The sequence below is a fragment of the Microcoleus sp. BROC3 genome (assembly GCF_036702515.1).
In the GTDB taxonomy this organism is placed as follows: domain Bacteria; phylum Cyanobacteriota; class Cyanobacteriia; order Cyanobacteriales; family Microcoleaceae; genus Microcoleus.
This window is the reverse complement of record NZ_JAUBTQ010000014.1, coordinates 4,451-62,121: the sequence shown is the minus strand read 5'-3', so window position 1 is coordinate 62,121 and position 57,671 is coordinate 4,451. Positions and strand designations below refer to the sequence as shown.

General features: G+C 45.8%; 45 protein-coding genes, 2 tRNA genes and 1 pseudogene (1 of these 48 cut by a window edge). 36 read left to right on the top strand and 12 right to left on the bottom strand.

The annotated features are described in order from the left end of the window. The 6 genes from QUB30_RS11390 to QUB30_RS11365 all read left to right on the top strand — a co-directional run. A protein-coding gene (locus tag QUB30_RS11390; protein ID WP_333333220.1) for an ABC transporter permease subunit crosses the window boundary here: on the top strand, positions 1–162 show its 3' end. The gene continues 1,053 nt to the left of window position 1, outside the view; 162 of the gene's 1,215 nt are visible here — the last part of the coding sequence; its start codon lies off the left edge, out of view; it ends in the stop codon at positions 160–162. Positions 163–332: 170 nt separating this feature from the next. Continuing rightward, on the top strand, positions 333–854 hold the full coding sequence (locus QUB30_RS11385) for a DUF29 family protein (protein WP_333333218.1): 522 nt from the start codon (positions 333–335) through the stop codon (positions 852–854). A 117-nt stretch (positions 855–971) separates the two neighbouring features. Further along, positions 972–2,171: an amino acid ABC transporter permease gene (locus QUB30_RS11380; RefSeq protein ID WP_333333216.1), complete on the top strand. Its 1,200-nt coding sequence runs from the start codon at positions 972–974 to the stop codon at positions 2,169–2,171. 64 nt (positions 2,172–2,235) lie between these two features. Continuing rightward, a complete protein-coding gene (locus tag QUB30_RS11375; protein ID WP_333333213.1) occupies positions 2,236–2,988 on the top strand; it encodes an amino acid ABC transporter ATP-binding protein in 753 nt (250 codons plus the stop codon). A gap of 116 nt (positions 2,989–3,104) precedes the next feature. Then, entirely contained in the window at positions 3,105–5,123 is a 2,019-nt protein-coding gene (gene uvrC / locus QUB30_RS11370) for an excinuclease ABC subunit UvrC (RefSeq protein ID WP_333333211.1), read from the top strand. Positions 5,124–5,285: 162 nt separating this feature from the next. Then, positions 5,286–5,356 (top strand) — tRNA-Gly (locus tag QUB30_RS11365). A gap of 161 nt (positions 5,357–5,517) precedes the next feature. On the opposite strand, the gene QUB30_RS11360 is transcribed toward QUB30_RS11365, so the two are convergent. From QUB30_RS11360 to QUB30_RS11350, 3 genes and pseudogenes are all read right to left on the bottom strand, one after another. Then, positions 5,518–5,730 carry a hypothetical protein gene (locus tag QUB30_RS11360; RefSeq protein WP_333333209.1) on the bottom strand — a complete coding sequence of 71 codons (213 nt, stop codon included), beginning with the start codon at positions 5,728–5,730 and terminating at the stop codon, positions 5,518–5,520. Between the two features lie 369 nt (positions 5,731–6,099). After that, positions 6,100–6,579: an IS66 family transposase gene (locus tag QUB30_RS11355; RefSeq protein WP_333333207.1), complete on the bottom strand. Its 480-nt coding sequence runs from the start codon at positions 6,577–6,579 to the stop codon at positions 6,100–6,102. A gap of 187 nt (positions 6,580–6,766) precedes the next feature. After that, positions 6,767–7,904: pseudogene (locus tag QUB30_RS11350) on the bottom strand (IS4 family transposase). 156 nt (positions 7,905–8,060) lie between these two features. Between QUB30_RS11350 and QUB30_RS11345 the strand changes: the two are divergent. The 14 genes from QUB30_RS11345 (at position 8,061) to QUB30_RS11280 (ending at position 26,236) form a co-directional block, all read left to right on the top strand. Continuing rightward, on the top strand, positions 8,061–10,058 hold the full coding sequence (locus QUB30_RS11345) for a calcium-binding protein (RefSeq protein ID WP_333333205.1): 1,998 nt from the start codon (positions 8,061–8,063) through the stop codon (positions 10,056–10,058). Between the two features lie 276 nt (positions 10,059–10,334). Then, positions 10,335–10,406 (top strand) — tRNA-Gly (locus QUB30_RS11340). Between the two features lie 54 nt (positions 10,407–10,460). Then, positions 10,461–11,408, top strand: coding sequence for an oxygen-dependent tRNA uridine(34) hydroxylase TrhO (gene trhO, locus QUB30_RS11335; RefSeq protein ID WP_333333204.1), 948 nt, complete (start codon positions 10,461–10,463; stop codon positions 11,406–11,408). A gap of 258 nt (positions 11,409–11,666) precedes the next feature. Then, a complete protein-coding gene (locus QUB30_RS11330; RefSeq protein WP_333333202.1) occupies positions 11,667–12,323 on the top strand; it encodes a glutathione S-transferase in 657 nt (218 codons plus the stop codon). 196 nt (positions 12,324–12,519) lie between these two features. Beyond that, entirely contained in the window at positions 12,520–15,855 is a 3,336-nt protein-coding gene (gene dpdE / locus QUB30_RS11325; protein WP_333333200.1) for a protein DpdE, read from the top strand. Between the two features lie 269 nt (positions 15,856–16,124). Continuing rightward, complete coding sequence (locus QUB30_RS11320) at positions 16,125–18,029, top strand: response regulator (protein WP_333333198.1); 1,905 nt, start codon at positions 16,125–16,127, stop codon at positions 18,027–18,029. Between the two features lie 74 nt (positions 18,030–18,103). Continuing rightward, positions 18,104–21,538, top strand: a complete 3,435-nt coding sequence (locus QUB30_RS11315) for a PAS domain S-box protein (RefSeq protein WP_333333196.1) — start codon at positions 18,104–18,106, stop codon at positions 21,536–21,538. Between the two features lie 57 nt (positions 21,539–21,595). Then, positions 21,596–21,976: a response regulator gene (locus tag QUB30_RS11310; protein WP_333333194.1), complete on the top strand. Its 381-nt coding sequence runs from the start codon at positions 21,596–21,598 to the stop codon at positions 21,974–21,976. Positions 21,977–22,092: 116 nt separating this feature from the next. Continuing rightward, the gene (locus QUB30_RS11305) at positions 22,093–22,476 is read left to right on the top strand and encodes a hypothetical protein (RefSeq protein WP_333333192.1); all 384 of its coding nucleotides are present in this window, start codon (positions 22,093–22,095) and stop codon (positions 22,474–22,476) included. A 174-nt stretch (positions 22,477–22,650) separates the two neighbouring features. Next, entirely contained in the window at positions 22,651–23,031 is a 381-nt protein-coding gene (locus QUB30_RS11300) for a response regulator (RefSeq protein WP_333333335.1), read from the top strand. A 713-nt stretch (positions 23,032–23,744) separates the two neighbouring features. After that, positions 23,745–25,202 carry a CHASE3 domain-containing protein gene (locus tag QUB30_RS11295; RefSeq protein WP_445300482.1) on the top strand — a complete coding sequence of 486 codons (1,458 nt, stop codon included), beginning with the start codon at positions 23,745–23,747 and terminating at the stop codon, positions 25,200–25,202. Then, positions 25,195–25,425 carry a hypothetical protein gene (locus tag QUB30_RS11290; RefSeq protein WP_333333188.1) on the top strand — a complete coding sequence of 77 codons (231 nt, stop codon included), beginning with the start codon at positions 25,195–25,197 and terminating at the stop codon, positions 25,423–25,425. The genes QUB30_RS11295 and QUB30_RS11290 overlap by 8 nt, the downstream gene beginning before the upstream one ends. Before the next feature lie 105 nt (positions 25,426–25,530). Next, the gene (locus tag QUB30_RS11285; RefSeq protein ID WP_333333186.1) at positions 25,531–25,800 is read left to right on the top strand and encodes a hypothetical protein; all 270 of its coding nucleotides are present in this window, start codon (positions 25,531–25,533) and stop codon (positions 25,798–25,800) included. 217 nt (positions 25,801–26,017) lie between these two features. Then, entirely contained in the window at positions 26,018–26,236 is a 219-nt protein-coding gene (locus tag QUB30_RS11280) for a hypothetical protein (protein ID WP_333333184.1), read from the top strand. Positions 26,237–26,288: 52 nt separating this feature from the next. Here QUB30_RS11280 and QUB30_RS11275 read toward each other — a convergent pair whose 3' ends face one another. From QUB30_RS11275 to gatB, 6 genes are all read right to left on the bottom strand, one after another. Beyond that, entirely contained in the window at positions 26,289–27,521 is a 1,233-nt protein-coding gene (locus tag QUB30_RS11275) for a pentapeptide repeat-containing protein (RefSeq protein ID WP_333333182.1), read from the bottom strand. Positions 27,522–27,626: 105 nt separating this feature from the next. Beyond that, entirely contained in the window at positions 27,627–27,863 is a 237-nt protein-coding gene (locus QUB30_RS33810) for a hypothetical protein (RefSeq protein WP_445300481.1), read from the bottom strand. 25 nt (positions 27,864–27,888) lie between these two features. Then, entirely contained in the window at positions 27,889–28,263 is a 375-nt protein-coding gene (locus tag QUB30_RS33805) for a Uma2 family endonuclease (protein ID WP_445300480.1), read from the bottom strand. A gap of 80 nt (positions 28,264–28,343) precedes the next feature. Next, complete coding sequence (locus QUB30_RS11265; protein WP_333333180.1) at positions 28,344–28,919, bottom strand: Uma2 family endonuclease; 576 nt, start codon at positions 28,917–28,919, stop codon at positions 28,344–28,346. A gap of 43 nt (positions 28,920–28,962) precedes the next feature. Next, positions 28,963–30,132, bottom strand: coding sequence for a pentapeptide repeat-containing protein (locus QUB30_RS11260; protein ID WP_333333178.1), 1,170 nt, complete (start codon positions 30,130–30,132; stop codon positions 28,963–28,965). A 369-nt stretch (positions 30,133–30,501) separates the two neighbouring features. Then, entirely contained in the window at positions 30,502–32,004 is a 1,503-nt protein-coding gene (gatB, locus tag QUB30_RS11255; protein WP_333333176.1) for an Asp-tRNA(Asn)/Glu-tRNA(Gln) amidotransferase subunit GatB, read from the bottom strand. 630 nt (positions 32,005–32,634) lie between these two features. Here gatB and QUB30_RS11250 point away from each other — a divergent pair. From QUB30_RS11250 to QUB30_RS11220, 7 genes are all read left to right on the top strand, one after another. Then, positions 32,635–35,910: a PAS domain S-box protein gene (locus QUB30_RS11250; protein ID WP_333333174.1), complete on the top strand. Its 3,276-nt coding sequence runs from the start codon at positions 32,635–32,637 to the stop codon at positions 35,908–35,910. Positions 35,911–36,275: 365 nt separating this feature from the next. Further along, entirely contained in the window at positions 36,276–39,494 is a 3,219-nt protein-coding gene (locus QUB30_RS11245) for an EAL domain-containing protein (protein ID WP_333333172.1), read from the top strand. Between the two features lie 103 nt (positions 39,495–39,597). After that, positions 39,598–41,187 (top strand): glycoside hydrolase family 57 protein, encoded by a 1,590-nt coding sequence (locus QUB30_RS11240; protein WP_333333170.1) that lies wholly within the window; start codon positions 39,598–39,600, stop codon positions 41,185–41,187. 951 nt (positions 41,188–42,138) lie between these two features. Next, positions 42,139–43,053 (top strand): heme A synthase, encoded by a 915-nt coding sequence (locus tag QUB30_RS11235; RefSeq protein WP_333333168.1) that lies wholly within the window; start codon positions 42,139–42,141, stop codon positions 43,051–43,053. Between the two features lie 133 nt (positions 43,054–43,186). Next, complete coding sequence (locus tag QUB30_RS11230; RefSeq protein ID WP_333333333.1) at positions 43,187–44,164, top strand: heme o synthase; 978 nt, start codon at positions 43,187–43,189, stop codon at positions 44,162–44,164. Positions 44,165–44,408: 244 nt separating this feature from the next. Beyond that, on the top strand, positions 44,409–44,648 hold the full coding sequence (locus QUB30_RS11225; protein WP_332979695.1) for a hypothetical protein: 240 nt from the start codon (positions 44,409–44,411) through the stop codon (positions 44,646–44,648). Next, positions 44,645–44,905: a type II toxin-antitoxin system RelE/ParE family toxin gene (locus QUB30_RS11220; protein WP_333056712.1), complete on the top strand. Its 261-nt coding sequence runs from the start codon at positions 44,645–44,647 to the stop codon at positions 44,903–44,905. The genes QUB30_RS11225 and QUB30_RS11220 overlap by 4 nt, the downstream gene beginning before the upstream one ends. 23 nt (positions 44,906–44,928) lie before the next feature. Here QUB30_RS11220 and QUB30_RS11215 read toward each other — a convergent pair whose 3' ends face one another. Continuing rightward, complete coding sequence (locus tag QUB30_RS11215) at positions 44,929–45,231, bottom strand: DUF433 domain-containing protein (protein ID WP_333333166.1); 303 nt, start codon at positions 45,229–45,231, stop codon at positions 44,929–44,931. Between the two features lie 126 nt (positions 45,232–45,357). Between QUB30_RS11215 and QUB30_RS11210 the strand changes: the two genes are divergently transcribed. The 7 genes from QUB30_RS11210 (at position 45,358) to QUB30_RS11180 (ending at position 48,799) form a co-directional block, all read left to right on the top strand. Next, complete coding sequence (locus QUB30_RS11210; protein WP_333333164.1) at positions 45,358–45,594, top strand: DUF433 domain-containing protein; 237 nt, start codon at positions 45,358–45,360, stop codon at positions 45,592–45,594. A 186-nt stretch (positions 45,595–45,780) separates the two neighbouring features. Further along, the gene (locus tag QUB30_RS11205) at positions 45,781–46,527 is read left to right on the top strand and encodes a uracil-DNA glycosylase family protein (RefSeq protein ID WP_333333162.1); all 747 of its coding nucleotides are present in this window, start codon (positions 45,781–45,783) and stop codon (positions 46,525–46,527) included. A 144-nt stretch (positions 46,528–46,671) separates the two neighbouring features. After that, positions 46,672–46,899, top strand: coding sequence for a hypothetical protein (locus QUB30_RS11200; protein WP_333333160.1), 228 nt, complete (start codon positions 46,672–46,674; stop codon positions 46,897–46,899). An 87-nt stretch (positions 46,900–46,986) separates the two neighbouring features. Next, positions 46,987–47,403: a hypothetical protein gene (locus tag QUB30_RS11195; RefSeq protein WP_333333157.1), complete on the top strand. Its 417-nt coding sequence runs from the start codon at positions 46,987–46,989 to the stop codon at positions 47,401–47,403. Positions 47,404–47,419: 16 nt separating this feature from the next. Beyond that, positions 47,420–47,749: a DUF433 domain-containing protein gene (locus QUB30_RS11190; protein WP_333333155.1), complete on the top strand. Its 330-nt coding sequence runs from the start codon at positions 47,420–47,422 to the stop codon at positions 47,747–47,749. After that, a complete protein-coding gene (locus tag QUB30_RS11185; RefSeq protein ID WP_333333153.1) occupies positions 47,746–48,096 on the top strand; it encodes a DUF5615 family PIN-like protein in 351 nt (116 codons plus the stop codon). Before QUB30_RS11190 ends, QUB30_RS11185 begins: the two co-directional genes overlap by 4 nt. Before the next feature lie 79 nt (positions 48,097–48,175). Continuing rightward, the gene (locus QUB30_RS11180) at positions 48,176–48,799 is read left to right on the top strand and encodes a Uma2 family endonuclease (protein ID WP_333333151.1); all 624 of its coding nucleotides are present in this window, start codon (positions 48,176–48,178) and stop codon (positions 48,797–48,799) included. A gap of 253 nt (positions 48,800–49,052) precedes the next feature. Here QUB30_RS11180 and QUB30_RS11175 read toward each other — a convergent pair whose 3' ends face one another. Then, on the bottom strand, positions 49,053–51,926 hold the full coding sequence (locus QUB30_RS11175) for a zinc-dependent metalloprotease (RefSeq protein ID WP_333333149.1): 2,874 nt from the start codon (positions 51,924–51,926) through the stop codon (positions 49,053–49,055). Positions 51,927–52,363: 437 nt separating this feature from the next. Then, entirely contained in the window at positions 52,364–55,885 is a 3,522-nt protein-coding gene (locus tag QUB30_RS11170) for a hypothetical protein (RefSeq protein WP_333333146.1), read from the bottom strand. Between the two features lie 641 nt (positions 55,886–56,526). On the opposite strand from QUB30_RS11170, the gene QUB30_RS11165 reads away from it, so the two are divergent. Together QUB30_RS11165 and QUB30_RS11160 are read left to right on the top strand one after the other, a co-directional pair. Then, positions 56,527–56,757 carry a hypothetical protein gene (locus tag QUB30_RS11165; protein WP_333333144.1) on the top strand — a complete coding sequence of 77 codons (231 nt, stop codon included), beginning with the start codon at positions 56,527–56,529 and terminating at the stop codon, positions 56,755–56,757. A gap of 173 nt (positions 56,758–56,930) precedes the next feature. Continuing rightward, positions 56,931–57,671 (top strand): DUF4114 domain-containing protein (locus QUB30_RS11160; protein ID WP_333333142.1); only part of this gene is annotated, 741 nt, incomplete at its 3' end.

Below are 57,671 nucleotides of genomic sequence, written 5' to 3'. Positions count from 1 at the left end.
TATCCCGACGTTTATTTTGTTGTGGGGTCTCCGACGTTGAATCAGACCGGTCGGGCGATCGAAGCAATGTTAATTATCATGGTAACATACCTAACAATTAGTTTGATAGTTTCTCTGTTCATGAATTGGTACAATAAAACCGTACAAATCAAGGAGAGGTAAATAGTTGAGGTTAAATCTATTTGAATTTGAATAAAAGGATATCGCGTCAAATGGCTTACAGTGACTGTAGCTTAGACAGAGTAACTAAAACTTGTGAATTGACTATTAAGCAATAATAAATAAGTCACAACTATCTTTGGCTTGCTAGTATCAAAGTTGAGGGGAATCAAATGACACAAGAATTAATTGCTCTAAGAAAGAGCATATTGGAAGGAAGGTATACGGATGCTTTGGCAATAGTCGATGAGTTAGATGGAATGAGCAAACAGGCAATTTTGCGACAAATCCAATCTTTTTTAAATGTTTTGCTGATTCACTTGATTAAAAATCAAGTTGAACATAGATTAACTGGTTCTTGGGCTAGTTCGATTCGCAATTCACTTAGAGAAATTAAGAAGGCAAATATTAAAGATAATAAAACATCTTATTACATCAATTCTGATGAATGGGAGAATTTTATAGAGGAGGAGGTAATTGAGGATGCGATTGCAGAGGCTGCGGAGGAAGTATTGAATGGTATTTATACTCAATTTCAACTTGCAGAGATGATGGATAGAAACCTGATCATTCAAACTGCTGTGAGGTTATTGAACTTGACTTATATCCATTCCCCCAAAGATTTACCCGCAGTGTTAGCCCAGCATTTAAGTCAGTTACCAGGTGGAGAAGATTGGATAAATCGCCGAAAATAAGTAGAATTTTTTTTAGCCTTGGCGAGTGGAAATCGCCTCTATACAAACAAAACCCGCCTACGCGGGTTAATAAAATAACTGGTTGTTACTCTACGTCATAGGATTGAAAACCGCTATATGGAAACTGTCCCCATATTACCGCCCCCAGCCACCGAATCGCCTACCCCTTGGAATTGGGCGCGCAAAAATTTATTTAGTACCTGGTACAACAGCCTTCTGACAGTAGTTTGCCTAATTATCGCCTTCCAAACTATTAAAGGAATTATCGTTTGGGCAACAACAAAAGCTCAATGGCACGTGCTAGAAGCTAACTTGCCGTTATTTTTCGCGGGCAGATTTCCCCGCGAATCGTACTGGCGGCTGTGGATAGTTACGGCCATAATTGCCTTGTTGGGAGGATTAACTTGGGGAAACATTCAGCGGCAAGAACGTCTTTGGAATCCGCCTTTACTAATTATACTCGGTGCTGCGGTTGTGGGTGCGGTCATTTCGCCGATCGACCTAACCTCTCGCCTTTACCTGCTAGCAAATATTATTGTAGCGGCTGCTAGCTATGCCATCGGAAGGCAAATTCACCCAAAAATCATGGGCTGGATGCCGGCAATTTGGGTTCTTTCCTTCCCAATAGTTTTGTGGCTAATTAAAGGCGGGTTGGGTTTGACAGAAGTGTCAACAAATGATTGGGGCGGTTTAGTGCTGACGCTATTTTTAGCAGTTATTAGTATTGTGCTTTCCTTTCCTTTGGGAGTATTGCTAGCACTCGGCCGACAAAGTTCTTTGCCAGTTGTGAGACTGTTATCAACCTTATACATTGAAATTATTCGCGGTTTACCCTTAATTGGCATTTTGTTTTTAGGTCAAGTAATGCTGCAACTCTTCTTGCCGCCAGAATATCCGAAATTGGATAGAGTGATTAGAGCCATTGCTGGATTAACGTTATTTAGTGCGGCATACTTGGCAGAAAACGTGCGCGGTGGCTTGCAGGCAGTGCCCAGGGGACAAATAGAAGCAGCGAGGTCGATCGGACTCAATACACCCCTGCTTACAATTCTCATTGTACTGCCTCAAGCACTGCGAATAGTCATTCCGGCGATCGGCGGTCAATTCATCGGATTATTCATGGATACATCCCTGCTATCTCTATTCGGAATGTTAGAATTAATCGGAATATCCCGCGCAGTTTTAGCAAATCCATCCTATATCGGCAGGTACGCCGAAGTTTACATATTCGTAGGCATCATTTATTGGATATTTTGCTACTCAATGTCCCTAGCCAGCCGCAAAATAGAGCGAACATTAGGAGTAGGCCAGCGCTAAAAACTCATCAACTTTCATCAGCGTTCATCTGCGTTCATCTGCGGTTAAAAAATAAAAAACTATTATGGAAACTCAACTAACAGCCCCAGAACAAGTAATCATAGCAGAAAACGTCCACAAATGGTACGGACAATTTCACGTACTGCGAGGTGTCAGCATGACCGTAAACCGAGGTGAAGTCGTGGTCGTGATGGGGCCCTCTGGTTCGGGAAAATCGACATTTATTCGCACGTTCAACGCATTAGAAGAATACCAACAAGGTAAAATTACGATCGACGGAATCGAACTTTCCCACGACTTACGCAACATCGAGACAATTCGCCGCGAAGTAGGAATGGTGTTTCAGCAATTTAACCTGTTTCCCCACTTATCAGTCTTGCAAAACGTCATGCTAGCGCCAGTGTGGGTGCGCCGCTGGCCGAAGAAAAAAGCCGAAGAAGTGGCGATACAACTGTTAGAAAGAGTGGGGATTTTGGAACAAGCAAAAAAATATCCCGGACAGTTGTCTGGAGGACAGCAGCAGCGGGTCGCTATTGCACGTTCTCTAGCCATGCAGCCTAAAATCATGCTGTTTGATGAACCGACATCAGCATTAGACCCGGAGATGGTGCGGGAAGTGTTAGATGTAATGCGAAATTTGGCTCAAACAGGAATTACAATGGTAGTGGTGACTCACGAAGTCGGGTTTGCGCGCGAAGTTGCCGATCGCATTGTGTTGATGGATGGCGGTGTTTTGGTGGAAGAAGCCCAACCAGAAGAGTTTTTTCAGAACCCAAAGGAAGAACGCACCCGCAAGTTTTTATCTCAGATACTGTAACTGATTTTCCAGTTTAATCGGTGGGTTTGGCGACGAGCGCAGCAGTCAAAATCGACCTAATTAAGGTAAAATAAAAGAGTGTACAATCAGTCTCTATTTTGCTGAGATAGCTTGCAATGCCATCCACAAAAACTCTGCCGTTAGTTAAAGACTCGGAACGCCTAGAAAGTCGCCTCAAAGAAATTCCGGCGGTTCCTGGTGTATATTTAATGCGAGACGAGAGCGATCGCATCCTTTACATCGGCAAATCCAAAAAACTCCGAAACCGCGTCCGTTCCTACTTCCGCGAAAGCCAAAATCTTAGTCCCCGCATCGCGATGATGGTGCAGCAAGTGCGCGAAATTGAATTCATCGCCACCGACACCGAAGCAGAAGCTTTAGCGTTAGAAGCAAACCTCGTAAAACAGCACCAACCTTACTTTAATGTCCTCCTCAAAGATGATAAAAAATATCCTTATTTGTGCATAACTTGGTCTGAGGAATACCCGCGCATTTTTATCACCCGCAAACGTCGCGCAGGTAGTGCAAAAGACCGCTATTACGGCCCTTACGTCGATACAGGGGCACTGCGGAGTACGCTACATTTAATTAAGCGAATTTTCCCGCTGCGGCAACGCCCTCAACCGCTGTTTAAAGACCGTCCCTGTTTGAATTACGACATCGGGCGCTGCGTTGGCGTTTGTCAAGGGTTAACTTCGCCGGAAGAATATCGAAAAATCATCCAAAAAGTAGCGATGATTTTCCAAGGAAGAACTGAGGAATTGCTCAATATTTTGCAGCCCCAAATGGAAGAGGCAGCCGAAGATTTAAACTTTGAAACGGCGGCGCGCATTCGCGACCAAATTAAGGGTTTGCAGTCTTTGAGTGCGGGTCAAAAAGTGTCTTTGCCAGACGATACGGTTTCTAGAGATGCGATCGCACTTGCGGCCGACACCCAGCACGCTTGCGTCCAATTATTCCAAATTCGCGCCGGTCAACTGGTCGGAAGATTGGGATTTATGGCGGAAATACCTCCCCAACCCCCCCTTGCAAAGGGGGAGCAAGAGTTATCTCAACTTTCTCTTTCCTCCCCCCCAAGCCTTGGGGAGGAACCAAAACGGATAGAGGCCGGAGCGATTTTGCAGCGGGTGTTGGAAGAACACTATCAAAATGTCGAATCCGTAGAAATTCCCAGCGAAATTTCAGTGCAGTACGAATTGCCAGAAGCCGAAATATTAGCAGATTGGTTGAGCAACCGTAAGGGACGAAAAGTTACGATTTTGACGCCGCAGCGGCAAACTAAGGCAGAATTGATTGAGATGGTGGAACGGAATGCTGAGTATGAATTGGCGAGAATGCAAAGATTGAGCGATCGCAATTCTCAAGCAATGGAAGATTTAGCAGAAATTCTCGATTTGCCAGAAGTTCCTCGCCGCATTGAAGGTTACGATATTTCTCACATTCAAGGTTCTGACGCCGTAGCTTCCCGCGTCGTATTTATTGACGGTTTGCCCGCCAACCAGCACTACCGCCATTACAAAATTAAAAATCCTGAAATTAAATCGGGTCATTCTGATGATTTTGCTAGTTTAGCAGAAGTTATCGGTCGCCGATTCCGAGGATTGAAGGAAGAAGAAACAGGCAAGATGGAAGATGGATTTAGCGATTTAGAAGAATCGGCAGAAATCAGCAATTTATCCTCGGTTTCTCATACTATTTCCGACAAACCAGACTTAATCATGATAGATGGCGGCAAAGGTCAACTGTCAGCAGTTGTGGCTGTTTTGCGAGAGATGAATTTGCTAGAAGAGTTGCGCGTTGTCAGTTTAGCAAAGCAGCGAGAGGAGATATTTTTGCCGGGGGAATCTTTGCCGCTGCAAACTAATTCTGAGCAGCCTGGGGTACAATTATTGCGCCGGGTGCGGGATGAGGCGCACAGATTTGCTGTGAGTTTTCACCGCGATCGAAGAAGCGAGAGAATGAAGCGATCGCGCCTTGATGAAATTCCCGGATTGGGACACCACCGACAAAAACAATTGTTGGCACATTTTCGGTCGATCGACTACCTCCGTTTAGCGACTCCCGAACAGTTGGCAGAAGTTTCTGGGATTGGCCCGCGTCTGGCGCAGCAAATTTACGATTATTTCCATCCGTAAAGTCTTACGCAGTATGGGAGACGGAGATTTTTGGGGCTAGGGGGCGATCGGGCGGCAAGTCCCGATTCATCCCCGATTCAGCCACTGTGAGGGAGGTCTTCAAAAATTTTGCACAGACCTATTGCAATTCCCAGAGACTTGTGGTATGTTTAGTTTCTGTGCGCGGGCATAGTTTAGTGGTAAAACTTTAGCCTTCCAAGCTAACTATGCGGGTTCGATTCCCGCTGCCCGCTTGCGTCTATAAGAACCTAGAACCCTTGAGAAATCAACGGTTTGAGGTTTTTTATTGCTGATTTTTGGGGTTTGTGATGGGTCAAGTTGACTAGAAATTGAATACAAATTGAATACAATTTGCCTCGTTTGGATACAAATTGGATACAATCCTCTCCCCCACTTAGTTTAAGCCGTTCTCTTCTGCCAGCAGCCCCAAAATAGCTTCTACATCACCTGGGGGGGTGACGACCCGCCCCAAACCCATATTTAGTAAGGATTGAGCCAACTTGTGGTAAAAAAAGATAGGCAGCAGAGTTGTTACACGCTTGCCTATCCAAAAAAATAATGATACCAAGATTCTACCAGACTCATTTACAAAAACACCTGACGCCATCTCAGTTTTTGGTGATGACAATTTTGCTATCCTTGATGCAATCAGAAAAACAAGTGAGATTAGAGCGGCTCTCCCGAGTATTTCCCTGTCTAATTACAGCCGAAAGTCGGCGACGTAAATTACAAAAATTTTTAGATTTACCTCACTTAACAATCGAATTAATTTGGTTTCCATTAATTACTTATTGGTTGACCACTTATTGCCCGGTTGGTACTCGCTTATCAAGATCAATTGATCGCAGTCAATGGGGCTGTATTAATCTGTTCATGGTTAGCTTAATCTGGGAGCGAAGAGCAATTCCATTGTACTGGTCATTGTTGCCGAAATTGGGCAGCAGCAACTTCGAGGAACAAACGTAAGGATTCAGGTCTAAGATTGGGGAACAAGAGAAGGCATGAAAAAGTTACAATAATGGGCAGATATAGCCTTACGGAAAAAAGCCATTGCACTTTTACCTTGAAACCGACAAGTCTGAATCACTGATAACAAATCAGCAGTTTGTTCAAACCGAAACATCGAGCGGGAACCACCAGATACCTTACGTTTAGTCACGGCTAATCGTAGAGAACGTTCCGCTAAATTATTGTCAGGAGGAATGGATGGGTGGTCTAAAAAATACCACCATTGGTGCGCTTTCTCACGTAACGAGCGCAGTAAAAGTCCCGCAGCATGACCAACAAGACCTTGCCAAGTATTTAACAAAGCTGCCAGTCTGGTCTTAAAGTCCTTCGCCCAAGCATGATAATCGAGTTCTTCAGGGTGGGAGCGCCATTTTCGATGTTGTCGGAATGCCTCATCAATTAAATCCAAGAACGCAGACGCAACTACTGTGTTGTTACCATGGCCCAATACGGTTTACTTAAGGCTTAGGAGGCTTTAAGATTTTAAAAATAGGAGGATTAGTTTTTATTCCAGTACCTCTGTGTTTGACTTTTTTGGATTTAAACTTTGAAACAGGTTTTTTGACAACTCTTGGGTTGTTTCTCGCTCACTCTTGGCGGCAAAGTTGCATCAAGGATCTCCAAATTCAGCCAAGTTAAAAAAAAGGGATTTCCTGTGATTCTAATCGCTGAAATCTTGGAACAGCACGACGAATAACTCGTAATGTACCCGTGAAAGAAATACTTAATGGGGAAATTTCTGCACTATGCGCTGTTTGACAAATTAATGACCGCACAGCCCAATGTCCTAATAATAGGCCATAAATTTCTTGTACTACTTCTCTTGGTCTTTGAGAGCGAACATGAGTTTTTCTTTCCCCGAGATGTACTTTGAATTCATCAATTGTATTTTCCACTTCCCAACGTAGATGATATTCGGCTGCTAATAACTTTGCCGGAAATTTTTGAGAGTCCAATAAACTTGTAATTAAACGATACTTAATTTCTGCTGTTGGGTCGTTTAAGTTTTCAATCCTGTACTCAATTACTCTAATTTGGATTGGTTTAAATCCTTTTTTTCTGAATTGGCCTGGGGGATTAATAAAACTTAAGTAAGAACCATCTTCTAGTTGTGTTTCGTTGAGGAATTTAACATTTGACGGAATTCGTCCTAAATAGTTAGAACCCTTGCTGAGCGTGGCTGACACCATCGCATATGAATGCAAGCCTCTATCCCACATTAACAACATTTCTTCAGTAACTGAGCTCCATAACCTTAATGCTCTGACTCTTTCTCCCATCTTGTATGGGCATATTAAAGCATCAAATATTAAGTGTGTTCCTGCTTCTAATAAAATAACTAATCTAGCGAAAGGGAAAAGCAGCTCTTGTACCTGGACGGCTACCTGGACGGCCAAAAACTCTGGCATTTTCGTCACTGTCTGGGATGTTTAAGCAGGTTCCATCTATTGCTACAACTCTCAATCCATTCAGAAAAGCTCCCACTGTTTCAGTTGTAGCCATTGGTCGTACCAACTGATGAAATAACTGGCTCATTACAGAAAGCCCTAATCTTTTTCTGGCTTTAGTAATAGCTGCCTTGCAGGGAGTTTTCCAGAATTTACCAGTTTTCAACCAGACTTCATTAAGTCCATCAATCAGATTTTTTAGTACGTCCCGCATTGAGTCTTTTGACCATAAGCTCATTGCTATGATTAGACACACTACCAGTTGTGATAGTAGCCCACGATGCCGTTTTTCTTTGGCTTTTGCTTTGAGAATAGCTGCTTCTATTTCTGTTGATGGAATTGCTACCTCTATTGCTTTGAATACCTCGCTACTTTTGAGCTTGGGAGATTCTAATAATAATTTTTTGTACGGCACTATACTTGATTTACTTTTTGTATATCATATATAGTTTATCACTTGTTCGACCTTAAGTAAACCGTATTGAGCCTGCTGATTGACATTAACGGAGACGGGATAGCAAAGCCTGCCGATGACTTGGTGATTTTAGACTTTTTCGGTGCATCGCCGAATGTCGGAGGTGCAGGCTTAATCGAAACTATTAATAACCTCTCTGGTACAGCAATCCTCGCTGCCAATCTCACTGAGGCTACGGTAGCAGGCGGACTCAATGTAACCACAGGTACTCCCGGCAACGATAACCTCATAGGCACTGTCGGTAATGACAACATCTCAGGCTTAGAAGGCAATGACACCCTCGCTGGCTCAGATGGTGGCGACACTTTGCTTGGCGGTGCAGGAGATAACAACCTCAGTGGTGGTGGGGGGAATGACAGCCTCTTTGGTGGCGACGGCAATGACACGCTGGATGGCGGTGCCGACAACGACACCATCAAGGGCAATGCCGGTACTAACAGCCTCAGCGGGGGTGCAGGAAATGACGACATCCTTGGCGGCAGCAACAATAGCACCCTGGATGGAGGTGCGGGCGATGATATCTTGGATGGTGGCGGCCTCTTGTTAGGGGGAGATGGCAATGATATCTTCTATACCGGTGTAGGTAGTTCCAACAGCACTTTAGAAGGGGGTGGAGGTGATGATGCGCTCAATTCCTACCTCAGTAGTAATCAAGGCACTGATGTGCTGCGAGGTGGTGCAGGTAACGATTTATATAATCCATCCACCAGCAAGCCGAGTCAGATTCAGGACACCGGTGGCATCGATAATGTGCGGATAAGTTTCGGCACCGACACAAACCTTTCCCTATCTTTGTCACCAGGCACTCTGGGCTTAGGGCGGCAAGGTACCAGTCTGGTAGTTGATATCAACAAAGACGGGATAGCCAAAGCAGCAGATGACTTGGTGATTTTAGACTTTTTCGGTGCATCCCCAACCCTCGCGGGTGCGGGTTTGATCGAAACCATCGACAACCTCTCTGGTAGCGACATTCTGGCTGCTAATTTACCAGACTCACCCACCGCGCCGACACCCACCGCGCCAACACCCACCGCGCCGACACCCACCGCGCCAACACCCACCGTGCCAACACCAGTTGCACCCACCCCGCCGCCACCCACACCGATACCCACATCGGCTACGACGCCCACACCGGCTACAACACCTACACCCGTTTTCACTCCCGCACCGCCTGTGACGATCGCACTTCCGATCGCACTCACACTCACAAACGCGCCCACACCGACAGGCTCAGCGTCAGGGAATATCGGCAGCAACAGCAATGACGTGATTATTGCGATCGACGCTAACAGTCCCGTCTACGGCAACAAAGGCAACGACACTTTAATCGGCAACAGCGAAAACAACACATTCTTCGGAGGCAAAGGAGACGACGCCTTATTTGGCGACGACGGCAACGATCTTTTATTTGGCAACGACGGTAATGACACGGTGATTGGAGGCGACGGTAACGATAGCGAGTTAGGAGGAAAAGGTGACGACTTCTTGTATGGTGGCGACGGTAACGATGCCATCAGCGGCGATCTAGGCAACAATACTTTAGCCGGCGACGCTGGTAACGACAGCCTTTACGGCGGTGAAAATAACGATGCTTTGCTGGGCGGTACTGGCAACGATTTCCTCTATGCCAAAGAAGGCAACGACATTTTGAGTGGCGTTGACGGCACTGCTGCTAATTCTGGACTGGGCGAAGTCGATACCCTGATTGGCGCAGAAGGCAATGATACTTTCTTGCTGGGAGATGCCACCAAGTTCTACTACAACGATGGCAACGATACCGCCACTGGCGCAGGCGACTACGCTTTGATTGTCGGTTTCAACCCGACTGAAGATATCCTCCAACTTCAAGGTGCTCCTAGCACTTACCAGTTAGGTGCTTCTCCGACAGGGTTGCCTGCTGGTACCGCTATTTTCAAGAAGAGTGGGAGCTCGGAGGAATTGATTGCGATCGTCCAATCAGTTTCTTTCCTGGCTATTGACAGCAACTCTTTGCGCTTCGTCTAAGGGTAAAGTCTTGAGCCCCCTCGATCGGCGGTTGAAACCGCTTAAGAGTCAAACAAAGTCCCTCTCTAAGATACTAAGAAATTTAAGTTAGATTAAGTCCTGCCTTTGGTGCAGGACTTTTTTGTCGGGTGGAGGGGCGATCGGCTGTCGCCCAAAATTGATTGTCAAAATGCTATACTCAAAATCAGAAAATAGTTGTACAATGTTTTTCTAGTCATTTTTTACCGCGTCGCCTCCAAAGTCAAAGAAGGTAAAAGCAGGTAAAAAACACTAAGCGCGGGCGTAATTCAGTGGTAGAATGTCAGCTTCCCATGCTGAACGTCGTGGGTTCGAGTCCCACCGTCCGCTTTGACTGAATTTTCATATAATTATGAAAATTAATTAGTGCTATCAATTCAATCTATGGCTTATTTCTTAACCGCTGCTTTATATAAGTTCGTTGAACTACCGGATTTTGCCGACCTGAAAGCACCCCTACTCGATTGTTGCAACAACAACAACGTCAAAGGCACTATCTTGCTGGCCGAAGAAGGCATCAATGGCACTATTGCTGGCTCGTCCGAGGGCGTACACGCAGTGCTGGCATTCTTGCGTAGTGACTCGCGTTTTGCGGATCTGGTGCACAAGGAATCTTTCTCGGAAAAAGCACCTTTTTATCGATTGAAAATACGCTTGAAGCGCGAAATCGTCACGATGGGGGTACCGGACATTAATCCCCGCCTCATGGCTGGCAAATATGTTAAGCCTGATGAGTGGAATAAGCTGCTTGACGATCCCGATGTTGTCGTGGTTGATGTTCGTAACGACTTCGAGGTATCTATGGGTACTTTTGAAGGCGCTATTAATCCAAAAACAAAAAGCTTTTCCGAATTACCTGAATGGGTGCTGCGGGAAACTGCTTTACGCAATAAACCCAAGGTGGCAATGTTTTGCACGGGTGGTATTCGCTGCGAGAAATCTACTGCTTTTTTGCGTACTCAAGGTTTTGATGAAGTCTATCATCTCGAAGGCGGAATTTTAAAATATTTGGAAACGGTGCCGGAAGCAGAAAGTCGTTGGGAAGGTGAATGTTTTGTCTTTGATGAACGGGTTTCTGTTGGTCATGGGTTAAAGTCGGGTAATTATGAACTTTGTCGCGGTTGTCGTCACCCGATTAGTCAGGAAGATAAGGCTTCGGAATTATTTGTACTTGGTGTGAGTTGTCCTCATTGTCATGACTCCAAAACTGAAACCAAAAAACAAGGTTTATCTGAACGTCAACGTCAGATTCAGCTTGCTAAGCGTCGCAACCAAGTACATATAGGCGCGCGCTACGATGCGAAGGAAAAAGTAGATGGTGCGATCGACTAATATGATTATTCACTAAGCTTAAAGAAACCCCGTTTCTACGAAAAATCTTGTTTAGCGACGAGAAATATACGAAGAAACGGGGTTTCTGACCCGAAAAACCCGATCGCGCGATCGACTAATTATATCGTTTCCGGTTGCATCGGGATAATAAAATCGAGTCAACAGTTAACACTCAACCATTCAGTTTATCTACCCGCCCGTCAACAGTCAACAGTCAACAGTCAACAATAATTCCGGTGCAACCGGAATTGATATTATATGTCAGCAAAATACCCGATTTTGTATTCCTTTCGCCGCTGTCCCTATGCTATGCGCGCGCGCTTGGCCTTAATGGTTAGCAATCGGGTGTGTGAGTTGCGGGAAGTTGTTTTACGAGACAAACCACAAGAGATGTTGGAGGTATCTGCCAAAGGTACAGTACCAATATTGATTGATGTTGACGGGCGCGTACTCGATCAAAGTATCGATATTATGTTGTGGGCATTGAGACAACACGATCCTGAAAAATGGTTGATGCCACAGCAAGGTTCTGTTACAGAAATGCTGGAATTAATCGCTCTATTTGATGATAGATTTAAATATCATCTTGACCGTTATAAGTACCCCGATCGCTATCCCGGTGTTGATGCCCAAGTACATCGCTATGAAGGTTCTTTATTTCTCGACAAACTCAATGCACAGTTAAGCGCCACTAAATATTTATTTGGTAACAATGTAGCATTGGCTGATATGGCGATCGCACCTTTTGTTCGTCAATTCGCTCATACCGATCGAGCTTGGTTTAACGAACAGCCTTGGCCTCCGCTACAAGCTTGGTTAGCAGCGTTCACAGACTCTCAAATTTATAGCAGTGTGATGCAGAAATACCCGAAATGGGAATCCGGTAATGCAGGCGTTGTTTTTCCTCGATCGTAAGTAGGTATTCTTATTCGTTGCCCGCATATTTATTGAATCCCACAAGGTTAGTTACCATGCTAAACTTATTGTTTTCCGAATAGCAGATTGACTGTCATTTGATTAAAAAAGTGACGCAGGCGGAAATCGCATCTTGCTATTTTTTTTAAGGTGAAAGGATTTACTGTATTCTAGTAAGTATTGTCAGGCTAAAACTATGATTGATGTTGGTTCGTTAGTTCGATCGCCCAGAAACGATTTGGGAGTCGGAAAAGTTGTTGAGGTATCGCGTACTGATGCCGTAGTTGAATATTTTTGCTCAGTTAAAAACCGCATCCGCAAAACTGTAGCCTTGGGTTTGCTGCAAGAAGCCAGACTTCAGCGCCAAACCCGCTGCTACCTCTGGAGTACAACTCAGGAAAGATGGATTATCGGTCGAGTTTATGACTGGGATGAAGATAAATTAGAGTACGAAATTGACCTGCCCGACAGCCAAAGTTTGCAAGCTGTTGAAACCGAACTTTACGTTCGCTGCAATATCCCGATCGCCGATCCGATCGACATTTTAGCAGTCAAAGGCCAAGAAACGCCGTATTTTCACGATCGCCGATTGGCATTCGTTCAATCTGCGATCGAACAGCGCGCCGTCAGCCGTGGCATGACCGGTTTAATTTCTGCTAACATAGACCTCTACCCGCACCAAGTTGAAGTCGTCCGGCGCGTCCTAGAAGACCCAATCGTGCGCTATTTATTAGCCGACGAACCAGGACTGGGAAAAACAGTAGAAGCTGGCACAATTCTCCGCCAATTTCTGCTAGATGAACCCAACGGACGCGCGGTGGTGCTGGTTCCGAAATACTTGCTCGAACAGTGGCGGCAGGAGTTGGAAAATAAATTCTATTTGTCTCATTTTGCTGAGCGAGTGCAGCTTGTGGCTGTTAGCGACATCAATCAAATTAGCCGCAACGCCAACCTAGATTTTCTGATTGTTGATGAAGCGCATGATGTGGCTGCAATGGCACATTCGAGCGATCGCGCTCAGCAGCAGTCGTTTGAACTCTGTCAGAAACTAGCTCAGAAAAGCAAAAATGTATTGTTATTATCTGCAACGCCAGTTCTCGGCCGCGAGCAAGATTTTCTAACGATGCTGCACTTGCTAGATCCGACAACTTACCGTCTTGATGACCTGGAAAGCTTCAAAGAACAGGTGCAAAACCGTCAAGAAATCGGCCGCGCTTTGCTGGATTTCCGAGAAAAGGCCAAGCCTGCTGTTTTGCAAACTAAACTCGCTCAACTTCGCACTATTTTTGCCAAAGATGATTATTTAATCGGATTAGCAACAGAGTTAGAAAGTTGTTTGAAAACGAAAGAAACCGCTGAACAGGCTCGGCTTGTCCGAACTATTCGCACTCACGTTAGCGATACTTACCGCCTGCATCGCCGCATCCTTCGCAACCGCCGCGATGCGGTTGAAGATGTGATTTTCGATCGAGATGCTGTCCCCAAAACTGAGTACGATCTGAATGATGAACAGTGGTCGGAAATTCAAACCGTACTCGATAAATGGCGCACAGTCGCTCCCAAGTCGAGCGAATATCAGAGAATTTTTCTGCTGTTTTTCCGCGCTTCTGGTACTTGGCTGAATGTTTTAGAACGGGTTGTCAAAGCTCGTTTGCAGAAAAAAGCGACTCCAGAACTCGATCGCGAATTTGGACAAAATGACACGGCAATTTTGACAAAAACGGCGCTGTTTCCAGAAGAAAGGGAAATGCTGGAAACCTTGCTCAACACCCTGCAAAAGCCCCAGGAAGGACTAGATCGACTGAGTTTGTTACGAATCGCGATTCTCCGATTTCTCGCAGTGGCTTTGAAGGTTCCGCGCGAGTATCACAGCAATCCTCGCGATTTGCTGTCGAGAATTCAACAGCAAATTAAACGACCGATTCCGGGCGAGCGTTTCCCGAAAATTGTGATTTTTACCAGTTTTACGGCAACTTGTAAAGAGATTGCGGAAAATTTAGCTAAAATCTTTGGTAAAAATGCGATCGCCAGCCATGAGACGAGCAAATCGGCTGATGATGTGGAGGCTAGTCTCAAGCGGTTTAAGACTGAACCGCATTGTTTTATCTTAGTGTGCGATCGCTCGGCGGAAGTAGGGGTAAATCTACAAGTGACAGATTGGTTAGTTCACTTCGATTTGCCGTGGTTTCCCCATCAGTTAGAACAAAGACTCGGCAGAGTCGATCGCATTGGCAGCAAAATGGGAGTGCAATTTTGTTTGTTTGCAGGCCCGGATTTGCCAGAGAGTCCCCACGAAGCTTGGTTTCAAGTTTTAAAAGATGGGTTTGATATTTTCAACAAATCTATTGCCAGCCTTCAGTTTTATGCTGAGGAAAAACTTCTCAAACTTGAAGAAAAGTTGTTTGCTGAGGGAGGCAAGGGCTTATCCAGCGAAATTGAAGCGATTAAAACTGAAATCGAACAAGAGAAAATCAAAATTGATGAACAGTACGTTCTCGATGAAATTGATACTCTTGATGACAGTGCATCTCAGTATTTTGAATCTCTCGATAACTGCGATGCTAAGCATAAAGAAATGCAGCGGGCTACTGAAGGTTGGTTGTGTCAAGCTCTTCACTTCAAACAAATCGAACATCCGAGTATATCGGGGTTGATGCGCTATAAACCTACTCAAAAAACGTTAATTCCATCGAACGATTTGATGACCAGATTGGTTCCTTATTGCCAGCAATATGGCAGTTACAATCGCCGCATTGCTTATCAGAATGCTGATGTGGCTCTTTACCGCATTGGTGAGGGATTGATCGATGCACTTGGCTCTTATATTCGCTGGGACGATCGCGGTCAAGCTTTTGCCATGTGGCGGCATGATGAAAGTTGGGATGCTGCACCTGGGAAGGAGTGGTTCGGCTTTCAGTTTAATTATTCAATCCAGACTGATGTGCAGCCTGCCGAGCAAGTTTTGCAAGCACAAAACATCGAAAATTACAACTTGAAAGCTTTGCAGCGCCGCGCTGATGCTCTGTTTCTGCCAATTTTTGAAACTGTGTTTGTAGATGCTCGCAGCGAAGAAATGTCACTGGTGGAGGATGCGGAACTTCTGGCGATTTTGCAGCGGGCTTATAAGGGGAAAGGCGGGCCGAATCGGGATTACAATTTGTCGAAAAATCGCACGTCGCTGATTGACAGTTTTGTCGATCCGCTAGAATGGGATGATTTTTGTCAAAAGGGACGGGTGGTATCGGAGGAATTGCTGCGCGGGCGATCGGCTTTTGTGGAAATGTGCGATAGTTTCGCTGTCACTGCTGCTATCCAACTCGAAAACCGGGTGAATCAATTGCAATTGCGCTTGAATCGACTTTCTAAATCCGAACAACTTTTAGAATCGGTTTTAGCTGAGGAAATCAATACCGAAAGTTTGTTGAGTGAAGCGGTTTTAGCTGGTATTCGTCGCCCGCACATGACTCTTGAGTCTGTGGGATTTATTGTGATTTCTGGGCGTCCTCCTGTAAAGTCGGAGGATGAAGGATAATTTGTTTGGGAGGGCGATCGCTCTTTTTGGAGGCGATCGCTCTTTTTGAACCGCAGATGCAGGCGGATAAACGGGGATGAACGCAGATGGATAGATGGGGGATCAGTCTTATCTAAACTGCGGAAGTGACAGCTATTTTTAGATTATGGGACTGCAAAAATGGTAAGATAAAAGCAGTAGTAATGAGTAGCATTAATTTAGTTAAAAGCCACAGTTCGACCTGACATCAAAGTGCTTCGATCGCATGGAAATTGAACCGCACTGCCAAAATGAAGAAGTCTCCGATAAAAATTCTGCTCGTAGAGGACGATGGAGGGCTGAGTGCAACACTGGCCAAGGTGTTGGAAGCAAATCATTACGGGTTCGATCGGGCAAATGATGGACAAGCGGGCCTAGACTTGGCAGCAGCAATTGAGTATGACCTGATTTTGTTAGACGTGCAGGTTGCCAAACTAGATGGAATTAGTCTATGTCGGCAACTGCGATCGCAAGGCTACTGCAAACCGATCCTGTTAATCACGGCAAAGGATTCAGATGCGGGGGTGGTGGCTCTTTTCGATGCGGGAGCCGATGATTACATCAGCAAGCCTTTTGCTACGGAAGTATTACTGGCAAGAATCCGAACTTTATTGCGACGCAGTAAAGCACTTTCCCCAGGAGTTTCTACTCAGAATTCAGCGACTAATACATTGACTTGGGGAGATCTTTGTTTAGATTTGGATTCTGGTAGAGTGACATTTTGCGAAAAAATAATTTCACTGACAGCGACCGAATATAATCTGCTGGAATTATTACTGCGGAATCCCGATCGCATCTTTAGCCGCAGTGCCATTTTGGATCGTCTGTGGGGATTTGATGACGCGCCAACCGATCGCGCTATTATCACTCATATTAAGGATCTCAGAAAGAAATTGAAGGCCGGTGGCTTAACTGAAGAAATCATCGAAACAGTTTATGGCATGGGCTATCGACTGAAACCGTACCCCCAATCTGCGTCATCTAGTTCAAATAATCCTGGGATTCAGCGCACCCAAAAACCTCAATATCGCGGGATAGATAAGTCTGAGAGCGACAAAGTGTTAGAGCGGTTTCGGGGAGTATTCAACCAACAAATTGCTGTATTGGAACAGGCAAAAACAGCTCTATTAGCAGGAAATTTAGCAACAGAATTACAGCAAGCGGCAAAACATGAAGCTCATAAATTAGCCGGATCTCTGGGATCTTTTGGTTATCCCGAAGGCTCGAAATTGGCACGCTCAGCAGAGAATTTGCTAAGAAACGATCGCTCTTTGACTGCTGAGGAAATTACCCGCTTCTCGGAATTAGTGACAGGATTACAGAAGGAATTAGCCAAAACACCTATTAGATCAACTGCTGCACCAGTTTCTACTATTTCAAATTTTAACTATCGGGTTTTGGTAGTTGATGATGATGCTGCATTAACGGAGCGATTGAAAGTAGAATCCGAAGCTTGGGGATTGCGGATGAAAATTGCGCCGAATATTAATGATGCCCGATCGCGTCTTGCTTTGTCAATGCCCGATGTGATGTTACTAGATTTAAGCTTTGCAGAGACAGAGGAAGATGGATTGACGCTACTGCGAGAACTGACCGAGCGATCGCCTACTCTTCCTATAATCGTTTTTACCGGACGAGATAGTCTTGCCGATCGCTTGGCTGTATCGCGCTTAGGTGCTAAGCAATTTCTCCAGAAACCTGCAACCACCGAGCAAATTTTTCGAGCCATCGCCCGTGTTCTACCCAGTCCCAAAACTTCAGAAGCCAAAGTCTTAATCGTAGATGATGACCCTGTGATGCTGGTTAAATTATCAGCGTTACTGACTCCTTGGGGACTTGAGGTGACAACTCTCAAAGAACCACAGCAATTTTGGGAGGTGTTAATTAGCACTGAGCCCGATTTAGTAGTGCTGGATCTAGAAATGCCGATCGTCAGCGGCTTAGAATTGTGTCAGGTGGTGCGACAGGATATCCAATGGGAAAATTTACCGATTTTGGTGGTGACAGCCCATACCGATCCAGAATCTCTCCAACAAGCCTTTGCAGCGGGAGCCGATGATTTTATTACCAAGCCGGTACTAGGGCCTGAATTAGTCACGCGGGTACTCAGCCGAATCAAGCGCAGTCGTCCTTTACTTAAGCCTGGGAATACTTAAATAAAACTTACGCACGAGGGCTAAAAACCCGGTTTCTGCCTCAATCTAAAAAATGTAATTAAGTAAGTAGATTAATGATAGAACATACTGATGAAAATTATAGGAAATGGCAACAACAGCCACAGCAAGTCCTGGCTAAAACAGCACTTGCTCTCTCCGCATCCCTCAAACTAGAAGATATTCTCAACACTACGGTAACGGACCTCAGAAACATTCTGCAATGCGATCGCGTAATTATCTTCCAATTTGCTCCAGACTGGAGCGGAAAGGTGGTGGTAGAGTCCGTTGGTTCAGAATGGAGATCAATCTTATCCACTCAGATACAGGAGCCTTGCTTTGCTGAAAGCTATATCGAACCCTTCAAACAAGGCTTATTCACCTCTAAATCTGATACTTATACTGCCGAAATTGATACTTCTCACCGGGAATTCCTGCCCAATTTTCACGTTACAGCTAGCCTGGTTATTCCTATCCTTAAGGGAGAAGAACTTTGGGGATTATTGATTGCCCATCAGTGTACAGAACCTCGCGAATGGCAATCATCAGAAATTGAACTCATGCGACAGCTAGCAACTCAAGCTGGAATTGCCATTCAGCAAGCTGATTTATTTGAGCAAGTACAAACGGAACTGAGGGAGCGCCAACAAGTAGAAATTGCCTTACAACAACTCAATACTGAACTCGAACAACGAGTCAGAGAACGGACAGCCGAACTCACTGAAGTCAACCATAGCTTGCAACAATATATCAATCAAGTTGAAGACCTATATAATAATGCTCCCTGTGGGTATCATTCCCTAGATGCAGCAGGAACAATAATTATGATTAATGATACGGAACTGAAGTGGTTAGGCTATACCCGCGATGAAATTGTAAACCAAAAGAAATTTGTTGATTTAATGACACTTGAAAGTAAAAATATTTTTTATCAAAACTTTCCCTTATTTAAAAAACAAGGCTGGGTCGAGAATTTAGAGTGTCAGATGTTGAAGAAAAACGGAAAACCCATGTGGATCAACTTAAATGCTACAGCAATTTATGATGAAGCAGGTAACTTCATGATGAGTCGTTCTAGCGTATTTGATATCACCGAGCGCAAACGTACTGAAGAAGCCCTCCGCCAATATGAACGCATCGTATTCAATACAACAGATGGGATTGTGTTGATGGATCGCAACTATATTTATCAAATAGTCAATCAAGCTTATTTGACTTGGTGCAACAAATCTGAAAGCGAAGTTATCGGAAATTCTGTTAGAAATATCCTGGATGCTGACGTGTTCGATAACAGGATAAAACCTCGGTTAGACAGATGTTTGGCGGGAGAAAAAATTCAGTATGAAAACTGGTTTGATTCTCCCAATTTAGTCAGGCAATTTTTGAGCGTTACTTATATCCCTTTACGTGATGCAGGCGAAAATATTGTAGGGGTAATCGTTAGTCTGCGCGATCTGACTAAACTTAAACAAGCCGAACAAATGCTGGAGCTTCAGGCTGTCATTACCCGCAACATGGCGGAAGGAATTTGCTTAGTAAGAATCGACAATGGAATAATTGTCTATGCCAATCCTAAATTTGAGCAGATGTTTGGCTATGACTCTGGCGAACTCAACGGTCAGCACGTTTCGATAGTCAACTATGGCAGCGAATCGGTCAGTCCTGAAGATGTAAATCAAGCCATTCGGTCTGCCGTTTTACAAAGGGGTGAATTTACCTATGAAGTTCATAATGTCAAGAAAGATGGAACTCCATTTTGGTGTAGTGCCACTTGCTGTGTATTCAATCATTCCGACTATGGCGATGTTCTGGTGGCCGTTCAGCAAGATATCACAGTAGCGAAGCACCTCGAAGAAGTTCGACAAGAGGCGGAAGCAGCCTTACTACAAAAATCTAGAAAGGAAAATTTGCTCTGGAGGATTACTCAAGGGATTCGCCAATCTTTGGATCTGAATGCCGTCCTAAATACTGCTGTTACTGAAATCAGGCAGACATTACAAAGTGATCGCACTGCCATTTACCGATTTAATCCTGATTGGAGTGGTGATTTTGTCGTCGAGTCAGTTGGTGAGGATTGGAGAAAACTGATAGGAAGCAATCTTCAAAAAAATTGTGTAGATACCTATCTGCAAGAAACTCACGGCGGTCGATTCCGAAATAATGAAAGTTTTGTGGTTAATAATATTTACTGTTCTGAACTTCAACCCTGTCATATCGAGCTAGTGGAACAATTGCAAGCAAAAAGTTATGCAGTTTTCCCGATATTTTTGAGAGAAAAGCTCTGGGGTTTGTTAGCTATCTACCAAAATACTGCACCTCGTCAATGGAAATCCTGGGAAATAGAATTACTTGAACAGATTGCCAGCCAATTGTCGATCGCCATCCAGCAATCCAAACTCTACCGACAACTTAAGCTAGAACTGCAAGAACGTCAGCAAGCCGACGCCACCATCCGGGAAGCCGAACGACGCTGGCGATCGCTCTTGGATAACGTGCAGTTGATTGTTGTCGGGCTTGATATAGGGGGAAATGTCAATTACGTTAATCCTTTTTTCTTAAAAATTACGGGATATACTCACCCAGAAGTTTTAGGAAAAAATTGGTTTGAAACCTTCTTACCCCGTTCTATTCACGAATCGATTAAAGTTATTTTTTCGGAAGTTTTAGCCCATAACTATCATCCGTATTATCAAAATTTTATATTAACCAAATCGGGTGAGGAACGATTTATTGCCTGGAACAATACCATGCTGCAAGATTCAGAGGGAAACATCATTGGAACTATCAGCATTGGGGAAGATATTACCGAACGACAAAAGCTAGAACACATTAAAAATGAGTTCATTGGTATTGTCAGCCATGAACTTCGCACTCCTTTGGCAGGAATTCAAATGTCATTGGGACTAATAAAAAGTGGGGTTTATGATAAAAAGCCGGAAAAATCTAAACGCATGATTGAAATTGCCTTCCTCGATACCAATCGATTAGTGAATCTGGTTAATGATATTTTAGATTTGGAGCGCCTCGACTCCGGGCGGGCAATTGTCGAGAAAACCGTTTGCAAAGCTGCCGATTTGATGCAGCAAGCAGTAGATAGCATGCAGGCTCTCGCTACTCAACAGCAGATATCATTAATCGTTAACCCCACAGATGCAGAAGTCTGGGCAACAAGAGATGCGATCGTCCAAACCTTAACAAATTTGCTCAGTAATGCCATTAAATTCTCACCTGCCGATTCCACAATTCATCTGAGTGCCGAAAACCAGACAGGCTTTGTGCTGTTCCAAGTTAGCGATGGCGGGCGAGGCATTCCAGCAGATAAACTAGAACTCATTTTTGGGCGATTTCAGCAAGTTGATGCCTCCGACTCCCGCGAAAAAGGAGGCACCGGTTTAGGTTTAGCAATCTGTCGCAGTATTGTTGAGCGGCATGGCGGCAAAATCTGGGCGGAAAGTATCTTAGGTGAAGGCAGCACATTTTGCTTCACTCTACCCTTACCCACCATTGAATAACGCTTAGATTCATCTGTACCATCAATCCCAAATCCACAATCTCCAATCCAAAATCCCATGACTGACAGACAAATTCTAGTTGTTGACGATGAAGAACACCTTCGGGAACTTGTGCAGGCCTGCTTAGAAGATTTAGGCGGATGGAAAACAGTGGGGGCAGGATCGGGAGAGGAATGTTTACAAATACTGCAAATACAACAACCCAACGCCATTTTGCTGGATGTATCTATGCCGGGGATGGATGGGTTTGCCGTGTACGATCGCCTGCAGTCCGATCCGATTACCCGATCGATTCCAGTGATTCTGCTGACAGCGAAAGTTTTGCCCAGCGATCGGGCTAAATTTGCCCAGATGGCGGTAGCTGGGGTAATTGCCAAACCGATCGAACCCATCACCCTGACGGCAGAAGTAGCAGAGATTTTGGGATGGGTTGAATAACTTTCACCAGTTTTGTGAAGTTTTGTAACAATAACGGAATCTTTACCAATTCCTTACCATTGCTATTTAGTCTCCTGTTATGCAGCTAAAAGTTCTTTGCATTAGGAGGAGACTCAATGAATGCTTTTCAGGCTTTGAATGATGTAAATCAGGATCTCGCAGGTTCATTTTCCGGTTTGCCCACTGGTTGTCAGCAATCCACACCTTGCATTGATCATACAGAGGAAACACCGATCACAGGCATTAAAATTCAAGAAAAGGATGTGACACTTATCCTTAAAGTTCACATTGCTGACCTTCATCTTGTCAAATTGAATCTCCAAATCACTCCCGAAACTGTTTTAATTCAATGTCAACCTACCAAAGTGGCTGGAGTAGAAGGTGATTTCCTTCCTAGTGGATTTCAAAGTCTGATCCCGTTGCCCCACCGCGTAGATCCTGAAATCTATGTGGCTAAAATACACCAGGATGATTTAACAATTCGCTTGCTAAAGAGTTGAGAGTTGAGCATCAGAAGTTCGGATTCAACTCTCAAATACACATTTTTGAGCGATTGCTTAAAGATGTGTATTTGAGACCCAATTGGCAACCAAAAAATAAATTTATAATCAACAAAAAAAATGAACGCTTTGCAAGTAGCTAATTACGATGGCAGTCTCCTGCCCGAAAACAAGATGATAGGGAAACAAATTCTCATCGTTGATGACCAAGAACACCTCCGCGAACTGGTACAGTTGTGCCTGGAAGACCTCGCGGGATGGAATACCCTGGTGGCCGAATCAGGACAAGAATGTTTACAAATCCTACAAACAGAACGACCTAACGCTATTTTGCTGGATATATCAATGCCGGGAATGGATGGGTTTGCTGTGTACGATCGTCTCCAATCCGATCCCATTACTCGATCGATTCCAGTGATTCTGCTGACAGCAAGAGTTTTGTCAAAGGATATGGGTGAATTTGCCGAAATGGGTGTTGCTGGGGTAATTCCCAAACCATTTGAAGCCACCACCCTGCCGGGAAAAGTGGCAGAGATATTGGGATGGAATGATTGATACTCCCCGGTATGGCAGACGCAGGATTCTTAAGACTTGACAATCTTAATATCCCTATTGGTAGGCTTCCCAAACTCACCCTGGGGGCGTGACAAGCCCGCCAAAAACCCAGACAGGGCTACTATTTGACAGGCTGTTAAAAAAATAAATGAAGCGTTTGCAAGTTATTGGTATGAGTACAAAAAGACTTTTATTAATTCACAAAAATCGGGAGCATCTCACTTTTGCAGCCAAGCTAGAAATCTAAGTTTTGAGGCAGGAGGAAAGAGGAAGAAGAAAGGAGCCAGAAGAAGTGTTTTTACAAATATGAGATGCTCCCGAGAGGAATAGTGGGCAAGGGGAACAGTGGGGGAGAAATTTTGACGATGTTTGAGTTTCGTTCCTCAATTTATCGCTACAATCGAATAAACAGGATTTATCCAACAAAATCGCAGCAGGTAAAACCACCATCAATCCTAAAGGCTTTGACGTGCATAGCTGGATCGACATTAAGTTTTACCAGATTTTTCTCGATCTGTCTGAGTCAATGGTTGAGTTAGTAAAGCAAGGAAAGCAAAAAGAAGCGCGGGAAATTTTTTACACCAAAAAAGGGGCATTAATTATGAATGAGTATTAGGAATTAAATAACTACTTTGGTGAAAAAGATCCGGAAATTATTGACGCTGCAACTTCCAACGCAAAAGTCAACAACTAATCAAGGAGTAAAAAGTTAAATGTCGCAAAATATTATTCGGCTTAGTAAAGTAGTTCCGTTGGGCTTCAGCTCCATTTTTTTGTTAATGATTAGTATGGGATTTACAACTAAATTGAGCATGGATAATTTAGCAGAATCTTTTGAGTGGCAAACGCACACTTATGTAGTCAAGACAAATTTGCAAGCCCTAGAAAAAAATTTAGTGGATGTTGAAACAGGACAGCGCGGGTTTATATTCACTGGTAAGGAGGAATTTTTAGAACCTTACAAAAAGGGGACAATCGTCTTTGAGCGAACAGCAAATGAGACAAAAAAGTTAATAAAAGATAATCCAGAACAAGTTAAAAGATTAGAGCAAGTTGAAAAATTGGGTCAGCAAAAACTAGATGAATTAGCGGAAGCTATATCTCTGAAAAGAGCTGGAAAAGAACCAGAACTAAGAGCCTTGGTGATTTCAGGTAAAGGCAAGATATTTATGGATGAAATCAGGGATAAGCTGGCAGAAATGCTTAAGCTAGAAGATAATCTACTGCTTCAAAGAACAAAAATAGCAAAACAGTCGGAGCAATTAGCGACGAATGTTTCTCTAGCAGGTACGGTTGTTGTTGTAGTATGGGGTTCATTTATTGTATTATTTGTTTTTGATAAAATTATCCGACCAATCAATCAGGTAGCAAATAAGATCGCCAGTTCTTCCACAGAGATTGCGGCCACAGTTGAACAGCAAGAACGCACGGCCACACAGCAATCTAGCTCTGTAAATCAAACTACCATCACAATGGATGAGTTGGGCGCTGCTTCCCAACAATCAGCCCAGCAAGCCCAAGCTGGTGCTGAATCTGCACGGCAAGCTTTAAAGATCGCTGAAAGGGGAACACTAGCAGTGGAGCAAACCCTGGAATCGATGGCAATATTGAAAGAAAATGTCGGGGCGATCGCGGCACAAATTCTGCAATTGAGCGAACAAACCAATCAGATTGGCAATATCTCTAGTGCTGTCACAGATTTAGCCAATCAAACGAATATGCTGGCACTGAATGCCTCAGTAGAAGCGGTGCGGGCGGGCGAAAACGCCAAAGGTTTTACTGTCATAGCCACAGAAATTCGCAAACTAGCAGATCAAAGTAAGAAATCTGCCGCGAAGATTAACAACCTGGTTGCTGATATCAAGAATGCGATAAATTCCACCGTAACGGTGACAATGGAAGGAACTAAAACAGTAGAAGAAGGAACCAAAATTAGTCAAGAAACGGCAGCAGCTTTTTCGGAAGTGGCAAAGGCTGTTAACAATGTCGTATTGAACAATCAACAAATTTCTCTAACTGCCCAACAACAGGCAGTTGCCATTCAACAAGTAGTCGATGCTATGAACAGCCTCAATCTATCGGCAAAAGAAACTGCTAGTGGTATTACTCAAACCAAATTAGGCACTCAACAATTGAACGATGCAGCCCAAAATCTAAATTCAATTGTCTAAATGGCGCTCAGTTTTTTGGGCTAGCAGACTAGCAATTGATAGCATTGAGTCATCAATTGCGATCGCAGCCGTCCAAGCTTGTCAAACCTCCGGCATCCAAGTCAAAATAATCGCAGGCGAGCGCATCGCTACAGCCAAGGCGATCGGATTGCCTGGTAACACAGATCCGGACTCTGCCTGCAATTTTCCTGCTAGAAGAGCGATGCTCGGACTCTGGACATAGGTTCCCTGAAAAATCAAAAATCCGACTATAAGGGAGGTAATCCAGGCTTGCTTGATTGATTTGGTAGGTTGGAAAGTCGAAGTTGCGGCTTCGACTTTATAAGGCTTGCGACAAGCAAGTTTCTATCAGCCAGATGCGATTATTTTGGAGGTTTCTCTCGGCGAAATAGATGGATTGCTATTTCTAAAACAACTAAAAAGCCAACCAGAAACCCAAGGGATTCCGGTTATGCTGCTAACTCTCAAAGCCAAATGGCAAGATTTACAACAGAGTTGGTTCCACAAATCTCAACTTGCAGCAGCGATCGTCAATCCTCTCGATCCAGCTATGCTTGCCGTGGAGATTGCGAAGGTGTTGGGTTGGGATTTAGACTGAGTATCCTCTCTGGGAATCTGGGGATTGTTGGATACAATTTCTCTCAGTTATTGCTATTTATACGAAATATTTCGATTTGCATCACTTCCTTAAGAACCTTGTATTCTTTACCAAATCTTTACTTCTTACCTCTACATTCATAGAGTTGCTGCTTCAACCCAGCTTACAGCACTTGGCAACAAGAGACAAATACACTTTCGATAAAAAAGAGGTTTTTATGACAAGCTGTCCTTGCTGCACGAATCAACTGCTGCGTCACGTTCGCCACAGTCAAGTATACTGGTTTTGCCGTCAGTGTTGGCAAGAAATGCCTGTTTACCCTCTTAACAGCTACGGTTCATCGCTCTCTATAAATTTAGTTACAGAGTTAAGCATTAAGAAGCAACTTTCTTCAGAGGCGGTAGTTTTAAGGTTAAATTCCATCGCACAGGCGTGAGGCCCGTGCCACAAGGGAGGCGGATGAATAAAATGGATCTCGCACTTATCGGCTAAACCTCCTCAAAAATTGCGCCTCGCTGCTGTAGATTCACCTGCATCTCCTCATCCATTCCTGAATTGTTCCCGAATCTGGCTGCCTCGACATTCGCACCGCTGAAATTAGTATTTGTTAAGTTCACTTCCAGCAGATTTGCGCCGCTCAAATTGGCACCGCTAAGGTTCGCTAAAGCTAGACTTGCTTTGTGCAAATCTGCGCAGCTTAAATCAGCATTTCCTAAGAAAGCGCCACTCAAATCTGCACCGCCGAATTTGGCATTTTGCAAGTTGGCGTCGCTGAAATCGACATCGCTTAAGTTTGCACCTCGAAAATTTGTCCGATCGAGATTTGCGCTGCTAAAATCCACTGCACTTAAAGTGGTTCCGCGCAAGCTACTACCCGCGAAATCCAGTGCTGGATTGAGATTGGCAATTTTTGCCAACTCCACAAAGTTGTCGGTTTCAGCGGAGATAATGCGATCGACCATTTCCTGCAATTCCGATTCAGCTTCCGGGACAATTTCCACCTCGCGCTGTTCAACCGGAGGCAAATTGTAGGACAATAGCGCCCAACTGATAGCCGGTTGGAGTTTATTTTTTTCCAGATATACAGTCAGGATTCTTTCTAAAACCGAATGTTGATTAGGCGTGATATCGTGTGGCCACAAACCCTCCGCATCTGTTAGATAAATATCTTCTTTCGTAACTTGAAAAGCCGCTGCGATACGCAATTGTTTGGCTGTAAATTCTCCCAGCATAGCACTTTTCAGCAAACCTTTTAATACTGATTTGCCCTGTTCTAATGCAAAAATCCAAGCGGGTGTTGTATCATCGCCTATTGTGGAAATGTGACAAAACGTGCAGTCAGTTTCATTTATTTTTTCTGCATGATAGCTGTCTCGAACTCCCCGCAGATTTTCAGTTAATAAAACTTCTGAACTGCTTTGAATAAGCTGCGTTTCTTCTATTGGCGAAAGCTTGAAAGAACCGACTAACTGACGCGATGCTACGGGAATTTCGCAGTTTTCTAGATTGAGCTTTAGCGTCCCGCCTTGCAGACCAAATTTGACGCGACCACCTAGCAGGGGTTCCCAATGCTCGTTAAAATTCAAGCTCAAGTTAATGTCGAGCTGCTGGGTTTGGGCTGCAACTGATGCAACGGGAATTGCTTCTAATTGCATCCACAAGCAATCTGGATATTTGTTGTGAGACTCTAGCGATCGCATATCGGGTAGAATTGCTGGCACTACCAGCCTGTAATTGATATTTAAATTAGTTTATCATCTCTATTTTATCACAACACAGCTTTTTTTTTGACACAATTGTAAATTTTGTTTAATTTTATCCCCAACTCATTGGTCTTGCTGAATTTGGCTTTTCACCCAATTCCGAAATGCTTTTACTAATTCCAAATAGTCCATTGTTTCTGCTTGTTCCAAAAATCTGACAATCTCTAATATCGGTAAGCTGGGAAATGCTAAACTGATCTCGCCCTCAAGGTATTCTCCATTTTCTAATCTGTTGATTCTGAGTCGCGATCCATTATAAATCCCAACTTCCGGCACTCCCAGATCCGCATAAACCTGCAAGGTATTTTCCGAACGGCTGGTAATGTCAATTTCCTACTAAATCCGGCGGCGGATCTTGAGTCAGGTCGATTCTTTTTTTGCCTTTAACTGCACTAATATTCTGAATGTAAAAACATTCATCCGGTTCTGCACCGCTAAGTTCAGGACGTTTGAAAGTTGTGGAACCAAGGGGTTCAATTCTCACCTCTAATTCTTCCGCTAAGGTTTCAACAAATCGACCCATTATTGTTTTGAAACGTTCGTGTTCTGGAGAAGGTATCCTAATTTCAAGATTGCCGCGATTATATGTCAATCTAATTTGTCTATCCCCTAGTTCGAGCAGCAAAGTTTCGTAAGTTTGCCAACTGATACCCGATAGCTCGACAATTTGTTCGGGTGGGGAGAGAGTTTGAGCGGTCATAGGGCTATTTTCGTGAAGAGTTCGCAGGCGCAAGCCGGGGTGTAGCCATCGCACTTTTGCATTATATCATCGAAGGAAGCCTAGGCTGGAAATACCAAAGACAAATCTAGAGACAACTCTGGAAAACCAGGAATTACCACCGTCTGATTTGGCAAAACAACTCGTTGCAATTGATAACTATAACTCCCGTTTTGTTTCTGATAAGGTTCGCTGTGCATTTCCAGTTCATTATCAACCAAATTAAATATCCAACAATTAGAAATTCCAGGTTCAGCATAGAGAGCTAACTTAGTTGTGCGATCGTACTTCAAAGTAAAATCTGAAACCTCAATTACCAAAAAGATATCAGCCGGCTCCGGGTGAGAAGACAAATAATTGTCATCACGATTGCGCGCAATCACAACATCAGGCTCTGGCTCGCTATCATCAGACAAAATAATCGGCTCTTGTACGCGCAAGCGAGCGCGTCTTGCCAGTAAAATGACTAACTCCTCAAGTAAAAGACTGTTGCAAACAGAGTGAAGCCTACCTTTAGCAGCCATAATGATAATTTCTCCGCGAATCAATTCAACTCGCTCATCGGGGGCGAAAAATCCCAGTTCTCCCAAACGGTGATATTCTGCGATCGAGAATCGTTTAGCAGTTACGGCAGTCATAGCTTTTGTTACCCTCTACAATTACCAACCTTTCCAATTAATTCTACTCAAAAATCCCGCCCCCTGCCATCAATTCAACCTTCACGGCATCCGAAATTCCCAGACAACCAAAAAACTTCGCCTTTTTAACCACCGTATTTTTCAAATCAGCGCGGCTCAAATCAGCACCGTTTAAATTCGCACCCCTCAAATTAACACCGCTTAAATCAGCATTCTTCAAATCAGTATTTGTCAAATTTGCATCTACTAAAATAGCATTCGGTAAATAAGCACTGCTCAAATTTGCGCCGGTTAAATTTGCACCGCTCAAATTCGCCCGGGGCAGCTTTGTCCGCAAATCAGCACCGCTCAAATTGGCGCTGCTGAGTTCAGCATCCCGCAAATTAGCATTGCACAAATTAGCATCAATTAAAATAGCAGCGCTCAGCAAAGCACCGCTGAGATCTGCCAAAGTCAAATCTGCCCCTCGAAGGTTGGTTTCGCGCAAATCAGCACCGTTAAAATCAGCGTAGTGCAAGTCAAAACCACTTAAATTAGCCCCAGCAAAATCCTCAATCGGATTCAAACCAACTGTTTCTGCAAGTTGTACAAAACTCTTATTTTTATCAATTAAAAACAGTTCCCGGACGATCGCCAATTGCTCCTGTCGGTACTGGTTAGCCTTCTGGTAATCGGCTAAATACTTGTAACCCAGCTTCAAATACTTGAGAGCATTGCGCTCAATGCGATCGTCCTTGCTGGCGCGCGCGATCGACAACTGCTGGTGATAACATTCGATCGCGCTAGGCAAATCTCCCTTAGCATCGTAAGCTAGCGCCAAATTGCCCAAAGTTTCGAGCTCAGAGCGCCCGTCGCCCGTGTCCCGCGCGATCGCCAAACGCTGCTGCTGGTAATCAATAGCACCAGAAAAATCCTCAAGAGCACAGCAAGCATTGCCCAAATTTCCCAAAGCATTCGCCTCACCCCGGCGATCCCCAATTTCCCGCGCTAACACCAAATGCTGCTGGTAGCAGTCGATCGCCTGAGCATAATTTCCCAGCGCTTCGTAAGCTACGCCTATATTACCCAGCGCCGCACCCGATCGCCGCTTATCGTTCCTCGATCGATACAGCGCCAGCGCTTCCTGCCAAGAATCCAGCGCCGCCTCAAATTGGCGCGCCTGATATTGCGAAATCCCCTGCTTGATTAGCTCGCTAGCTTGTTCGCTCATCATGTCAAAATTAGTTAATAACTAAAGTTGATATTAATCGACTCACAGCGGTAATTGCTAATCGGCAATCGGTAATCGGTAAGCGATATGACGCACTCCCTTTCTCCCCATCCGTATTTTCACGTCCGTGTCCACAAAAAATAGACAAAAAAAGAGAGAGCTACCTAAGTAACTCTCTCTGCCATCAGGGTGCATCTACACAACACAATATAGCACTATCGGGATGAGGGGTGAAACCCCCAAACGTGAAGATGTTGTAAAGAAATGTATATTAATTATAAAGTTACCATCCAGCCGGAAGCGCGAGACAGCGGCAGAATCGAGAAAAACCGCCCGCCGCTGTCTCCGCTACAGAACCCCCTTAACGACTGCTTAGCCTGGGCAGTTAAGCTTTGCCGCCAGCAGCTCGTTGGTCAATTTCGGATCGGCTCGGCCGCCCGTTTCCTTCATCACCTTGCCGACAAAAAAGCCCAGCAGCTTAGTTTTGCCGGCTCGGTACTGTTCGAGCTCCTTGGGATTGGCGGCCAACACTGCATCTATTGCCCGATCGATCGCCCCAGTATCGGAAATTTGAATCAAACCCTTGCTCTCAACGAACTTCTGAGGAGAACCGCCGTTTGCGAGCAACTCCGGCAAAATATCCTTAGCGATTTTGCCGCTGATCGTGCCGGCATCAATTAGCCCCAGCAGTTCGGCTAAATCCTGCGGTTGGAAAGGAATTTCTGCGATGGCGAGTTTTTCATTTTTCAGGTAAGCAGTGATATCGCCCATCACCCAATTGGCAGCTTGTTTAGCCACAGCACCGGCGGCGATCGATTTTTCAAAATACTCCGCCACGGCTTTGTCGTCAGTCAGCACCCGCGCGTCGTAGGGAGAAAGAGCGAGCTCAGTTTCGTAGCGATGGCGCTTCATTGCCGGCAATTCCGGCAGTTGAGCTTTCCAATCATGCAATTGCTCGGCCGAAACTTCGATCGGAGGCAAATCCGGTTCCGGGAAATACCGATAATCGCTCGCACCTTCCTTAACCCGCATACTGAAAGTACACTGCTTGTTTTCATCCCAAAGCCGCGTTTCTTGGACGATGGTTTCGCCATTTTCCACGGCTTGAATTTGCCGCTCGATCTCGTAATCGATCGCCCGTTCGATCGCATTAAAAGAGTTCATATTTTTTATTTCCACCTTCGTGCCGAACTCTTTTCTGCCAACGGGGCGCACCGAAATATTCACGTCGCACCGGAGCGAACCTTCCTGCATATTCCCGTCGCCAACACCGATGTAGCGCACGATCCGGCGCAATTCTTGACCGTATTCGGCAGCTTCCGCGCCCGATCGCAAATCCGGTTCCGAAACAATTTCGATTAGAGGCACACCGGCGCGGTTGTAATCCACCAGTGAATAAGTAGAACCGCTGAGCCGGTCGCTGCCGCCGTGAACCAATTTTCCGGCATCTTCCTCCATGTGCAAGCGAGTGATCCCGATTTTTTTTCTAGTAGAATTTCCCGTCTCGTCTACCAGTTCAATTTCTAGCCAACCGTTAGTAGCGATCGGCAAATCGAACTGAGAAATTTGATAATTTTTCGGCAAATCGGGATAGAAATATTGCTTGCGGTCAAACTTACTGTAAGGTGCGATTTCGCAGTTGAGAGCCAGCCCTGCTTTCACCGCATACTCCAGCACTTTTTGATTTAATACTGGCAACACTCCAGGCATTCCCATACAAATTGGGTCAATATTAGTATTTGGGGCATTGCCAAATTCTGTAGAAGAACTGGAGAAAATTTTAGTATTCGTACTCAATTGACAATGAGTTTCGAGACCGATAATGGCTTCGTACTGAGTTTGGTTTTTTATCGAAGAGGGTGGAGCAGCAGTCATAAGTGACCTAAAAGACTGAATAACTTTAGATTTTATTTTAGCTTTTTATTGTATGACTTACGCACGGGCGGTCAGAAAGCGGGTTGTTTTTATTGCGAAAATACTGCATCCCGACCTTTAACACTGGTAAAAACCCGCTTTCTTTGCTATTTATGCGTCCAGGACTATATTGACCAAACCGATTTGAGATTATTTGTAGGTAGGAGGGGTTTCATCGGTCTGAACTTAAGGCGTCAAACCCACAGTCAGACAGGGGGTTTGACGCCTTAAGCTCAGACCGATGGGGAGCGGCATACGCAATGCCCTGCTACAGATTCGCGATCGACCCACGCCGATATCCTTTCGATCGCCCCCAAACAACAACCCTGTGCAAAAATATACTTAGCGCCAGCTCCCGCCCGCACTCTTGCCCAGGATAGTTTTAAATCGATCGACCGCAATTGCCGATCTGCACGCCAAACCCTTTTACTGACAGTCTTTAATAGCACCGCCCGCCTCTAACGATCGGCTCTCTCCACAAATTAAAAGTTAAAAATGTATAATTTCACAGGAAATTACATATTTTTAATTTTTAATTTTTAATTTTTAATTTTTAATTCTAAAATTAACACTTGCGTAAGTATCAAAAATATGCCTGAAATTCCCGTTGAAAGTGCCGCACTATTTCAGAACAGCATCACTGAGCTAGAACAGGCGGAATCAGCCCTCGAACTCGCTTGGAACGAACTCGAAAAACAAACAGCAGAAACCATCGATCGCATTGCCAAATCCGGCTCAGCAAACGCACAGGAAATCAGCCATCGCTTTGCCGGGGCTAAACAAATCCGCCAGCAACTTCAAACTCAAATAAAACAAGCCAACTCGCGGCGGGAATTTCACCTAGAAAACTTGCCAATGGCAGTTATAGAGTGGGATAGAGAATTTCGGGTAGTGCGGTGGTCGCCAATGGCCGAACAAATATTTGGCTGGAGTGCAGCAGAAGCAATTGGCAAATACTGGCACCAATGGTCAATAGTTCATCAAGAAGACTTCGAGCAAGTGTGCGCAGTCACAAATCAACTGTTACACAGCAGAGAACCTCGCAACGTTTGCCGCAACCGCAACTATACCAAAGATGGCTCGGTAATTTACTGCGAATGGTACAATTCTGCACTCGTCGATGAATCGGGAACAGTAGTTTCAATTCTCTCTTGTGGCCGAGACATAACCGAACACCACCGCACTCAAGAAGAACTGCACCAGCGCGAACAGGCATTCAGCGCCCTAGCCGAAAATGCGACTGATATTATCGCCCGGTTCGATCGAGAATTGTGCCACCTTTACGTCAACCAAGCAGTCGAAGCTGTTACCGGAAAACTCCGGGGCGAATTCATCGGCAAAAGTAACAAGGAATTAGGAATGCCGGCACAGCTTTGCAACTTATGGGATGAGGCTTTTTTAAAAGTTTTCCGTACTGGTAAACAAGAAACTATAGAATTTGAATTGGCTACTCCTAACGGTATAAAATACTACCAAAGTCGAATCAGTCCCGAATTTGCGGAAGACAATTCAGTCGAAACAATTTTAGTTATTGCCCGCGATATCACAGAACTAAAACAAGTCGAATCCCAGTTGCGACAAAGCGAATCCAAATTTAGAGCCATAGTTGATTCCAACATGATCGGCATAATATTTTGGGATATTAACGGTCGCATTCTAGATGCCAACGCTCCGTTTTTAAAGACAGTAAACTATACGCGGGACGATCTGCTTTCAGGAAGAATTAACTGGCAAGAAATGACACCGCCAGAATACGTGCGTTTAGACACAGAAAAAGTAGCAGAACTTAGGGCTAGGAACACTGTTATTCCTTTTGAAAAAGAATTTATTCGCTCCGATGGTAGCCGCGTTCCGGTGCTGCTGGGCAGCGCATTGTTAGACGGAACGAAGCAGTTCGGTGTCAGTTTTGTGCTGGACTTAAGCGATCGCAAACAGGCAGAATCAGAACTGCAAAAACATCAAGAACTTTTAGAGAGCATCCTGACAACTATCCCCAACTTTCTCTACATATACGATGCAGTAGAAAACAAAAATATTTATGCAAATGAATCGGTCACAGCGATGCTCGGCTACACTGCAAAAGAATTGCAAGATTGGGGTACAGATGCTGTGGCTAACTTAGTTCATCCCGAGGATATTTTACACCTAATTACAGGTATGGAGCGGCTAACACAGAGCAGCAATCCCCATGAAACCGATGACATAGACTACAGAATTAAACACAAAAATGGGGAATGGCGCTGGGTGCACGATCGGTCTACAATCTTCAAAAGAACCCCAGACGGACAAATGAAGCAAGTTATCGGTTCCGTACTCGATATCAGCGATCGCAAACAAGCCGAAGAATCATTAAAACAGCAAAACGAAGTGCTGCAAACAATCTTCGACAACGTGCCGGTCATGCTCGGATTTTTGGGAAGCAGCGGTGAAGTGAACTGGGTAAACCGCCACTGGGAACAAGTGCTCGGCTGGAGTTTGGCAGAAATCAAAGAACTCGATATCTGGGCCGAATTTTATCCGCAGCCTGAATACCGCCAATACGTTTTGGATCAAATCCAAGCAGCAAATCACAACTGGACCGACTTCAAAACAAAAATTAGAGACGGGCGAACTATCGACACTTCTTGGGCAAATGTTCGCCTTTCCGACGGCAGGTGTATCGGCATCGGTCAAGATATCACCGAACGCAAACGAGTAGAAGCTGAACTTAAAGAACTCAACGAAACTTTAGAAGCTCAAGTCGCCCAGCGTACCGCAGAATTAGAGACTTTTTTTGACGCTTTGCCGGACTACATTTATGTTGTAGAACGCGACAATATGCGCCTGTCTTTTGTCAACCAGCCTCTTGCCGCATTTTCCGGATTCGACAGCAGGCAGCAGATGGAGGGCAAAACCATTTTTGAGTGCTATCCCAGCGAACTTGCAGAACGATTTAGCCGGGAAAATCGCCAAGTATTTGAATGCGGCAAAACTCTGCACTACCAGGAAAAATTTATGAGAGTCGGTGGCAATGCTTATTTCGACACGTTTAAAATTCCGCTGAGAAATCTCGACGGCGAGGTTTATGCTTTAATTGGCACTGCTCGCGATATTACTGAGTTGGTAGAGACCAAACAAGCCTTGTCAGAACGTACAGAGCAATTAGAAGCTGCCAATAAAGAATTAGAATCTTTTTCCTACTCAGTTTCCCACGACTTGCGCGCACCTTTGCGACACATTTCAGGTTTTGTGAATGCCTTGAAGCAGCGGTTACAATCAACAGAGGCTTTGAGCGATCGCAAAATAGTTCACTATATCGAAATAATTGAAGACAGCAGCCAAAAAATGAGCCTCTTGATTGACGGTTTGCTCGCCCTGTCGCGGGTGACTCGCACCGAGTTAATGCAAATTCCGATCGATCTGACGCGTTTGGTGCAAACTGCGATTAAATTGAGTAAATCCTCAACTGTCGCAGATCCGGCCCAAACTCCCCACAGCGTCGAATTTGCCGTCGGAAATTTGCCGACGGTAACGGGAGATCCAACCTTGCTGCAACAGGTGTTCAGCAACTTGATTAGCAACGCCGTCAAGTTCAGCCGCGGACGAACTCCGGCTACAATAGTTATTGATGGGTTACCGGATGGAACGATTTTTGTCAAAGATAACGGCGTGGGTTTTCCGATGGAATATGCCGATCGGCTGTTTGGAGCCTTTCAACGGCTGCACTCCCAGAGAGAATTTGAAGGTACGGGCATCGGTTTGGCGATCGTCCAGCGGATTATTCATCGTCACGGCGGCACGATTTGGGCAGAAAGCGTACCTAGTCAAGGAGCCACGTTTTACTTTAAACTAGGGCAAACAATCTCAAACGCCAATATAGATTCGTAAGTTAACTTTATCGTAGTTTTAAATTTTGAATTTAAAACTATTATACACTTAAAGAAGTCACAATCTGCGAGAGCATCCGAATTTTGGTTTCACAGGACTGTTCGCTCTGAGAGATCGCAGCGGAAAATCTAGGCTGTGCAAGATGCTCGGACTCCTAAAAAATGCTTTTTACAGAATTGGGATGCTCCCCAATCAGTTCGGTCAGCCCTAGGGTCCGGGTGCTAAATAAAGGTCTGGAGAGTAGAGTATATAATTAATTTTACTAAAAACAACTAAAATATTCGACTTTTAATTAACAAAATTAAATTTAAAAAATGACATTTAGCAACAACACAAACAACAAATTAAAAACTTCCGAATACCTTATGTTAGATATAATTCAAACCAACTATCTACTAAAAATGGTGGCGGAATCAACATTAAAATTGTTGATTGTCGAAGACATGGCAGAAGATATGGAATTAATAATGCTCGCCTTAGAAGCGGGGGGAGTAAAGTTTAATTGCGACACTGCCGAAACAGCAACAGAGTGCAGAAAACTACTCCAAAATTGCAAGTACGATGCTGTACTATCAGATTACCGCCTGCCCGGATTCAACGGTTTAGAAGTGTTGAAATTAATGCAGGAATTAGGGCAAGACATACCATTTATTTTAGTAACGGGAAGTTTGGGAGAAGAAGCGGCAGTTGAGTGCATCAAAGCCGGAATGACAGATTACGTATTAAAGGGGCGGCTGTTTAGGTTGCCAACCGTCTTAGAACGATCGCTCCAAGAATACAAAATGCGCCGCCAGCAGCAAGAAGCGATCGTCCAAATTCAGCGGCAAGCTCAGCGAGAAGCGATCGTCAACCGCATCCTCCAAGCTATGCGCTTCACCCTTGTACTCGACGAAGTGCTCCAAACCACCGCAGATCAACTGCACGAAGCTCTCGAAATCAGCGCCTGTGCGATCTTGCAGCCAGATGCCGAAGGCGGCATCAGAGTTCGCTACATCAGTAAAGCAGCCGACAGAGAACGGTTCGTCGGGCTAAATTGCGAATTGGCCGAGCACTACCACTCCTGCCTCGCGGCCGGGGAAACCCTGGCCCTCGACGAGTTATCGACCCTGTGCCCGTCGCTGCAAGCATCAGCAGATTTTGTAGGGTTTCGCGCCGTCGCGATCGCGCCGCTACTCTACCAGCAGTCATTTTTGGGAGGAATTGCCCTCTATCAGTGCGATCGGGCGCGCTCTTGGAGCGCCGAAGAACTGTCGCTACTCAAAGCCATAGCCGACCAGTGCGCGATCGCGATCCACCAAGCCGAACTATACCAACAAGCCCAAACCGAACTCGCAGAACGCCAGCGCGCCGAAGCAGCAGTAAGTGGCATCCAGCAGCAGCTAGCCACAATGGCAGCCAACATTCCCGGCTCAGTTTACCGCACCGTGCTTCATCCAGACGGCACAATGTCTATGCCCTACATCAGTCCGGGCGTGCGCGAAGTTACAGGGATCGCTGCCGAAGAAGTAATTTCGCGCCCGGAACTCTTGACGGAAATCATCCATCCCGATGACAAAAGCTCCTGTGACAGCAGCGTAGCAGCATCAAGAGCGAGTCTTTTGCCCTGCGATCGCCAGTACCGCATCGTTCTGAGATCTGGGGAGGTCAAGTGGGTGCAAGACAGCGCCAGATTTTCCAAGAACGAAAACGGGGACATAATTGTAGACGGAGTAGCTCTCGACATCAGCGATCGCAAAGAAGCCGAATCAGCACTCAGACAAAGCGAACAGCGATTTCGCTCGCTGATTGAAAACGCCACAGACATCACGATCATTCTCGACGCCGAAGGAATCTTCCGCTACATCAGCCCTTCCGTCAAGCGAATTTTAGGATACGCGCCCCACCAGGCGATCGGGCGCAGCGCCTTAGAAATAGTTCACCCCGACGACTGCGCCGCGATCGCCCAAACCCTCCAAAAAGCCATTGAAAACCCCAAAAGAAGCCAGTCCCCACTTGAGTACCGAGTCCGCCACCGCAACGGTTCGTGGTGTTATGTAGAAGCTGTAGCCACCAACTTGCTGCACGATCCCGCCGTCAAGGGAATCGTGATCAACTGCCACGACATCACTCAGCGCAAACTCGCCGAGGAACAACTGCTGCACGACGCTTTTCACGACGCCCTCACCGGATTGCCCAACCGAGCGCTATTTACCGATCGGCTGGAACACTCTCTGAGGCTGGCACAACGGCGCAAAGACTACTTGTTTGCAGTGCTGTTTCTCGATTTAGATAGATTTAAAGTAGTCAACGATTCCCTCGGCCACGCCATCGGGGATCAACTGCTAGTAGCGATCGCGCGGCGTCTGGAAACTTGTCAGAGGGCAGGAGATACAGTGGCCCGCCTCGGAGGAGACGAGTTCGTGCTGTTGCTCGATGACATCGACGGCGTAAATGAAGCTACCAACATTGTCAACCGTCTGCAAAAGAAAATTACCTCCCCCATCCTTCTAGACGGACACGAAGTATTTATCACCGCCAGCATCGGCATAGCTTTGAGTTCTGGCGAATACCTAGAACCGACAAACCTGCTGCGAGACGCCGACACAGCAATGTACCGCGCCAAAGAACTAGGCAGAGCCCGACACGAAGTTTTTAATAGTTCCATGCACGCCCACGCTTTGTGGCTGTTGCAGCTAGAAAACGACCTGCGGCGAGCGATCGAATCAATTAGAGAGCCCGCTAGAGAAGAAGAGTCTCCCCAATCCGCCCAATCGGCCCCATCAGGCTTGCCTCCCTTATCCGCAGCGCCCCAGTTTATCCTTCACTACCAGCCGATAGTCAGCATCGCCAACAGCACAATTACCAGTTTTGAGGCCCTAGTGCGCTGGCAGCATCCAGAACGCGGCTTAGTTTCCCCCGGCGAATTCATCACAATCGCCGAAGAAACCGGCTTGATCGTACCCCTGGGCCGGTGGGTACTCCGCACAGCTTGCCACCAAATCCGCGAGTGGCAGCAGCTATTTCCAAGCAACCCGCCCTTGAGTGTCAGCGTCAACCTTTCAGTCAAACAGTTTTCTCAGCCAGATTTAATCGAATACATCGACCAAGTTCTCGAAGAAAGTCACCTCGACGGCAGCAGTTTAAAACTAGAAATTACCGAAAGCGTACTCATAGAAAATTCCGAATCCGTAACAGCAATGCTGGTGCAGCTCAGAGCCCGAAACATACACTTGTGCATTGACGACTTCGGCACAGGCTATTCATCGCTCTCCTACCTGCACCGCTTCCCCACAAATACTTTAAAAATAGACCGCTCTTTTGTTAGCAGGATGGGAGGTGAGTTCGATTTCAGCAAAGGAGGCATTGATCCGACAGAAATTGTGCGATCGATCGTTACTTTGTCGCACAATTTAGGCATGGATGTAGTAGCCGAAGGAGTCGAAGAAGCCTCGCAACTATCTATACTCAAAGGGTTAAAATGTGAGTACGCCCAGGGATTCTTTTTTTCAAAGGCAGTAGACTCTCAAACAGCAGCAGGTCTAATCAGACAGCAAGCAGAAAATCAGAATTTGCTGACATTTAGTTTGTTAGAGAAAGGCCATTAAAAAAACACGGCACTTTGTGCGTCCCGTTTCAGCATAAAATCTTAAAATATTTTAAAGCTGTCCCTAACTGGCGTCAGTTAATAACTACGGCATCCAAATCACTATGACTATTGGCTACCTCGCCCTCGTTCTCCACGCCCACTTGCCTTTTGTCCGCCACCCCGAAAGCGACTACGTTTTAGAAGAAGAATGGCTGTTTGAGGCGATCGCGGAAACCTACATTCCCCTGCTGCAAGTCTTTGAAGGGCTGCTTCGCGACGGCATCGACTTTAAAATTACCATGAGCATGACGCCGCCCTTGGTGGCAATGCTGCGCGACCCTTTACTGCAAGACCGCTTCGACGACCACTTGGCTAAACTCGAAGAACTAGCGGATCTCGAAATCGAACACAACAGCGGAAACGGTCACCTCCGCTATTTAGCAGAACATTACGCCGCCCACTTCTCTCAAGTTCGGAACTTTTGGGAAAGGTACGATCGAGATTTAGTAAAAGCCTTCAAACAATTCCAAGACACCAACAACCTCGAAATCATCACCTGCGGCGCTACCCACGGCTATTTACCGCTGATGAAAATGTACCCCGAGGCAGTTTGGGCGCAAATTCAAGTAGCCTGCGACAACTACGAAGCAAACTTCGGCCGCCGACCAAAAGGCATTTGGCTGCCCGAATGCGCCTATTACGAAGGCTTAGAGCGGATGTTAGCCGACGCAGGCCTGCGCTACTTTCTCACAGACGGTCACGGCATCCTCTACGCCCGCCCGCGCCCCCGCTACGGCAGCTACGCCCCGATTTTCACCGAATGCGGAGTAGCCGCCTTCGGCCGGGATCACGAATCCTCACAGCAGGTGTGGTCTTCCGAAGTAGGCTATCCAGGCGCGGCCGAATACCGGGAATTCTACAAAGATTTGGGCTGGGAAGCTGACTACGATTACATTAAGCCCTACATCATGCCCAACGGCCAGCGGAAAAATACCGGGATTAAATATCACAAAATCACCGGTCGCGGATTGGGTTTAGGCGACAAACAGTTGTACGATCCTTACTGGGCACGGGAAAAAGCAGCCGAACACGCCAGCAACTTTGCTTTCAACCGGGAACGCCAAGTCGAACACCTCAACGGCATTATGCAGCGTCCGCCGATTATTGTTTCACCTTACGACGCCGAACTTTTCGGTCACTGGTGGTACGAAGGGCCTTGGTTCTTAGATTACCTGTTCCGCAAGAGTTGGTACGACCAAAATACCTACGAGATGACGCACTTAGCCGATTATTTGCGGGCAAATCCGACTCAGCAAGTGTGCCGCCCGTCTCAGTCTAGCTGGGGTTTCCGGGGTTTCCACGAATATTGGCTCAACGATACCAATGCTTGGATTTACCCGCACTTGCACAAAGCTGCGGAACGGATGATTGAGTTGGGAAGCATGGAACCTGCGGATGAATTGCAGTGGCGGGCTTTGAACCAGGCGGCGCGGGAAGTGCTGCTAGCTCAATCTTCTGACTGGGCATTTATCATGCGTACAGGGACGATGGTGCCCTATGCAGTGCGGCGGACTCGATCGCACTTAATGCGCTTTCACAAGCTGTACGATGAAGTGAAAGAAGGCAAAGTTGATTCCGGTTGGTTGGAGAAGGTTGAGGAGATTGACAATATTTTCCCTGAAATCAACTATCGCGTTTATCGATCGCTTTAAGCAAACTTCGAGCAAATCCCCACAGTTTAAAACGAGTTGCGACACAAACAAAACCCGCCGTCGCGGGTTTTTTTCATAGAATTGTCATTAGCAATCACGATTGAATCTCGGAGAGGCTGAGGCACTATATAAAACAATAATTGAGTTGGGATATTTATGAATATTTAGGCGAGCGCAAATAAAAATTTCGCGCAGATTTTGAAGTATTTTTAGAGAAACATTCTTGATCTATAACCGGATAGGATTACATTTGATCTGCCATTACTACTGTTGTAGAGTTTTTGATAATTGGTATTAAATATCCATGCGTACTGCATCCTGGTAAACTTGACTGTGATACCTGCGGATTTTCTCACCTCTGAAAGTTTGGCTGTGAAGCCGTATTTAGCGCTGCTGGGCGTGGGAGCGATTTCTGGTGTGATTTCTGCGAACTCCTTGCTCCGGGCTGTGAGGCATGGACTGAGGAGTGGCTTGCTTATAGCTTGCTTAATTTGTTGACTGCCGTTTTATTTGCCGTCATACTCCTACTAGGGTAGAACAATCACCTCAATATAGTTGGTGGCAAATGATATTTTCTAGATTTTTTTATGCTGTTTAGTTTTTTATAAACACTTTTTATCGGCTAATATCACAATTATTTTAAAAATAGTTTTTCTTAATTATATCTTTATTTTTCAGTCTAGACTCAACAGTGGGGGAGTTCTTAATTATCCACGAGCGAGGAAAGATTAAAGTTTTTTTAAGTTTGACAAAATAAAGGAAATCTTTTGTAATATAAAGAAGAAACTTGAAATTTTTCTCAAGACAAACTAATTGGATAAAAGTATCGCTAAGGTAGTAAAAATGACGGTTTGTCAGAGAAAAAGAGTGTTAAGCTCGGCTAAGCTCAGCCAAAGCAAAAGCTCAATATTTAATTAAGTTCGATCGACAACAAAGGCTAAGGTAAATTTCATGGCAAACTCAGTTTTAAATCAGCCAAACGCAGCAGCAGGAGTGCAGTGGCAGCCAAAAGATATTATCCGCAGCCTAGTGTGGAAAATTGCGATCGCAACCTGGCTGTTAATGGCTGTAGGCAGCGCCACGCGAGTCATGAATGCGGGGCTCGCTTGCCCCGACTGGCCGCTGTGCTACGGTCAATTAATACCTGCAGCGCAAATGAATTTGCAGGTATTTCTGGAATGGTTTCACCGATTGGACGCAGCAGCGATCGGCTTGAGCGCGATCGCACTTTTAGGACTATCTTTGTTTTACCGCAGCCGCCTGCCAAAATGGCTGCCTTGGGCGAGCGCCGGGGCAGTATTTTTAATCGTTTTTCAGGGCGTATTGGGCGGCTTGACAGTAACACAACTGCTGAGATTTGACATCGTTACCGCTCACTTGGGAACAGCTTTACTATTTTTTGCCGCCCTGCTAGTCATCGGTTTCATGCTGACTCCCTACGAAGCTACAGGAAATGTCGGCAAATTGGCTTGGGTAAGTTCGATCGCAGCATTGTTAGTTTACCTGCAAAGTTTGCTAGGAGCATTAGTAGGCTCTAGATGGGCGCTGCACCAATGTTTGGACTCCTCACAATTGTGCTCGGTAATGAACAGCCACATCGCCGGCATAGTACCAGCTACAGCAGCGACTTTAGGACTGGCAATCATGGCTTGGCGGCAGCCTGCACTGAGTCCAAACTTGCGAAAACTGGCTAATTGGGCGAGTGTTTGCCTAATTGCTCAATTAGTTCTGGGATTAGCAACTTTCCGCCTGCATCTTCAGGTAGAACCGCTGACAGTCGCCCACCAAGCAGTCGGTGCTGCTTTGCTGGGAACCCTGATAGCTTTTAGTGTTTTAGCTTGGCGCGATCGAGTTTTATCAGCTTGAGAGATAAGACTAAAGTAAGAGGCGGCGGGTTTATTAATCCTTGTAGCTACAGCAAATATTTCTCGTAAAACCCGCCCCTACAACCTAATGACTAATGACGAATTCGCAAATAATTACTAACAGCTTACAACCGATGCAAGAAATCCTTACCAACGACAGGCCCCGCCTCCACGAAAACTTTTCGCAAGTGGTGAAAAGTTACTATCAACTAACAAAACCCAGAATTATTTTACTGCTGCTAATCACCACCTCAGCAGGAATGTGGATGGCCGCCAAAGGAGAAGTCGAGCCGCTATTGCTGGTATCAACTATTACTGGAGGCGCTTTAGCTTCCGCGTCGGCGAATACGATTAATTGTGTCTACGACAGCGACATCGATTATATTATGGAGCGCACCCGGTGGCGGCCGATTCCTTCGGGGCGTGTCAAGAAGCGGGATGCTTTGATATTTGCGATCGCCCTAGCTACAATATCTTTTACATTGCTGACAGTTGTTGCCAACTTATTAGCCGCATTGCTAGCCATGTCCGGCATCGTTTTCTACGTCCTAATTTACACCCACTGGCTGAAGCGCCACAGCGTGCAAAACATCGTCATCGGCGGTGCAGCAGGGGCGATTCCCCCGCTAGTTGGGTGGGCTGCGGTGACGGGAGATTTGAGTTGGGGTGCGTGGCTGCTGTTTGGGATTATATTCCTGTGGACACCGCCGCATTTTTGGGCATTAGCAATGATGATTCGCGACGAATACAAGGAAGTAGGCGTCCCGATGTTACCCGTAATTGAGGGCGACGAAGAGACAGCCCGCCAAATTTGGATTTACACGCTATTGATGATTCCTGCAACTTTGCTGCTAGTTTATCCCCTGCATTTAGCGGGCGCGTTGTATGCGGGAACCGCTATTTTCCTCGGTGCTATTTTTGCCCAAAAAGCTTGGTTGCTGTTGCAGACTCCAGAGGATAAGATTGTTGCGCGATCGCTCTTTAAATACTCTATTCTGTATCTGATGCTATTGTGCGCTGGAATAGTGGTTGACAGTTTGCCTGCGACTCATAATTTTACTACTGCTGTTGTACAAAATGTGCAAACTTTGATTAGTGCAGTTGTGATGTAGTAATCCGTTAAATAGCCCTTATTAAAATAAAGCCCGCATCTTGCGGGTTTTGTTTATGGTAAAATAGCAATAGTCATTCTTCCATCTGCGTTAATCTGCGTTAATCTGCTTTAATGTGCCGTAAAAAAAAGAGTGGATGAACATGAAAGAAACCATTAAGCTAAATATAAAATCACATTCCAGCTACTTTGAGAATCTTGAATAAATATACTAAGTGTAAAATTAAAATAGGAGGAAAGTTCTGATGGCTGAGAATACCGTGAAAGTAGACATCTCATTTCAATCACTGCTGGAAGCTATTTCGTCACTGGGAATTGCTGAAAGATACAAGATATGGGAATTTTTGGAAGCTGAATTATTCCCGAATGAGGACGATTCTCCAGAAGACATTGCCGAAATTGAAGCGGCCCGTGCTGATTACAAAGCTGGAGATTACACAACTTTCGATCGATATATGGCACAACGGGCAAATAAATCGACATGACTTACACTATCCTTACCCCTAAAGCTGTACAAAAGCAGCTAGATGCCCTGCCCAATGATGTCTACGATCGTATTGCTGTCAAGATTTTGCAACTTGCCGAAAACCCGCGCCCAGATGGGGTGGTCAAGCTCAAAGGTGCTGACAATGAGTACCGTATTCGGATTGGTGATTATCGCGTTCGTTATGAAATCGGCGATGAAGAACTAATCATTCTCCTATTACAATGCAAACATCGGAAAGATGTTTACAAAGCATGATGTTTCTTCACCTATTATCTCACTCATGCTTCTTTACCAAAGTTGCTGTACAAAGCTTCAAAACGCTTGGCTTCTGCTGCTTGATTAATCAAATCAGTTTCAATTTCTGCGGTGTTGGCATGATAGTAAGTTAATGCAGCGTAGACTTCGGCGAGGGTGAGATGTTCGATACGATCGCAAATCTCTTCAGCAGTCAATCCTCGCTTGTACCAGGTTACAATCCGGCGAACGGTAACGCCTTTACCGACGATGTGAGGACATCCACCATGCAGTCCGGGAGTGCGTGTAATGAGCGTACCAATGTCAATAGATACTGCTGCGGTCATAAACTATCGAAGTTTGAATGGACTGATCTCTATTACAGCATAGCGATCGAGGAATTAGATCGCGGTGTGAATTTCGAGCGATAAATGAGGTAAGCTAGAGACAAAGGTTTCAAACAATTTTAACCAATGCCAGCATCCGTTGCTTATCTGTTTGACAGAATCACAGTGAACCCAAGACAATGTGGCGGTCGTCCCTGCATCCGGGGAATGCGGATTCGAGTCATCGATATCCTAGAGTTGCTAGCTGCGGGTGAGCAAATTTTTAAGTTTCTCGAAGAATTGCCAGACTGGGAACTTGAGGATATTAAAGCTGCGCTGTTGTATGCAGTCCGCAAACTCGACCATCCCGTTTTAGCCGCATGACAATTTGGTTGAATTCTCATCGATCGCCAGCAATTGATGTGTGGATTACTGGCTACCTTTGGTGAAATACATCAGCGATCTGCGGTATTTTTCTCTTCTATTGGGTATTGTACCGCAACTGCGATACAATTATAAGTTCGACTGCTAGATTTTCGTAAACTCGTAATCAGTTGATATATTTTGGGAATGTCTGAAAAAACTCTGCTAAGTGAAATTGTTCATTGTCCCCATGCACGAGAGTGTCAAGAAGATCTTTCTGTTGAAAATCCATGTCGTACAATTGTTGACTCTCAAAATGCAATTGGGTTAGAAAAATTTCAAGTGCCTGAACCTTGGAGTGGACAGATAGAGCAAGCACCCATTCTCTTCCTGAGTTCAAATCCATCAATTGGCTCTGATGAAGATTACCCAACTTGGGATTGGTCATGTAGCGAAGTACACGATTATTTCAATTACCGTTTTGGAGGAGGACGTAAGCACTGGATCGTTGATGGTACAAAATCCTTGCTAAAAGACGGGAAATATAGTCGCTCTACTCGATTTTGGGCAGCGGTTAGACAACGTGCGATTGAGCTACTTCAACGGAACGTTAGTCCAGGCATTGATTATGCGCTTACCGAGATAGTGCATTGTAAGTCTCGTGCCGAAACTGGTGTAGAAGAAGCACAGGAGCAATGTGTGGAAGCCTACTTGTTGAGAGTTTTAAAACTAGCAAGAGCAAAAGTGATAGTGGTACTGGGGGCACGCGCAAAGCAAGTGATTCAAAGCCAATTCAATATCTCTACAGCAAATTCAATATCCGAGTTCGTTGAGATAGGGAATCGTGAAAGATTTTTTGCTTTTCTCCCCCATCCAAATGCTCGGACCCACCGTTCTTTTGCTAAGTGTTTACAGGGTGATGAACTGGAAAAGTTACGCGCTTTTTTGCGGTAGCATCAAAATACGGCAAGAGATGCGCGCACTCGAACAACGCCAATGCACCCGACCGTCGAGATCCTGTCGGTGGCAGTCTGAGGTAATTTGCGGCGGGTGATTGGCAACGTTAGACCGCTAAATCTGAGTTGGGTAGTGGCTTGAATGTATCTATCAAATTCCAACCCAAAGGTGAATGTCATGCAAGCTAAACTTCAAGAACAACTTTCTCCTGATGCCGAAGTTATTTTGGGACGTTTGCCAGAACGAATTAAAGCTGCTCTAATTGCGCGTGCTGCGAAAATTGAATATCCGATCGCCATTTCGATCGCCAATTTTCTCGACACAGAAGCATTAGGTTTCGTAGATTGCAAACCAGGACGCGGGCAGTAAAATCGAGAAGTCCTAGGCGATGAAGTTCGAGATAAGGTGAAAGCCCGATCGCTAAAATGATGAATAGATGTTGCTGCCAAGATAACCATGACCACCATCACCCTCAACCTCTCTCCCGAACTCGAACACCAAATCCGCACTGAAGCATCTCGACAGGGCGTTGAACCCGATCGCTACATCCTCAACGCCCTGCAAGAACGCCTCCAGCCTAGACTTCCAACCACCCAACCTACAGAAGCCGACTTGCTGCAACAAATTAACATCGGCTTTAGTGCACAAACCTGGGAAGAATACCATGCCCTCATCGCCAAGCGTCATGCCGAAACCCTGACTCCCGAAGAACACAATCAACTGATCCAAATGAGCGATCGCCTTGAACAACTCAATGTTGCCCGCATTCAAGCCTTAATTCAACTCGCAACCTTTCGCAACCAACCTCTGACAGACCTCATGCAGACCCTCGGCTGCCTGCGGGTTCTTCCGTCTACGATCAGAAGTAGTTAGAGTCTAAAAAAAATTTATGCCAGTTGTAGCAGTTAAAACTTACATAGAATATCGGAATGATGCCTATTGGGTTGAAGGAACTCGGATTTCTCTTGACTCGATCGCCTATGCTTTCCAACAAGGATTATCGCCCGAAACTATTGTTCAGTCTTTCCCACTACTGACACTGGAACAGGTTTATGGTGCGATCGCCTTTTATCTAGCCAACCGCGCTGAAATCGATGCTTACCTAGCCGCCGAAGAAGCCGCATTTGATGCCATGCCTCAACCTCTACAAACCAGCGATCGAGCTTTGTACAACAAACTGATGGCAGCTAAGGCAGCAAGACAGCAGGTGCGATCTTGAATATTCGCTACCAAGCTGATGCTGACTTGAATCAGGCAATCGTCACAGGATTACTGCGACGAGAATCTACAATCGACTTTCAAACTGCCTTGGCTGCTGGGTTAGAAGGTGTTAAAGATTCCGACGTGCTGGCAATTGCAGCACAGCAAAGACGTGTTCTCGTCAGCCACGATCGAAAAACAATGCCAGCGGAATTTGCTAATTTCATTACTACCAATCAGAGTGCCGGAGTCATTATTGTTTCCCGAAAAATACCGATGGAAGTTGTCATCGAAGAACTACTCTTGATTTGGGCAGCATCTAGTGCAGAGGAATGGGTCGATCGTATTGCTAAGCTACCCCTTTGATGCACACTAAAATGGATATCGAAAGCGTTAAGCTAGAAACAGACAACAGAGAGCCAACCTACGCAAAAGGTTAATATCAATGGTTGCGATCGCCCAAAAAACCCTTTCCTTCGAGGAATTTCTCAACTGGGATGACGACTCCGGCAGGTCATTCGAGCTAGTCAATGGAGTTGCCATGCCCTTGAGTGAACCCACAGCCAAACATGAGGATGTCGTCGATGGATTATGTCGTCTCTTGGTAGATCATTGCCAATCCTTGAACCTTCCCTACGTTCCTCGACAAAGTAAACAAGTCAGATTGAACGCTGCCCCGGGCGAAATTGAATCGAGTCGTAAAGCCGACATTGTGGTGTTTGCCAAGGAAGAATGGGTCAGAATGCGTCAAAGTTCTGCCTCTGCTGCTGCCTATATTCCACCTCCCTTGGCGATCGAAGTTGTCAGTACGAATTGGCGGGATGATTACCGCATCAAATTGAATGAGTATGAAACTTTAGGAATCCTGGAGTATTGGATCGTTGATTATGCAGGGTTGGGAGGCGTTCAGTATATTGGTTCTCCAAAACAGTCTACGGTGACAATCAACCGCTTAATCGATGGTGAATATCAGGCACAGCGATATCAAGAAGAAGCCATTATTGTTTCTCCAACGTTTCCTCAGTTGGTATTAACGATCGCTCAAATCGTTGCGATGACACAAGTTTAGTGTTGGCAAATTATTAGAGTTGCAATCGTTAGTTGACGAACTGTACGAGCAATTGGCATACAATTATTTCATCAATTACGATAGCTATCCACCATCCCCTTGGTTAAAGTCAGAAATAACGGAGGTTTTGTCAATTGATGGGCGATCGCTATTATTTTAACTTGACTGAGATTCTCAGAAACCGGGTTTTTGACAAAATCTGCGGGCGGCAACGAAATATCTTCCTCAAAAACCCGGTTTCGGCACCCCCTAATTAATTCGACTGAATTTGCGAATTCAAAACCTTAGAAATTCGATCGCGCGTTTCTTCCAAATGAGCCCGCGTATAAGCATCCGCATTCCGATCCAAATTCCGAATACTTTTGCTCAAACCCTCCCGCAACTGCCGCAACTCGTACCAAGCCAAACTCCGCGCATCCTCTGGAACACTCGTTTTTCGCAGCACCATTCCCATCAAAATCGCCAAATGTTCCCGCTGCAAAGAACGCCGAAAAGTTGAAATCCGCATCTTCTTTTCCGGCTGCAAAACCTCTTTCCAAACATCTTTTTGCACAGTATCCAACACTTCCGGCAACCTCAAAGCAGTTTCCGGCGCTGATTTCAACTCCGCATCCCGCAGCCTCGCCAAGCGCACCGGCGATAGCAAAACTCGCAGCACAAACCGCTGCAGAAAAGTAATTCGATCGCCGATCGGGTAATCTAGAGGAAACACCAAAGCCGGACTTCCCCAGTGCTCCCAGCGCGAAGGTGCCAATTTGTTGAGCAATTCCGGGGCAAAACTAAACGCATCCGGCGCAAAAACGTACTTTTCCAGTGTTGCTAAAGCTTCTCGCTGCTGAGAAAGTTCGATCGGCACAAACGGCAACTTCGCATTAGTATCTCCAGGGCGAATCCGATTAAACGACTGTCCCCCCACATACAAAGTCGCATTCATCACCTGCTGAACATAATACCCGAACACCGAATCAAACATCACCCGCAGTTCGTTATAACCCTCTTCCCCAACCGGAATTCGCTTTTCCAAACGCTTCCACATTGCCCTAGCATTATCCAATTGCCATTGCGAATACCTCAGCATATTGGCGCTGAGATCGAAGGTATTTGCAGAAGGATCGAGAATGTCAACAGCATCCTCATCCGGCGCGTAAGCTAATTGGGGTTCCGCAGCGCGGCTGGCAATTTGTTGCAGCGCTGGTAAGTCGCTGTTGGGGTTTGCGCCGCCAATCACCTTGTAACCGTACTCGATCGCCCAATCGTCGTAAGGCCCTACAATCGTTGGAAAATAGTCGCCCTGCACAGTTCCGGCAGGTGCCAAATTAATCGGCACATAATCCATCACCGACGCAATCATACCTTGGGTGCGAGTTACCTGAGTATTGTTCAAATCCTCCGGTTGCAGCATCGTACTGCCGTGAAAATTGTGCCTCAAACCAAGAGTGTGACCGACTTCGTGCGCCGTCAAAGATCTGATATATTGATTAACATAATTGTCAATTGTCGGACTGCTAGGCGCTGTATTTTCCAACAGATCCATCGACATTGCCCCGAGCGCAAACTGTCGGCTCGATTCCAACCCAAAACACAGATCCGAACTCGACATCAACCGCGATAAAGGCGATCGTTTTTGCTCCTGGTATCTTTCTACCAAAGTCGGCAAATCCTCAGCAATTCCACCTCGATCGTTTTCCCCGCTGCTTTTTCCTAAATCCCCATTTTCTAGCACATTCAAATAGCGAGAATACATTCCGAACTGACAGGGATTGGTATTAGAACCGTTTCGCCCTTGAAAACTCTTAGATACCGAGCGATTTTGTTCCACCAAAGACCGATAGCCCTGTTTGATTTGCCGTACAACATTAGCATCCAACAGAATGTCAGCATCCAAAATTTCTCCGGTCAGCGGGTTAGTGCGAGACGGCCCGAGGCCGGCAAACTCAGGCTCAAAAGAACTCGACCAGCGAATAGTATTGTAGCGAACGTCACCCGGGTCCCATTTAGCATTGTCCGGCATTTGTTTGACCTGAATTGCCTCAGTAAAACCTGCCTTTTCAAAAGCTTTGTTCCACTCCAAAGCTCCCTCGCGAATTGCGTTTCGGTATTCCAGAGGCACATTATTTTCTATCCAAAAGACGATCGGCTGCACCGGAGGCGACATCGGGGCTGTCGGGATTTGCTTTTGCAGATGCCAGCGATTGATATAGCGCACAAAAGGCTCCCGCCTGCTCTTGTCAGAAAAGTCTTTATATGCTGTGAGAAAATAGCCCACTCGCTCATCCGCAAGTCTGGGGCGGTAGCCGTTATTTAGCGGCACTTCCGAGAAACTGTAGTGAATGCGAAGGTTAAAAGCCCGACTGTCAGGAATCGATGGTAAATAGTTAACTTCACTGTCATTATCGCTAGAAAAACCGTAAATAGAAGCAATTTCTACATTCAGCGGAAACGCTTTAACATCTTTAAAATAAGATTTGTCTTCATCGAGCGAGTAAGAAGCGCCCAAAATCAGCGGTAAAATCGCTTTTACTCCTGGTAAGTCGCGCTTTTCACTCATCAGCAAATCCCCTAAATCTATCAACAGAGTTTGTCGTTGCGGATGAATGCTTTTGACCGGCAAAGAATATAGAATCGAGTCGCTAAATGCCCTTGCCACCGAACCAGTTTGCGGGTCGCCCGGACTGGTGCGAAAATTAATATTTGGTATCACAAACTGCACATTATTTTGGACTCGGCGCAGTTGAAACAAGAAATCGCCCAGAGGCAATCCGCTAAAAATGCCCCCTTCCCCCAAACCCGAAGCCAGTGTCACGAAACACAGAAACTTTTTATTTAGTTGTTGCTGTGTAATTTCCAGATAAACTTTATTAGTTGCTTGATTGCGGTAAAGGGTAAATAGTCCCTCTAACTTTTGCGCGTCTTTGACAACCTGTTCAAAGGGTGCCAGAGTTGGCTGTTCGCTATTTTGTTCGTTGCTGGGCGGCCCAGATGATAAAGCAAAAGGTAAAAATAAACCTTTATACAAACTGAAACAGAAAAACACTAAAGATAATATAAAAAATATCAAAGGCAAATTTTTTCGGGGACTTTTTATCTGTTGATTTTTGCGATTTTCAGGAAATATCAATTTTTTCATTTTCAGGATCTAGCCGCAGGAAAGAATATTTTTGAGATAGCCGCGTCGCACTTGCAACGCTGCGATAGTTCCAATGAGAGCTTTTACAGGAGTGTTGGCTGTGGGATATCCAAACGAGAGATAAGCTGTCGGGGATCTAAGTTATATATTTGGGTCGGGACACCACCCCACAAGAATTTCATCAAACTGGACTGTCATAAACACTCCGCTGAGGAACCGTAAAATTATGTTAGATGCCCCTGGGTTGATACACTTTGCTGTGCGGGATGACATCGCACTCCTAAACAACGCTTTATACAAAATCGGGACGCTCCCGCAACGCTTTGCTTTGCATGAGTTGTGAGTTAAATCAGAATCGTAGATAGTCCTGAACCTGCCCCTACAAGCAGATTTAAATCATTTAACTTCTAAAATAACTCAAAACTCAAAAGTCAAAACTATTTTTTCGCCGGCCACGGAATCATGGGATCTTGAGCCAACCGCTTAGAAACTGCAACAGCACCGTAACGGTTGAGGTGGCTGGGGTCGGAAAAAGATTCCCGCGCCTGGGGCCACAATAAGCTCTTATCTAGGAAAATTAGTCCGCTTTGAGCTGCTAATTCTTGCATATATTGCCGGAATTCTTGTTCGTAACCTGTCCGCACGGGGTCTAAATAATCTTCAGTCAGAGGCATATTCACAAACACGAAATTGATGTTGCGAACCTTGGTAAATTCGATCAGATTTTTGAGTGCTAGAGCTTGTTCGCCTATCAATTTAAAATCTTGATAGTCGGAGTCGTAATAGCCAGATACTTTCGGGTGATTCTGAAAGTAAGTATCGGGATTGAAGCGTATATCGATCGGCAAAAAGCCGTTTGGTTGAAACTCGCTGGGTTCTTTACCCCCAGCAATTGGCTGGGCGTTTTCAGTTATTTGTTGGCCCAGCACTCCGGTTTGGGGACTCTCGGTTGCAACAGGGGCTGATGGATTCGCGAGCGATCGCAAAAACCCTTTGAGCCGATCGCGCTTTTTGTAAATTGCAGAACCCTGCACCAACTTTTGACTCACCAATTGCTGAACGTTAGCTTGAGTTTGTCCCAAATTGTGTACCAATTCAGTCGCAGTCGCCACCGGATTTTTTGCACTCGGATTCGATTCTTGGGCCTCTAATTGATTGGTGCGGATCAGAAAACTACCCCGGGACAATTGCCTGTAACCTTCCGAAGAAGCGATCGCACTAAAAGTCAAATCCGGCCGCCCGCTGTTGAGAGCCCTCGCCCCGTCCGCCAACACCAACAATTTCGGCAGTTGTTGCGGAGGCAAAATCCGGCGGACGATCGAATCTACAACCTGGAGAGTAGCTCCATTCACCCCAAAATTGTAAGCCTTCAGCCCCGGGTAGCCCGAAGCTGCCAAAGCGGTTTCCAAAACCGCCGGGTCGATACCCCGCAGCGCCCTCGAACTACCGACAATTAAAATATCCGGCGGTTTTTTGTGCAGGTGAATGTACTCTTGATAGCGCGCTATCTGATCGTCAAGCTGCTCGCTCCTCAAAGTTGGGAACACTGGAGGAGCAGAAACCTCAACTACAGGAACGCTAGTATTTCCCGGTTTCGTAAACCCAGAGCCGTTGAACACCTCTTCCCCGTTCGCTTCCGGCGACGGCTGCAACGGAGTTTGAGGCAAATTCGCCTCCCCAGCAGGGGGAACGGAGTTCGGGGTTTCCTTCGGAGGTGGGGCTGTAACGTCGCCCAAAGCCTTGGGGGATGAATTTTGACAATTTGGGCCGCTGCAAACTTCGGAGGCGCTAGGAGCTTGACTGACCGGCGCAGATTGCAGAAATAGACCCAGGAGCCAATCGGTATTGAAAGTCAGCAGACAGCCGGCGATCGCCCAAATCAAGGCCATTCCCGCCGCGCGATCGGCTCTCACGCCACCGGGCGCAGCAGCATTCGTTGACAAACCGTCGTTGGGAACAAACAAACCCGAAGCGACAAGCGGTTGCACTGCAGCTTGAACTAACTGCTCGCCCAGGTTGTATCCGGGGAGTCGGATTTTGAAGCGCGGCCGCCAGGAGTTGGGCACCGGAGCATCGAACACCAAATTCTCCCCCAAACCCGAAAAACTCCCCTCCTCGGCCGGCGCAAACTCCGGCATCGGTTCCTTTTCCAACACAGCCAGTGGCGAAGCAGCCGGTGCGGGTGCCGCCGCTGATTCCTCGTCAACCGCCGTTCGGAGGTCAATTGCGTAGCGCCACAGGGGCAGTTTCTGGCCGGCGCGCCGCCCGTAGACTCGCACTCCTGCCACTCCCGGAATTTGTAAGTGCCGCAAAAATTTCGCCACCGGCGGGCCTACCTTCGATTGAGAAGGGCAAGTCAGAGCTTCAGTCATGACGTGCAGCACGTCGGCTTTGTGTAGCACGACAGCCCGAATCCCTCCTGTTTCCAGCTTGCGTCTGAGATTGGGGTTGAGCAACCTGTTCAATAAAAAAGTCAGAGCCAATTGGTCGCCCTCGGCTGCCAGCGTTCTAGCGCTCGCAGCTAAGTCGGGGTGGTGGGCGGCAGGCAAGTCCACCCAGTCTATCCACACCGGCGACTCCGGCTCCGCCTGAGAGTCCTTGGCTGGTTCTACGCCGTAGATAGTAGCTGCGCGGATGCCTTGGGGCGCGAAGGAGGCTAACAATGGGGCGATCGCGTCGGTAGTTTGCTGCTTGTCGGGGTATTCTTGCCGTTTAGGTTTTTGTCCTTTTTTGGCAGTTTTGCTGCAAAACAGGTGGAGGGTTGCTTCTTTGAGGGTGGCTCGCACTTCGACTCTCGATGCTGCCAAGTGTTGGTTGAGCAGTTTGGCGATCGACTGTACGTCTCCCCACCTCGCCCATTCCTTGAGAATAGTGTCCGGCGAAGTCAAATCCACCCGCAGCAGCCAGTCTGGCTTCGCTTCGCCGCTCACTTGGCTGCCGATCACTGCTTCCCGGAAATCCTCTAGTTGCAGTTTCCGCAGCCTGCCGGCGATGGGTTCTGCCAGCAATGAGGGGTCGGGGCTGTAAGCTGACTCGCACAGCACCAGCAGCCGGCGTTCCTTGGGCTTGATATTTTCCGGCCCCTTGACCGGCAGGGTTTCCCGGCTGCTTTTGAGTTCTTTTTCGCGAATGCTTACTTTCACCGAAACTCCCATCGGCCCGAGGATTTCGCTGAGATAGCTGGCGATCGCATCTGGATAGCCCCGGCGCGCCAAAGTTTCCGGCGAAACCGTCAATGTTCCACCGCCATCGCCCTCGCCGGAGTCGGCTTCGGGGGATTGAATCAAAGCCACTGCGCCACGGTTCGCTTTCTGCTGCGGGGGAACGGTGGAACTAAAAGCTTCCCGCGTCGCAGCAGCCGAAGTGTCGATCGTCACGGGGGAAGTTTCAAAAACTTCTGGGTATTGAATCCGGGAGGCGATGGGCAGACTTTCGGCGTCAAAATCCAGTTCTTCCCGTACTTGCGGCGAATGGGCTGCTGTTTCTACCGGTTTTGGTGTCTGTTTGAGTTTGCGGTTGTCATTCTTAAATTTGCCGAAAAATCCGCCTCTTTTAGGGCTTGCTGGCGGCTCGCCGTCGGGGGAAGTCGCTGGCGGCGGCACTTCGGCAGCTTTTGGTTCCGGTTGCTGTGGCTGTTGCTGTCGCTTGGGACTGCTGCAATCGAGCCTGACTGTCCAGTCATTTTGTCGGGAACCGATTTTGCGGCCGCACAGAAACAACTGGTAAATTTTAGGTCGATCGGGCTGCAGTCGCGTTAAATCAGTTTGTTCGATCGCGTGGGTAAATCTCGCCGTCACCAATTCTTGAGACGGACACTGCGCTGCTTCGCACAAAATGTGCAGGTGATTTCCCCGCAACCGCGCTTGTACTTGAACTTCGGGAAGCCCTAAAGCTTCTTGCGCCCACTGCGACGCGGCCGATCGATTGTCTGCCAATATGCTCCCGTTCGCATTCAACATGGGACTTTAAATTTCGTCAAGGCTGCTTTCGTCTTCTACAGATAGCACATTTCGTCCGTATTTTGGCATATATTAGGCTTCACTTAGGCGAAGTCATCACTCATTGGTCGTTAGTAATTATTAGGAATCGCACCACACTACATATAGTGCGTCTGCGTCCAGGACTGTACAACGTAGTTTCCAAAGCATTTACTTTTGCAATCGGTTTTTTCGTATTTTTGCGAACAAATTAAGTTACTTTTTATACAACTGATGGGTAAATCAGTTTGGCGATCGCCAGTCCAAAGTTGTCAAAAGCCGAAAATTCCTAGTGTGACGCTTCAAATACGGAAATAAGTTAAAGCTGTGATGAAGTTTACTTCAAGATGGCGAAAACCGCTTGCGATCGATAAAAATTACTGATATTCTCAAATCTATCTGTTAACAACAGCAATAAAAAAACAACTTATTGCGATCGCATCAATTTTTTAGCCGCATCGGCAAGTTTTCACCTGTCGATATCGCAGCTTCCGTCCTCAATAAAAAAAACAAAATCCCAGCATCGTCTGGACTCGCTTTGCTTGCGATATTTTCAAGATTAACATCCTCAACTTCTGCATAATTTTAGTCACTTTCATCATCAAAAAACCTCACTTCAAATCATGTCACCAATCGAAGCATCTACCCCAAAAACAACTGCCAATATTTCTCTCATTCCCGACCTTGCAGAAGACTTGCAACTAGCAAATTCTACCAATAATTACTCTTTTCCCCCGAAAATTCTCCTAACAACTAACGAAACCTCCTCCACAAACCCAGCGTTGAACTATTACAATCAAAAAACCAAATCCTCGAAAAAAGCCCAGAAATATCTCCCCAACAAGCAGAGATAGACGCCTTCATCCTCAACAAAGATTCAACACCAACAACCAACAGCATTCCTGAAAAACCGCAAACATCTACAACTCAAACCGACGCAATCACAGGCGATACAACCAAGCCAGCAACTCGCAATAACATCTCTTTCGACTCCGGCATTTTCCAAGCAGACGAAACAGGTAAAATTGTGTTCGATTACCTATCAGATGGAGGCTGGTATCAAGGAGAACTAGGAATTATCAGCCTCAAAGGAATGCAGGAATTTGTTCCAGATTCCGAAGCATTTATCAAAGAAGTAGCCAGACGCGCTTTAAGCAACTCCTCCCTCGGTTATATCGCAATTTCCGACAGTACAGACGCAGCAAAATTCTCTAGCTTCGAGGGAGAAAACAACTTCAATATCGGAGAATACCGAGGAATTAAAACCTTCGCCATGACTCCCGGAGACGAACTTGGCATCATCGTAGTTCCCAACGGCACAATACAACAAGTATACGACAATCCAGGAATTGATGGAGACAAAAAACCCTTATTCTCAATGGCGACAGCTAATTCCAGCGATGTTTTTAAACCAGGACAAATTGCCAGTGCGGTGAATGGCTGCAGTATATTTGTTATGGAAGATATGGGGATAGGGGAAGGGAGCGATCGAGATTATAACGATATCATCTTTTCCCTCAAAGGCGCAACCCCTAAAGTCATTTCAATGGATGATGTAATTGCCAAAAACTCCGATTGGCGTACATCAGAGAAAGCTAAAGAATTGATAGCTTATGCTGCGCCAAAAACTGAGACTAAGTTAGAAGACAAAAAACCAGATACTACTTCTACAACCAATTCGGCTGAAACAAAAATCGAAAATTCCCCCGCAGTTGAAACTCAAAATCCGACTGTTTCGGAAATTCCCAATTCCGAGACGACTTCGGCT

Bases quoted from the DNA above. Each gene is read 5' to 3' on its own strand.
- QUB30_RS11385 (WP_333333218.1), top strand. From the start codon at position 333: ATGACACAAGAATTAATTGCTCTAAGAAAGAGCATATTGGAAGGAAGG.
- QUB30_RS11380 (WP_333333216.1), top strand. From the start codon at position 972: ATGGAAACTGTCCCCATATTACCGCCCCCAGCCACCGAATCGCCTACC.
- QUB30_RS11375 (WP_333333213.1), top strand. From the start codon at position 2,236: ATGGAAACTCAACTAACAGCCCCAGAACAAGTAATCATAGCAGAAAAC.
- uvrC (WP_333333211.1), top strand. From the start codon at position 3,105: ATGCCATCCACAAAAACTCTGCCGTTAGTTAAAGACTCGGAACGCCTA.
- QUB30_RS11360 (WP_333333209.1), bottom strand. From the start codon at position 5,730: ATGGCGTCAGGTGTTTTTGTAAATGAGTCTGGTAGAATCTTGGTATCA.
- trhO (WP_333333204.1), top strand. From the start codon at position 10,461: ATGGCTTATTTCTTAACCGCTGCTTTATATAAGTTCGTTGAACTACCG.
- QUB30_RS11330 (WP_333333202.1), top strand. From the start codon at position 11,667: ATGTCAGCAAAATACCCGATTTTGTATTCCTTTCGCCGCTGTCCCTAT.
- dpdE (WP_333333200.1), top strand. From the start codon at position 12,520: ATGATTGATGTTGGTTCGTTAGTTCGATCGCCCAGAAACGATTTGGGA.
- QUB30_RS11320 (WP_333333198.1), top strand. From the start codon at position 16,125: ATGAAGAAGTCTCCGATAAAAATTCTGCTCGTAGAGGACGATGGAGGG.
- QUB30_RS11315 (WP_333333196.1), top strand. From the start codon at position 18,104: ATGATAGAACATACTGATGAAAATTATAGGAAATGGCAACAACAGCCA.
- QUB30_RS11310 (WP_333333194.1), top strand. From the start codon at position 21,596: ATGACTGACAGACAAATTCTAGTTGTTGACGATGAAGAACACCTTCGG.
- QUB30_RS11305 (WP_333333192.1), top strand. From the start codon at position 22,093: ATGAATGCTTTTCAGGCTTTGAATGATGTAAATCAGGATCTCGCAGGT.
- QUB30_RS11300 (WP_333333335.1), top strand. From the start codon at position 22,651: ATGATAGGGAAACAAATTCTCATCGTTGATGACCAAGAACACCTCCGC.
- QUB30_RS11295 (WP_445300482.1), top strand. From the start codon at position 23,745: ATGTCGCAAAATATTATTCGGCTTAGTAAAGTAGTTCCGTTGGGCTTC.
- QUB30_RS11280 (WP_333333184.1), top strand. From the start codon at position 26,018: ATGACAAGCTGTCCTTGCTGCACGAATCAACTGCTGCGTCACGTTCGC.
- QUB30_RS33805 (WP_445300480.1), bottom strand. From the start codon at position 28,263: ATGACCGCTCAAACTCTCTCCCCACCCGAACAAATTGTCGAGCTATCG.
- QUB30_RS11265 (WP_333333180.1), bottom strand. From the start codon at position 28,919: ATGACTGCCGTAACTGCTAAACGATTCTCGATCGCAGAATATCACCGT.
- QUB30_RS11260 (WP_333333178.1), bottom strand. From the start codon at position 30,132: ATGATGAGCGAACAAGCTAGCGAGCTAATCAAGCAGGGGATTTCGCAA.
- gatB (WP_333333176.1), bottom strand. From the start codon at position 32,004: ATGACTGCTGCTCCACCCTCTTCGATAAAAAACCAAACTCAGTACGAA.
- QUB30_RS11250 (WP_333333174.1), top strand. From the start codon at position 32,635: ATGCCTGAAATTCCCGTTGAAAGTGCCGCACTATTTCAGAACAGCATC.
- QUB30_RS11245 (WP_333333172.1), top strand. From the start codon at position 36,276: ATGTTAGATATAATTCAAACCAACTATCTACTAAAAATGGTGGCGGAA.
- QUB30_RS11240 (WP_333333170.1), top strand. From the start codon at position 39,598: ATGACTATTGGCTACCTCGCCCTCGTTCTCCACGCCCACTTGCCTTTT.
- QUB30_RS11235 (WP_333333168.1), top strand. From the start codon at position 42,139: ATGGCAAACTCAGTTTTAAATCAGCCAAACGCAGCAGCAGGAGTGCAG.
- QUB30_RS11230 (WP_333333333.1), top strand. From the start codon at position 43,187: ATGCAAGAAATCCTTACCAACGACAGGCCCCGCCTCCACGAAAACTTT.
- QUB30_RS11225 (WP_332979695.1), top strand. From the start codon at position 44,409: ATGGCTGAGAATACCGTGAAAGTAGACATCTCATTTCAATCACTGCTG.
- QUB30_RS11220 (WP_333056712.1), top strand. From the start codon at position 44,645: ATGACTTACACTATCCTTACCCCTAAAGCTGTACAAAAGCAGCTAGAT.
- QUB30_RS11215 (WP_333333166.1), bottom strand. From the start codon at position 45,231: ATGACCGCAGCAGTATCTATTGACATTGGTACGCTCATTACACGCACT.
- QUB30_RS11210 (WP_333333164.1), top strand. From the start codon at position 45,358: ATGCCAGCATCCGTTGCTTATCTGTTTGACAGAATCACAGTGAACCCA.
- QUB30_RS11205 (WP_333333162.1), top strand. From the start codon at position 45,781: ATGTCTGAAAAAACTCTGCTAAGTGAAATTGTTCATTGTCCCCATGCA.
- QUB30_RS11200 (WP_333333160.1), top strand. From the start codon at position 46,672: ATGTATCTATCAAATTCCAACCCAAAGGTGAATGTCATGCAAGCTAAA.
- QUB30_RS11195 (WP_333333157.1), top strand. From the start codon at position 46,987: ATGACCACCATCACCCTCAACCTCTCTCCCGAACTCGAACACCAAATC.
- QUB30_RS11190 (WP_333333155.1), top strand. From the start codon at position 47,420: ATGCCAGTTGTAGCAGTTAAAACTTACATAGAATATCGGAATGATGCC.
- QUB30_RS11180 (WP_333333151.1), top strand. From the start codon at position 48,176: ATGGTTGCGATCGCCCAAAAAACCCTTTCCTTCGAGGAATTTCTCAAC.
- QUB30_RS11175 (WP_333333149.1), bottom strand. From the start codon at position 51,926: ATGAAAAAATTGATATTTCCTGAAAATCGCAAAAATCAACAGATAAAA.
- QUB30_RS11170 (WP_333333146.1), bottom strand. From the start codon at position 55,885: ATGTTGAATGCGAACGGGAGCATATTGGCAGACAATCGATCGGCCGCG.
- QUB30_RS11165 (WP_333333144.1), top strand. From the start codon at position 56,527: ATGTCACCAATCGAAGCATCTACCCCAAAAACAACTGCCAATATTTCT.